Below are 57671 nucleotides of genomic sequence, written 5' to 3' on the forward strand. Positions count from 1 at the left end.
ATCGCCCAGGATTGCGTCGATGGTCTTCTTGGCGTCGCCGAACAACATGCGGGTGTTTTCCTTGAAGAACAGCGGGTTTTCAACGCCGGCGTAGCCGCTCGCCATGCTGCGCTTCATCACCACACAGGTCTTGGCCTTCCAGACCTCGAGCACCGGCATGCCGTAGATGGGGCTCGACGTGTCGTCGAGCGCGCCGGGGTTCACGATGTCGTTGGCCCCGATCACGATCACCACGTCGGTCCCGGGGAAATCCTCGTTGATATCGTCCATCTCGAGCACGACGTCGTAGGGCACCTTGGCCTCCGCCAGGAGCACGTTCATGTGTCCCGGCAAACGCCCGGCGACCGGGTGAATGGCGAAGCGGACCTTCACGCCGCGCTCCCCCAACAGCTTCGCCACCTCCCACAGAGGATATTGCGCCTGCGCCACCGCCATGCCGTAACCGGGTACGACCACCACACTCTTGGCCTTCGCCAACAGCTCCGCGGTCTCGTTCGCCGCAATGCTGACGACCTCGCCCTGAGCTTCGCCCGAAGCCTTGGCCGGAATCGCACCCTCGTCGGCGCCGAAACCGCCGAAGATGACGCTGACGATCGAGCGGTTCATGGCCTTGCACATGATGTAGCTGAGGATCGCGCCGCTCGAACCCACCAGCGCGCCGGTGATGATGAGCAGGTCGTTCGCCAACATGAACCCCGCGGCCGAGGCGGCCCAGCCGGAATAACTGTTGAGCATCGACACCACGACCGGCATGTCCGCGCCGCCGATGGCCATCACCAGGTGCACACCGAGCACACCCGCGATGGCCGTCATGATCAGCAGCGGCTGCAGACCCCCGTGCTCGGGCGCCGACAAGAACTGGGCGCAGAGCCAGGCACAAACACCCACCATGGCCAGATTCGCCAGATGGCGGCCGGGCAGGAGCAGCGGCTTGGTGCGAATGAGCCCCTGCAGCTTGAGGTACGCAACGACGGAACCGGTGAAGGTGATGGCGCCGATGAAGACGCCGAGGAACACCTCGACCTCGTGGATGACGGCCTCGGCCCCGCTGAGATCGGCCGGCGGCGCGAGGAAGCTCGCTATGCCCACCAGCACCGCCGCGGCTCCGACGAAGCTGTGCAAGACGGCAACCAGCTGCGGCATGTTCGTCATTGCGACGCGTGCAGCGAGCATCGCCCCGATCACCGCGCCGATTCCGATGGCGCCCGCCAGGACGCCGTAACCGGTGACGGTCGGACTCGCCGCGGTGGCGACCAGCGCGATCAACATACCGACGATGCCGAACAGGTTCCCGCGCCGCGCGGACACCTGCTTCGAGAGCCCGCCGAGGCTCTTGATGAAGAGCACGCCAGCGACCAGATAAGCGATATTTTGAAGGCTTTGGGGCATGACTCGCTACTTCTGGAACATGCGCAGCATGCGCTGCGTGACCAGAAAGCCTCCCGAGATGTTGATGGTGGCAATCAGCACGGCGACCGCCCCGAGCAGAGTGACCGGCGCCGCAACGGGCCCCGACACCTGCAACATGCCGCCGATGAGAATGATGCCGCTGATGGCGTTGGTGACGCTCATGAGCGGTGTGTGCAAGGCCGGCGTGACGTTCCACACGACCTGCCAACCGATGAAACACGCCAGCACGAACACCGTGAAGTGGGTCAAGAAGCTGGCCGGCGCGAAGAGACCGAGCGCGACCAGCCCCGCCGCGATGGCCACCAGTGTGATGGCGGTACCCAGGCCTGACTTCTTTGGCTGCGGCGGCGCCTTCTGCGCCTCCAGCTTCTTGGCCTCTGGCGGAGGAATCGTGCTCGGCGGAGCCTTGGGCCGGGATTTGAGCTCGGGCTCCGGCTTCTTCGGCGGCGGCCACATCAGCTCTCCGTCGAGCAAGACGAGCGCACCGCGGATGACCTCGTCGTCCAGGTCGACGTGCCAGCTCTTGGCTCCGCCCATGTCGGCCAGCAGATGCGTCAGGTTGGTGCCGTACAGCTGGCTCGCGGTCGGTGCGAGGCGGCTCGGCAAGTCGACGTAACCGATGACCGTGACACCGTGATGCACCGAGACCTCACCGGGGTGGGTCACGGCGCAGTTGCCACCAGACTCCGCGGCGAGATCCACGATCACCGAGCCCTGCCGCATGCTCTCCACCATCGCCTTGGTGATCAGCACGGGCGCCGGTTTTCCGGGCACGAGCGCCGTCGTGACGATGATGTCGACATCCTTGGCTTGCGCGGCGAAGAGCGCCATCTCGGCCTTGATGAACTCGGGGCTCATCTGCTTCGCGTAGCCACCCTCACCGGTTCCGTCTTCCTCGAGTGACACCTCGAGGAAGTCCGCGCCCATGCTCTTGACTTGTTCCTTGACGGTCGGCCGTGTGTCGAACGCCCGCACGATGGCGCCGAGCCCGCGCGCGGCCCCGATGGCCGCGAGACCAGCGACACCCGCACCAATGACCAAGACCTTGGCGGGCGGCACCTTGCCTGCCGCGGTCATCTGACCGGTGAAAAAGCGACCGAAGAAGCTCGCCGCTTCGATCACCGCGCGGTACCCGGCGATGTTGGCCATCGCGGAGAGCGCGTCCATCTTCTGTGCCCGGGTGACCCGCGGCACCTGATCCATTGCGAGCACGGTGAGCTTGCGGGCTGCAAGGCGCTCGACCAGCTCCTTGTTCTTGGCCGGCCAAAGGAAACACACCAGCGTCTGTTTCTCGCGCAGCAGCTCGACTTCGTGCTTTCCGAGCTCCGTGTGCTCTTCCGGCGGCTGGACCTTGAGTACGATGTCTGCGCTCGACCACAGCTCGATGACGTCCTTGACGATGCGCGCGCCGGCGTTCTCGTAGTCTTCGTCGAGAAACGACGCCTTCTCCCCCGCGCCGCTCTCGACGGCAACCTCGAAACCAAGCTTCTTCAACCGAGCCGTGGACTCGGGTGTAGCTGCGACGCGGCGTTCGCCGGGACGCACCTCTCTGGGGATGGCGACTAGCATCAGAGGCTCCACGCGCGCGGGGCGCGGCCAGCGACGGATCGGCTCAACGCGAAACACGGAGAGGAGGGGGCCGACTGGCAGGCCTTCCATAGCCCAAACCTACGGTCGTGATGCGAAGAACTTGAACGAACCCGCGCAGGAGGACCGCAGGCGCAAGAAATTCCGTCGGCTGACGCCCCGGTCCGGTCAGATGGTAGGCTGCACCCGACGGCTCCGAAGAGGCCGCTTCGAGGGAGAAATTGGACGTTTCTGCGCGACTGCGACGCGGCGTGTACCGACTGCTGACCGGGAGCGCCCTTCGGCGCGTGCTCGTGGCGCTGGCCGTGCTGGGCCATGTTTCGGCCGCCCGCGCCGAGCCGCTGCGCGAGGACACACTCGGTCTTCTGGCGGACGTGGAGCGCATCGTAGCCGTGGAGCAGAGCCTCGGCTGGTTCGTCGACCGCCAAGCCTACGACGAGGTACTGCCCGCGCTGCTCCAGTCGGTGTGCCGCGCAGATCCGCTCGCACGCATCGAAGCGCGCAACGCCCTCGAACGGCGCGCACACACGGAGGGCGACGCACGCACCTTGTTCGAAGAAGCTGGGCGCAAGCTGAATCGAAAGGTGAAAGAAGCACTGTTCGTCGAGCGACAGCTGGGCGCGCTGAAACATGCCATCGACGCCGCGCCAGCGGACTGTCCGTTCTACGTGGACATCGAGCCGGAGTTTCACGGTCGCCAGACGGATCGGAATCGGTTCAGCCTCAGCTTCGAGACCGGCGGCATGCTGCAACTTCGCAAGACCGAAGGGGCGTGGACCATCGGCGGCGGAGGAACCGGGCGGCTCTTACCGGGCTGGGGCTTCGACGGCGACGTGACCTTGCTGGGCGGCATCGAGTTCGGCGGCGGCGCGATGATCCGTCCGAACGTGCAGCCCACTCAGCTCGCCATCAACTACTTCCCCGCGCTCCCGGTCGTCGTGCGCTTCCGCAGCGTATCGTGGCACTACGACGCGGAGGTAGCACCGGTCGCGCTGTTTCAAGCCGACGATCAGGACTTCAGCTACGGCGTGCGCTTCGGCAGCGCAATCGGCGTCGCCGCGCTGAAGACCCGAGGCTTTCTGCCCTGGGCCGGCGTCGCTGTCGCCTACGAGCACTACTTCGAGAGTGGTGGCCGCGCGTCGGCGGAGTTCCTGCGCGGTGGGCTGCGCCTCGGTCTGATGTGGGATCCGTGAGGCCCAAGCCAGCGTGCATCACTTGTCTGGAACGGCACCATCAGGGCCCGCGAGCGCTATTTTTCCAGCGGTTCGATCAGCAGGTTGACGGTCCCAGCAGCGATGGGCCGCGCGCGGTCCTCTTGCCAGGCCTCGACCCAGACGCTCGCCACGCGGCGGCCGTGCTTGGTCATGTGCGCTCGAGCGTAGGTGTCGACCGGCTTGCCTGAGCGCAAGTAGGCGACCGTGAGGTTGATGGTCTTCGGGATGACCACCGTCTCGGCCTCCCAAAACAAACGGAAGATGGCCGTCGACTCCAGGAGCGCGCCGATGGTCCCGCCATGGAGCGCAGGCAAAACCGGGTTGCCGATCAGCGGCTCGGTGAAGCGGAGCTTGCCGATCAGCTCACCCTCGATGATCTCGGCGTCGATGCCCAGCCAGCGTGCGTAGGGGATGGCCGCGAACAACGGACCAAAGTCGCCGGTCGCCTTGGCCTGATTGATGAGCCGGACCAACTCACTCATCTTTCGCCTCCGCCGACGATGGGTCGCCCGCGACCTTGGATCATGAAGCTGCCTGCAGCCGCAGCGATCGGATCGTCTTCGGAGTCGTGATAGGCGAGGCCGCGCACGAAGGCGATGTGGTGGGTCACCTTGAAACAGTTGGCTTTGCAGATCACGTCGCGACGAGGCTCACCCCGCCGCAGATAGTCGATGCGAAGATCGAGCGTCGCGATCGGCATCGGTTGTTTGAGCCGCATGAACACCGCTGCGCCGCAGGTTGCATCGAGCAGCGACGTCACCGCGCCGCCATGCAAGACACCGGTCTCCGGATTGCCCACGAGGTGCTCAGCGAACGGCAAGAGGATGGTCGCCTCACCGTCTGCAAAATCGATGAAGCGCAGACCGAGCGCGCGGTTGTGCGGGACCGCCTGTGTGAAACCCTGATCGAAGACCTTCAGCTTTTCGCGTTTGGTGTCGGCCTCGGCGCTCATCCGCTGCCACTGTAGCCGATGAAAAATCCACCAGCGACGTCCGGTGGATTAACGGGGAGCTGGGCACCGGCATCTGCCCTCCGAGACCTCGAAACACCACGGGTCGAACAGGAGAAAATCGAAACATGCGTCCCCTAAAAGTCCTCGCCGCCGCCCTCGCCCTCAGCCTCCTTGCCGCACCGGCCATGGCCGAAGCACGCCCAGCAAAGCCGCCCGCAGCCGCCAAGGTCGCCAAGGCCGGTAAGGCCGGCAAGGCCGGCAAGGCCGGCAAAGCGCGCAAAGGCAAACAGGGCCAAGGCAAGGCCGACACCGCCAAGCGCGAAGCCCGCGTGCTCGCAGCCATGAAGAAACAGGGTATCGACGAGGCGCGAGCGAAGCGGGTCATCGAGGTGATGAAGAAGTACCGCACCGAGCGCCAGCCGGTTCACGCCGAAGTGAAGAAACAACGTGAGGCACTGCGTGCGCTGAGCCAATCCGACAGCAAGGACCAGGCCGCTTACAAGGTCAGCATCGACGCCATCGAAGCGCAGAAGGCGAAGCTCACGGAGATCCAGGCGCGTCAGGTTACGGAGGTGCGCTCCATCCTCACGCCGAGTGAGCAAGCAAAGGTGCTCCGAATGCTGAACAATGCCCACGGCAAGCGCGGCGCCGGCAAGGCACCCAAGGGCAAGACGGCGTCAGGCGCGAACGCCAAGCTGCAGAACGGGACCGGCAACGACGTCTCGTGACGCGCGGCGCCAAGCTTCGCGGCTCAGTGCACGCGCGAGGGCATCCGAGGAAGAACTCGGATGCCCTTTTTCTTTCGCTCGAGTCGAGTACGCTCCGCCCCAATGACCGAGTACGCCGCAACCCTCGACAGCATTCGCCGCGCCCGCGAGACGATCGCGCCGCACGTCCACCGCACGCCGATCTTCAGTTGTCAGACCTTGGACCGCCTGGCGGGGCGCAAGCTGTTCTTCAAATGCGAGAACCTCCAGCGGATCGGCGCCTTCAAGCTGCGCGGCGCGGTGAACGCCGTGCTCTCGCTGCCCGACGAACTGGCTCAAAAGGGCGTCGTCACGCACTCGAGCGGAAATCATGCCCAGGCGCTGGCGCTGGCCGCAAAGATCCGCGGCATCAAGGCGCACGTCGTGATGCCAACCGGCGCCAGCCGCGTGAAGCGCGAAGCCGTGCAGGGATACGGTGGGCGCGTGGTCCCTTGTGAAAGCACCCTCGAGTCCCGCGAGCGCACCGCACGCCAGGTGGCCGAGGAAACCGGCGCGACGCTGATCCCGCCCTACGACCACCCCGACGTCATCGCAGGACAGGGCACCGTGGCGCTCGAGCTGCTCGAACAAACCCCGGAGCTCGAAGCCATCATTGCACCCATCGGCGGCGGAGGCCTGATGAGTGGCATCGCGATCGCGGTCGAGGCACTCGCCCCGAGCATCGCGGTGATCGGCGCGGAGCCTGCTGGCGCCGACGACGCCGCACGCAGCAAGCTCGCCGGGGAGCTCTTGCCCCAAACCAATCCGAACACGATCGCCGACGGGCTGCACGCGGGGCTCGGTCAGCTCACCTGGCCGATCGTGCGCGACCACGTCGATCGCATTCTGACCGTCTCCGATCCCGAGATTGTTCAAGCCATGCGCTTGCTCTTCGAGCGCATGAAGCTGGTGGTCGAGCCGAGCGGCGCGGTCGCGCTTGCTGCGGCGCTCTCGGATGCACTGCGGTCGAGCCCCGGCCTGGCGCGGGTCGGGGTGGTCATCTCCGGCGGTAACGTCGATCTGTCTCGGCTGCCCTTCGGCGCCTGAATCGCGGGCGACGACTGCGAGCCGTTCACTCCGGAATCGCAACCACCACGATGGTGTTGTTGTGGTAGCCGTCGAGCCGGCTCTCGGTGCGAGCGACCTCACCGTAGCTGGAAAAACCAGCAATCGGCACGTCGGGAAAGACCGCGCGAATTGCGCGAATTTCCTCGGCGTAGCGCGGGCCGAGCACCATGCCACGGCAGACACAGCTGAAGACCAGGATGCCGGCGGCCTGCACACCACCGAGCCCATCCTTGGCGTCCTCGGCGGCCACGCGCGCGGCGTCAATGATGTCCTCCTCGGCACCGCGCACGATGCAGACGGTGGAGCCCTCCGGAACTTCGCCAGCGGCGAACAGCGCGCCGTTGTCCTCGACGCGGAGCGGCGCCCGCACCCGCACGACGTCCTCGAACAAGAGCACTCCCAGCTCATTTTCCACGAGGAACTGCGGCAGATCGAGCGACTCGAAATCGAGACCCCGACCTTTGGCATACTCGCGATAGATGTCGAGCGCGGGCCGCTCGTCGATCTCCATCACGACGTTGCCCTCTGCTCGCGTCACGGTGAACCGCGGCGAGGCGGGTGACAGCCCGTGGGCAACGCCCACTCCCCAGGCATTGTGTGAGGTCACCTGGACCGAGAGCATTCCGCCAGGAAACACCTCGTGGTTCACACCCACGGCCGTGCCGACGAACTTGCCGTCGTCCCCTGCGCCACCGCCCACGATGGGGTGTTTCAGCCGCGGAGCCTTGCGCACCTCCAGCACCAGCTTCTCGAACGCTGGGGACAACCCGTCCCCCATCAAGATGCAGACCGCATGTTTGTCGCGCTCGGGCGTGTGGCGCATGAACTTCCCGCCCAACGCCTCGCCGAGCGCCGCAATGTCGTCGTGGGGAACGCCGCGGCCCGTGACCTCGTGCTCGGCCTCACCCCAGCCGATGAGCATGGCTGCAACTCCGCTGTGGGTCAGTCCGCGTTCCGTGATCTCGCCTGCGCTCGTGCAGGCCACGACGTCGACGCGCGGCAGGCGCTTCTTGGCCTCGGCGAGCACATCGGACAGGGGATGCGCCGGCGACGCGAAGAACAGCGCGAGGTTCACGCGACCGGAGAGCTGCTGCCGGGCCTGGTTCAGCGCGGCGCTCGTCGCCGCGGCGGTCGACGGATCGTCGCTCGCACCACTGCCACAAATGGTTCTTGCGCGGTCTTTCCTAGACACTACTGCCGCAAGTCCTCCCTCGAGCAGAGACCGCAGCGCGGCCCCAAGCGAACACCACAATCATAGTCGTCGAGCCTCGAAGCACAAGCCAGGACTCTTGACGGGCTCCCGGCGCGGCGCTGATGTCCGCCCATGCGCAACGTCCGGCTCGGGTTGGCTCTTGCTCTCTCTGCCTGCACGAGTTCCACGCCACCCGCGAGCGCTCCAGGCGCGCGCGCCGAGCTCCCGCCGTCGGAGCCCGCCGAGACAAAGCCGGCACCGACCATCGTCGAGGTGCCACCGGCTGCGCCCGTGGCCGAGGTCCCCACCGCCGAGACGCCGGCCAACGTCGTGGTCACCGGTGCGGACGGTTGGCCGACGTTTCACGGTGACAACGCGCGGACTGGCGCAACGAATGCGCCCGAGCTCAAACATCCACGGGTGCTGTGGAAGGCCAACGTCGGTGTCTTCTCCTGGTTGAACTCACCGATCGTCGTCGGGAAGTCGCTCGTCGTTGCGCCCAGCTCCGGCACTGCACACAACAAGCCCGACTCAAAAGACGGTGTTTCTGCCTACGACGCGAGCAGCGGCAAACGCGCCTGGTTCACTCATTTCGCAGCGGACGCCAACGGAGTCGCGGCGACCAAGACCCAGGTGTTTGCGACATCGGATGATGAACACCTGTACGCGCTCGATGTGACGACTGGCAAGGTCGCCTGGAAGGCCAAAGGCGAGGGCAAGATGTACACACATCCGCTGGTCATCGGGGACCGCGTCGTCGTTGGTGATGCAAGCGGGTATGTGCGCGCGTTCGCCACGAAGGACGGCAAGGAGCTGTGGAAGCTACAGCTGACCGGCGCGATCCGCGGCGGTGCATCGAGTGATGGCCAGCAGATCTACGTAGCGTCGCAAGGCGGAGAGGTAGCGTCGCTGACCCTCGCGGGCGCTCAGACCTGGCGCAAACAGGTGAAGCGCGCGGCCTGGAACAACCAGGGTCCCGACGAGGCGATTGAAGTGTACTCGGCGCCGGTGGTGGGCAAAGACGCGCTCTACGTGAGCTTCAGCCGCGACACGTACTACAAGGACCTGCCCGCGCTGATCGCCCTCGACAAGCGCACGGGCAGAGTGAAGTGGAAGGCAAAAGGTCCAGGCGAGTGGGGCAACGTGCGCTCCACTCCTGCCCTGGTGGCTGGCAAGTTGGTGTACGGCGAGCCGTATTCGGGCGACGTCGCGGGCATCGATGCCAAGACTGGCCGCCTCGCCTACCGGGACGAGATCGGGCTGTGTTTCTTTCCGCAGTGGGCCTCGCCCGCCGCCGCCGGCGACCTGGTCTACCTGCCGCGCTACGACGGCTCGGTCTACGCGCTGCGCGCAAGCAGCGGCAAGGTCGTGTGGGAGTTGTTCCTGGGAGACTCGAAGCGAGTGGGTGAACAACGCCCCCACCCCGCGAAGCAGCAGTGTGATTGGGCCAACGCCGACGGCGCCATCTACGCTCCCGCGGCACTCGCCAGCGATGGGCGCTTGTTCATCGGCACGGGCGAGGGTGTGCTGTACGCGGTTGGCGAGTGATCACTCCGCGTGAGGCGGGCGCTCGAGCGGTGCCACCTCGGGCACCGGCGCGGACGGGACCTCGGGCTCGCGGGGGTTCACCGGTTCCGCCGCCGGTGCGGGGCGCGGCAGGAGCTCGAGGTGTGGTGCCTCGGGGGCGAGCGCAGCGGTGAGTGGATTGGCTGCCGCAACCAGCGGCGGCTCGCTGGCGCTTTCATCCGAGCTGCCGCCACCGAGCACGGGCGCCGGCGTGAAGGGGACACTGCGATCCATCGCAGGGGTTTGCCACTCGTCCTCGAGCAGGTGAAGCACCCTCGCGATGTGAGAGATGTGGCTGCAGTGGGCGTGCTCGTTCGCACCGCGATAACCCCAGACGTGGAAGCCCTTTTCGTCCGCCGTGGACGTCTGCCCAAACCGCTCGTTTCCCGGCGAAACGGCGCTCTCTGCGACCCCGACCTCCGACAACAACAGCTGCGCAGTCTGACGCGTGGACGGATAGGTCTCGGGCGTGACCTCCGAATACGTGAAGACGAAGAGCTTCTCTCCACGCGCTGCTCGCGCGGCAAACCGGAACGTCGGAGACAAGGGACGACTGAGCAGCGAGGCGACACCCTCGTCGTGAGAACGCGCCGCGGGGTTCCACGCCGCGTGCAACCCATCGAGGAGCACCACTGCGTCGATGCGCTCGTCGCCATACTTGAGGATCTCGTTCACCGCGCCGTACCCGGCGCTCCACGCTGACAGCGCCAGATGGCGAATGTGGGCTCGCTCGTCTCCGCTGTGTTTGCGCAGCGCCGCTTCGACGGAACGCAGCAGCGCCTGGAATACGTCCGGTTTGCCGAACGCATCGGAGTACGCTCCGCTCCCCAGTCCGCGGTCGATACCAACGAAGGCCATGCCCTGCGAGACTTGAACGAACGTCTTGCTCACGGGACTGTGACCGTGAAACTGAATCATCACGTCGTAACCCATGTCGACGGTGTGGCCGCCGCTCTGGGGCAGTGCGATGCGACCCATGCTGAGGTTCTTGAACGGCGTGTAAGGTCCAAGGCCGATGGGGTCGTGCGGGTAACACTCGTGGAACCCCTTGCTGCGCAGCTCGTCGCTGAGCGGCTCGGCTTCGAGGTGCTGTCGCGTCGGGGCGACGGCGGCGGGCGCCGCCACGGCCGGCGGTGTGGCGAAGCGGCGGAAGAACGCGCCGGCGCGATGGGCGGGTCCGGCCGTGAGTCCGGTCACCAGCGCGACGCCCGCCACGCCGACCAGCCCGACGGCCAGTGCGCGACGGTAAAGCTCGCCGTCGGTGGGCCCCGGTCTTTTCGCGGGCTTAGGCACGGAGACCGAGTCTATTCAGAATAATTGGAATGGAAATACCCTCTTGACTGCGGGCCCCGAGTTCGGACCCACTCGAAAACCGCCCAATCCGCGGATCGCCGCGATCTTCTAGGGAAATTCGCCTGCGGGCGGCCCTCCGGCGGGTGGGTCCGGGGGCCACCACAAAAGCGTGCTGTACGCTCGGATCCCGGTGCTGCGCTCCCTACGTGCCCTGCTGATGTTCTGGACGATCTTCGCGTCCTACGGAGTGCAATGGGTTCTCAGCCGTGTCTTCGGAGCACGGCGCTTGAAGGCGCGCCTCGAGCGAGTGCACGTCAACAACGCTCGCCGTCTGGTCAACGGCTTCATGCGCTTGCGCGGTGTGTTCATCAAGGTCGGTCAGGTGTTGAGTGTGATCGGGACCTTCCTGCCTCGCGCTTATGGTGAGGCCCTCGAGAAGCTGCAGGACAAGGTCCCGGCTCAGCCCTTCCCCGAGATCGAAGAACGCCTGCGCGAAGCCCTGGGCGACGACCCGCTGTCGCGCTTCGCCAAGTTCGATCGCGAACCACAGGCCGCAGTCTCGCTGGCGCAGGTTCATCGCGCCGTCACCAAGGACGGGACTGCGGTTGCGGTGAAGGTGCTGTATCCCGGCATCGAAACGCTAATCCGCCGCGACCTCGGCGTGCTGCGCTCGATCATGCCTGTCGTGCGCCGATTATTCCCCATCACACGTTTCGAACGCGTGCTCGACCAGCTGTCCGCCATGCTGGCTCGCGAGACCGACTACGCGAACGAACGCAAGAACATGGAGCGCATGCGGAGCATCTTCGCGGGGAAGAGCAACGTGGTGGTCCCAACGCTGGTCGACGAGCTCACGAGTGCCGGTGTGCTGACGATGACCTTCGAGGAGGGAGCGAAGATCACGGATTTTGTCGCGCTGAAGGCGCTGGGTGTCGACACCGAGGAGGTCGGCAAGCTGCTCACTGAGTGTTACTTCGCGATGTTGCTGGAGCACGGGGTGTTTCATGCAGACCCACACCCGGGAAATTTTCTGGTGCGTTCCGGGCCGACGTTGGTGATCTTGGACTACGGCGCCGTCGAGGAGGTCACGCCCGAGCTCGCGGACGGCATGCGTATGGTGGTGCTCGGGGCGATCACTCGCAGCGACGACCAGGTGCTCGCGGGCCTGGAGCGCATGGGTTTCGTGGCCGAGGGTGGCGATCGTGATCTGCTGGCCCGGGTCGGGCGCGAGTACCTCAAGCTGCTGGCCAACGTGAACATCACCGACTTTGCGCAGCTCGATCGGCAAACGGTGGAGAAGCTCACGAGCGACGGCTATCAGCACGTGCGCGGGCAGATGCGCGAGATCATGAAGAGCGTGGCGTACCCGGACGGTTACTTCTACGTGGAGCGCACGCTGGTGCTGCTGTTTGGCCTGGTGGGTCAGCTGGCGCCCAAGGTGGGATTGACCGGATTGGTGCTGCCGTATGCGTCGCTCGCCTTCGCCAAGAGCCTGGCGGCACAGAACACCGCGGCGACTCCCCCCGAGGCCACGGCGTGAAGCGAGGCGCGGCGCAGCTTGCCCTGTGCATCTTGCTCGCCGCCTGCGCCACTCGACGTCCGCCGCCCGCGACTGCCAGCTCGACCCCGAGCTCGTGCGATGCCGCTGTGTCGGTGGCAACCGAGACGCCGCTCGTGCTCGCGGTGGACGTGCGCTGTCACGGCGGAGCGCTCACCGGCTTCGTGGCCTCGGAGCCCGCGAGCCTGCCGCACATCCGCGACGTGACCGACGGGGCCGGGCAAGCACTGAAGCGCCAGGGCTCTGGCTTTTCGTTCGGGGCACCCGAGGCCGATGCGCAGATAAAATACCGAGTGGACCTGGACGCGATCGCTGCGAGCGCAGAGAGCTTCGACGTTGCGCTGCGCAGCGGCGCGTCGGTCGTGTCGCCTGTCTCGACCTGGCTCGTGCATCCGGCACCCCTCTCGACCGACGTGCCGGTCCGCATCCGTGTGACGGTTCCCCCGGGGTTTGGCTTCGCAACCAGCCTCACCCGCGCCGGCGACGCCTACACACTCGAAGCGCACGAGATCCCGGTCGCGAGCTACGCCGTGTTCGGGCGCTTCGAGTCGCAGGAAGTGCGCGTCGATGGCTCACGCCTGCGCGTGGTGTTCGCCGATGGCAAGCTCGACGCGAGTCGCGCCGACGTGACGGCGTGGGTGGCAGCTTCGGCGCGCGCGGTCGCCGACTTCTGGCACAAATTCCCGGTACCGCGGGTTCAGGTCACGCTGATCCCGCTGCCCGGCAGGGAAGGCGTGGTGTTCGGCAAAGTGCTGCCAGAGAGCGCACCCGGCGTGGTGCTCTTGGTCGGAGAGCACACACGGCCCGCCCGCCTGTACCAGGATTGGATCTTGATCCACGAGCTGTTCCACCTTGGTGTGCCCAGCTTCTCCGGTGAAGGCCGCTGGTTCGACGAGGGGCTCGCCACCTACTACGAGCCCATCATTCGCGCGCGCGTCGGCTGGCGCACGGAGGCGAGTGTGTGGGAGGAGTTCCGCCGCGCCATGCCCCAGGGTCTGGCGGCGGTCGGGAAAAAAGGGCTGGAAGATGCCGCCGATTTTGCCGAGGTCTACTGGGGTGGGGCGATCGTGGTGATGCTCGCCGACATCGAGATCCGCACCAAGACCGCCGGCGCACGCGGGCTCGAGGACGGACTGCGGGGTGTGCTGGACGCCGGCGGGCACGCGAGCGAGGTGTGGCCGCTGTCGCGCACGTTCGCGCTCAGCGACGAGACCTGCGGAGTTGCGGCCCTCGAGCCGCTGGCGAGAGCCCATGCCCACTCGGGGAGACGCGTCGACCTCGAAGCGCTGTGGAGACAACTCGGCGTCGAGGGCCGCGGCAGCGCACTCCGCCTCAATGCCGATGCGCCGCTGGCACGGGTCCGCCGCAGCATCGTGCTCGGCCCCGACGCCAACCCGCAGAACGCCGCGGCAAGAAACTAGATGACGTTCTCGCTTTGGTCGGGAGCTGATGGATGACAACGCGGTCGAGGCGGCCCTCGGTTCACTTGCCAAGGCCGGCCTCGGCATCGGCCTGTCGCTGCCCAGCGCGCGCCTGGGAGACAAGAGCTTCGCGCGCCTGACGCGCAGTGCGGATCGCGCGGGGGTGCCGGTGCGGGTGTGGCCACTCTTGCCCGAAGCGCACGGTTACTGGATCGGCGAGACCAACGTGGCCGAGGCCGACGAGTTGATGCGTGCGCTCGTCAGCTGGCGCGAGCGCCGCGGTGGGCCGGTGTTTGCCGGCATTTCCTTCGATCTGGAGCCGGATCTCGCCTACTCCGAACGACTGCGACGGTTGGCGCGCGCGCGTCCCGACAAGGTGCTCGGGCTGTTGCTCGAGCACGTGCGGCCAACCGCGTTTGCCAAGGCGCGCTCCAGCCTGGCGCGGACGGTGGCACGCCTGCGAAGATCGGGCCTACACGTGCACGCGGTCACGTATCCCCTGATCCTCGACCAGCCGGAGCACGACACCACTCTCGAGGACGCGCTCGCCATTCCCGTCAGCGGAATCGACTGGGACGAGCTCAGCTTCATGGTCTACCAGACACCCTTCGCTCAGCTGCTCGGCACTTGGCTGGGGCCCGCGTTGGTTCACTCGTACGCCGAGACCGCGGTGGCGCGCTTCGGGGACCGCGCTGGCATCGATGTCGGGATCGTCGGCCCGCACGGCATCGGCATCGACCCGGGGAACCGCTACGCCGATCGCAGCGCGCTTTGTGACGACCTTGGTGCGGCCCTCGCGGCAGGCATCCCCGCCGCTCGCACCCGCATCTACGGGCTCGCCGGCGTGCTGGACTCCGGCGGGCTCGAGCACTGGCTCGGCGCGGCTCCGGTGAGTCAGGTGCCGGAGTCGAGCCGGGCAGTGGCAGGTTTCCGCAACCTGGTGCGTGGGCTCGCCGTGGGTCTACGCGTGGCCAGCTGACCTTCGCTCAATCGAGGCCGAAGCGCTGGCGATTCGCCGCCAGAAACTCCACGTAGAAGGCGCTCTCCATCTGCCCCGGGATCTCTCCCGCCTCGATGGCTGCCTCGAGGGCACGCTTGATGTCGCCCAGCTTCTTGGACGGCGGAATGCCAAACGCAGTCATGATCTCGGAGCCGACACCCGAAGGCAGGGGCGGCAGCTTGGCGTCCTCGGCCGCGAGGTCGCCGATGCGACCGGCGAGCTCGTCGATGTAACCAATGCCACGCCGCTTCTTTTCGGGGCGCTTCGTCGTGATGTCCGCGCGGGACAAACACAAGAGGTCGTCCAGGTGCGGACCGATCTCCCGCGCGAACCGACGCACTGCGCTGTCGGTCCACGAACCGTCGTACTGGCTCGCGCGCAGGTGGTGCAAGACCAGGAAGCGGATCGAGCCGCGCAGGGGTTCGTCGGCGCCGAAGTAACGCTGACGCTTCTCGAGTTTGTCGAACATGCGCGCGCCGACCTCGGCGTGACCAAAGAAGTGGACCTCGCCCCGTTCGTCGATGCTGCGCGTCTTGACCTTGCCGATGTCGTGGAATAGCGCGGCCCAGCGCACCTCGAGCCGCGCCACGCTCTGGCACACCACCTGTTTGGTGTGTTTCCACACGTCCTTGTGGCGCCACTCACCGTCGCCGAAGCCGACCATGGCCTTCACCTCCGGCAACAACGAGTCGAGCACACCCGTGACCAGGAGCGAGTCGAGGCCATCGTCCGCGTGGAGGCCCATCAGCACACGGTCGAGGGGCGGGCGGACGTCGTCGGCGGACAACGCCGAGAGGTCCGCGGGAGTGACGAGCACCACCGGTCGTGTGCTCGCGCCGCGCTCGGCGTACTCCGCCGCACGTTCGAGCGCGTCCATTGCGCGAGTCTTGTCGGCGATGCTCGGCGTCTCGGTCATGAAGTGGGTCCGGCGGCGGGCGGCCGCGGGGCGCGCCTTTAGCACAATCCCATCAGAAATGACCTTACCCCGGGCACGGACCTGCGCCATGCTGCAGTGCGATGCGCCGAATTGCAGCGCTGCTGCTTCCCCTGTCCCTTGCCGTGGCCGGCTGCCCGGGCACCGAGCAAGATTTCTCGACTCCCAAGAAGGACGCGGAGCCGGGACCTCCGGACGCGGCCGTGGACGTGGCGCCGGGACCTCCCGTGCCGGTCCGCGTGATGAACTGGAACGTGAAGAACCTGTTCAACGACAAGCGGGACAGCCTGGAGATCAAACAGGCAGACGAGACGATCGTCCCCGCGGGCGAGTATCAGGCGAAGCTCGACGCCATCGCCGGCGTGATCGCGGGGGAGAAACCCGACGTCGTGATCCTGCAAGAGGTCGAGAACATGGCCGTGGTCAACGACCTGGGAGCCAAGCTCGGCGGTTATCCCCACCGGGCGATCACCCAGGGTAATGATCCGCGCGGCATCGACATCGCCGTTCTCTCCGAGCTGCCGATGGAGATCGGGCCGTCGCACAAGGGGGAGTTCTTCAAAGCCTCCAGCGATACTGGCCAATTTTTCAAGTTTGCGCGGGACGTGCTGGAGGTTCACCTCACGGTCAACACGCGCCACTTCGCGCTGCTTGGGATCCACTTCAAAGCGGAGGACGGCGACCCGACGAGCGCCATCAAACGGGTCGCGGAGGCGGAGCGCACCCGCAAGATCGCAACCGGCATCCAGTTCGGTGACCCGGCCGTGGCGATTGTGGTGCTTGGCGACTTCAACTCGACCCCGGGCTCACCCCCGCTCGATGCGCTGGCCGGCAACCCAAGCACGTTCACCAGCTCGACGGCGGCCATGCCGGCGGCCGATCGCTACAGCGTCACGTTCGGCGGGAGCCCTCAGCTCTATGACGATCAGCTGGGGGATCCGGCCGCGGCAACGCTGCTCGACGCGGCTTCGGTCACCATCCTGCACGATGGCGCGGTCAACACCGCCAGCGACCACGACCCCGTGCTAGCGACCTACATGCTGCACTGACGGTTGCTCCCCCGACGAAGGCGTTCGGGGAAATGCCCGGGGAAAGCGTCAGGAAAATCACGAGCTTTTTGGCGTAAGTGACTGAAATCACAGGCGCCTGCGCGGATAATTTGCCGCGCACTGTACGCTTTGTCGTCTAACCCTCATGGCCCTCGGACGGCGCCCCATCGACTTCGGCCGCCTGGTCGCGCGGCTGCTCTGTGCGCTGTTCGCGCTGATCGGGGCCGTTCCGCTCGCGCTCGCCGTCGCCATTCGCTCGGAGCCGGTGCTCGCCTGGGCGTCGTCGGAGACCGCGCGCGTGCTCCAGGAAGAGCTCGGCGTGACGGCCAGCTACCGCGTCGAGATGAAACTCCTGCCGCTGACCGTCGCACTGCATGACATCGTGGTGCCGTCCTCGGACGGAGGGGCACCGTTCCTGCTGGCCGAGAGCGTGGCCGTACACCCGCGCTTCTTTTCGCTCTTGGCAGGACGCCTCGACGTCGGCGACGTGGAGATCCAGCGCCCTCGTTCTCGAGTGGTCCTCAAGGACGGGAAGCTCGTGAACCTCGCGTATCGCCTGCCGGAGCAGAAGACGCCGTCGAAGAAGCTGGAGCGCGCGCCGTTCTCGTCGCTAGGTATCACGGAGGCCGAAATCGACTTCGAGGTCGATGGCGTCAAGGTCAAGACCGGCCCCATCGACATGGACGTGTTCGCCGACAAGGGACCGGTGTTCGAGGTGGGGTTGCGCGCTGCGGAGACCAGCATCGTCACCCCACGTTTGGTGACGTTGAAGACCGGCGGCGCTCCGCTCAACCGACGTGGTGAGATTGACGGCGCAAGCGACCGAGAGTTCACCTACACGGCCTTCGACGAAGACGCCATTTGTCGGCTGGATGTGCGAGTGCGGATCGAGGGCAGCACGATCCTGGTGCGCCGGCTCGCGCTCTCGGGTGTGGCGGACCAGGACCCGGGCGAGCACACGCTGCCCAAATGTCTGGCCGAAGACGACAAAAACGCCGCGCGAGTCGCGCTCGGGCTCTCTCAGCTCCGGCTCGAGCTGCGGCCCGGCGAGACCCCGCTCGTCGACGGGCACGTGGTGGTCCGGGGACCGGTCTCTCTGGCCAATCGTTACGCAAAGATGGCTCAGCTGTCGGGCTGGGCGGCCTTTGCTGGCGACGTGCATTTCACCAAGACCGGCAAGCTGCCGGATGTGCGCGGGCGGCTCCGGGGAGGGGATTTTCAGCTGGCCGACTATCGGCTGGCCAAGAAGCTCGACGCGACCGTCGAGATCCGCGACGACAAGATCGACGTTCCACGTCTCGAGACGCACTTCGCCGACGGCGTGGTCGTGGTCAGCGACACTCACATCGAGCCGCTGGAGAAGGGCGCACCCATCAGCTCCGGGCGGGTCGAAGGCAGCAGCGTCTCGTTCTCGGCGCTGATGCGCGACCTGGGCGTGACCCCCAACACGATCGTCGCTTGGGATCTCGACAAGACTCGGGCGACACACATCAAGGGAACGCTGTCACCGCTGCACATTGACGCGGACCTGTACGCCGAGACGAAGAACTTCGAGATCTACAACCGCGCGTTCCACGACCCGGCGCGTAAACACATGATCGGTGTGCGCGCTGCCACCATCCGTGGCCGCCTCGGAGTGCGGGCGGGCGCGCTCGAGTTCTACGACACTCGAGCGACCTTCGGTAAGAGCACCATCGTCTCGCCGTTGGTCTCGATTGGTTTCCACAACGACATGCAAGTCGAGGTCAGCAAGGGCTCGAAGATCGAGCTGTCGGACGTGAGCCCGCTGGTCGACATTCCCTGGGCCGGCGCCGCCGAGCTGACCGTGAAGATGGCCGGAAAATCCGGCGATCCGCTGCTCACCGGCGATCTCGCCATCAACAAGTTCGAGTTCGGCGGCTTCCCGGTTGGGGACATCAAGAGCGCCAAGCTGCGCTTCCGCCCGCTCAAGGTCGACCTCTTCGACATCCGCGGCAGGAAGAACAAGAGCGAATTCGTCATTCCAACTGCACGCCTCGATTTCGACAGCGGCTCGACGGTGATCGCCGACGCAACCCTGCAGGCCGAGCGCCTGGACGTCCGGGACTTCTTGGCGATGTTCCTGTTCGATCAAGACCCGCGCTTTGATCCCATCCACGGGACTGGAAAGATCGACGCGCGCGTCCACTACGATCTTGGTGGGCACAAGGACCGCTGCGGCGGTGGCGTGCTCAATGTCCTCGGGCGCATGGACATGAAGAAGCTCGACTTGTTCGAGGAGCGCTACGACAGCGGGCGCGCCGACTTCGAGTTCCGCTGGCTCGATCGCGAGGCGAGTTACCTCGGCATCGAGCTGGACGTGCCCAGCATCACGCTGTCGAAGGGGACCGGGACCGTGCTCGGTTCGCTGACCATGCGCCAAGGGGGCGTGGTGCGCGGCAACATGGTCGGGACCGCGGTGCCACTCTCGAAGATCGACGCGCTGGGCATGCTCGGTTCCCTGGTCGACGCGCGCGGCAGCGGTGTCGCCGAGGTCGACGGGACGGTCGACGAGCTCGCCTTCTCCAGCCACGTGCGCGTCTCGCCAATGCGCACCGGCACGAAGACCCTGCCCGCCTCGGAGCTGTCGGTGCGCCTCGAGCCCAAGAAACGCCCGCTGAAGGTCATCGGGCGCTCGCGCTGCGGCGGCCAAGTGACGGCACCGTTCGACCGGGCCGAGTGGGAGTCGGATCCGACGGTCGGCACGTTCCACGTCGACGGCAAGATGTTCGGCGGACAGATCGGTTTCAAGGATCTGCGGGTCACGCGGCAACGCAGCAAGAACGCCAAGGGCAGCGTGACGTTCAGCGACCTGGATTTGGCCGCGCTGGCCGAGCTCTCCCCGGCAGCCGCCGGCTCGAAGACCACGGGCAAGCTCAGCGGCAAACTCCAGATCGACGACTTGATGCTCGATCGGCCGAGCTCCGCCCGGGGTTCGTTCGCGGTGGAGCGCATGACCATCGCACGCGCGGGCGTCTCGGCAGAGGTGCTGCCGGGCGCCAAGGACATCACCCTAGCGGACGGCAAACTCGGCATCGGCGGGCTCGCGCTGGCGATTCGCACGCCGACTGGGCAAGAGAGTGTCTTCGATCTCAGGGGCGACGTGAGTGACATCGCCAAGAGCGCAATGGTCGATGCCTCGCTGACGCTGCGACCGATGGACCTCAGCAAACTCTCCGGTGCATTCCCCCGCGTGCAGTCCGTGAAAGGCCGACTCTCAGGGGGCCTCCAGGTCTCCGGTCCCGCCTCGGCGCTCCGCTACCAGGGGGGGTTCGATCTGGAGGGCGGCGAGCTGCAGCTGCGTGGGTTTTCTCCCATCACCGACCTGAAGTTCTCCATCGCGGTCGACAACGACGAGCTGCGACTCGCTCGAGCCTCCGCCCGTGTCGGCAACGGCAGTCTGCGTATCGAAGGCAGCGCTCCGCTCAAGGGTTTTTCCCTGGGCGCGGTGCGGGGAGTCATCACCGCCCGCGACATCGCGTTGCCGCTGGCCGAGGGTGTGAAAGGCAGCGTGGATGCCGACCTGGTGGCCACCTGGGAGGCCGAGGTCGACGGAGAGCGCAAGTTGCCGGGTGTCACGGGCAACGTGCTGCTCAAGTCGTTCGAGTACACGCGGCCCGTGGTCATGACCGCCGACATCGCCAGCCTCGCGCAGCGCGGAAAACGCACTGTGTTCGAGGCCTACGATCCCGCGGACGACTTCCTCGAGTTCGAGGTCACGCTCAAGAGCGACCGCAACCTGAAGCTGCGCAACAACTTGATCGAGGCGGAGCTCGCCCTCGATCCCGATGGGCTGACCCTGGCCGGCACCAACCAGCGCTTCGGGCTGCGGGGTGAGGTGAAGCTGAAGCAGGGCGGCACGATCAAACTGCGCCGCAACGAGTTCGAGATCAGGCAGGGGGTCGTGCGCTTCGACGATCTGACGCGCATTGCGCCGCAGGTGGACGTGACCGCAGTGACCGAATATCGGCGTTACAGCGAGTCCAGCTCCGCAGAGAAGGGCGGAACCGCCACGCCGACCAGCGGCTCGGGCCAGGGCGGCACGACGGCGCAGGGTGGACGCTGGCGGATCTCGATGCGGGCCCACGGTGACGCGGACAAGCTCAACATCGATCTCACGAGTGATCCCGCGCTGGCGCAGGACGACATCTTCTTGCTGCTCACCGTCGGCCTGACCCGAGCCGAGCTCGATCAAGCGCAGAGCGCGAGTGTGGGTGAGAGCGTGGCGCTCGAGGCCCTGGGCACACTGAGCGGAGCGGACCGTGCAGTGACGGAGGCCGTGCCGCTGATCGACGAATTCCGGTTCGGCAGCGCGTATTCGTCGCGCACCGGGCGCACGGAGCCGACGGTCACCATCGGCAAGCGCTTGGCAGAGCGCATTCGAGCCAACGTGACCAGCGGCCTGGCTGAATCCCGCGAGATCCGCTCGAACCTGGAGTGGCGCCTGAACAACCGCGTGAGCCTCGAGGGTTCTTACGACAACGTGAACGACATCTCGAGCTCGTCGCTGGGCAACCTCGGAGCAGACATCCGCTGGCGGCTGGAGTTCGAGTAGCGGTACCATCGTCCGATGCAGCGACCGGGGTTCTTGCTGTTGGCGCTGGGGCTCGTGGGCTGTGGCAGCGACGATGACGCGGGCGGTGCTGCCACGCCTGCGTCAGTCGTCGTGCTGTACGGCGCGCCAGCCGAGACCGAGCTGACGCTGTTTCCGTCGAATCGGTACAGCGTCGCGGACGAGACCACGGCGACGGGGATACGCGTCAGGCTTGGTCCCGACAACACCAAAGATCAACTGGCGACCGCTTACGCCATCACCCTCACCGAGCTGAACGAGCTGGATGGTTTTTCGACCAGCGGTGGGATCGCGGCGCGGCTCTCGGGCCCGATCGATGCTCGGGGTCTGGTGGTGTTGCCCGACGCCGAGCCACCGGTCCTGGACCCCGCCCGCGACGCCTCCGAGTACACCAAGCCGGGCACACCCCTGTTTTTGGTCGATGTCGACGCGAGCTCTCCCGAGCACGGCAAGGCCGTGGGGCTCGTGCCTCGCTATTTCGAACAACCGGCGGACGTCGACTTCCCGACCGCCGACTACACCCTGCTCGCCGAGCCTGCGACGCCCCTGCGGCCGGCGACGCGGTACGTGTTTGCCGTCACCGACGAGCTGCTGGCAAGAGACGGCACCTCGGTCGGGCGCGCACCGGACATGGCGCGCGCGCTGGGCGGCTCGAAGGACGGCTACGACGTCGAGCTTCGCTCGGCCCTGAAGGAAGCCGCAACGGTCGTCGGCACGGAGCTACGCCACGTCGTCGCCGCGACGCTGTTCACGACCGGAGACGTGAAGAGCGGAATGATCGCCGTCGGCAAGGCTCGGCGTGCGGCGCCTGCGCCGCCGCTGGTCGATGCGTGGAGTGTGGAGACCCCGAAGAAGGATCCGGATCCGCGTGTGCGCTTTCGTGCAAGCTTCACCGCGCCGGAGCTGCGCAAACCCAAACCCGACGGCAAGTGGCAGCTGGATGCGGCCGGGGCACCGGTCGAGCAGAAGGCGGTGAACCTCGAGGTGTTTCTGTCGTTCTCGAAGGCGAGCGAGAGCGGGCCGCGGCCGGTGGTGATCTACCAGCACGGCTTGGGCGGAAACAAAGACGGCAACTGGGGCACGACAGAGCGACTCGCGGGCGTCGACCCGAAGGGCGTCGCGGTGTTCGCCATCGACTCACCGGAACACGGCTCACGCGGCGACGGCAACGATTCAGTGGTTGCGAGCGCCTTCAATTTCTTCGGCGTGGAGCAGGGTTCGCTCGAGTTCGACATGGGCCGCGCGCGGGACAACTTCCGCCAGATGGCGGTCGACCAGCTGGAGCTCGTGCGCTTCATCAACAGCCTCGGCACGCTGGATCTGCTCCCGCTCGATGCAAACGGCAACCCAGCCCCGGACGGCAAACCCGATCTCGATCTCTCGCGCATCCTCTACATCGGTCACTCGTTCGGCAGCGTGCAGGGCGCCACGGTGTTCGCGCTCGCTCCAGAGATCACTCAGGCCACCTGGAACGTCGGCGGCGCGGGGCTGATGATGCTGCTCCGAGACTCGAACCTGTTCAGCATCGGTGTCGTCAAGTCACTCACGCCCGCCGGCACGCCCTTCGGTGCGGTCGCGCGCTTCATGGCCTTCACCCAGGCCATCGTCGATCCTGGGGACCCCCTGAACTACGCGCGACACGCGGCCTTCGAACCGCTCCCGGGGGTGCCCGACTGGAAACCGCGGGACGTGTTGATTCAAGAGGTCGTGAACGACGCCATCGTGCCGAACTCGACCAGTGAGGCCCTGGCGCGCGCGGCCGGAGCCGGACTCCTGAACCGGGTCAGCGCTGCGTCGGGGTTCAGCGAACTGTCGGGTAAAACCGCAGGGAATGGTCCCGGCGGTGCCACGGCGGTGCTCTGCCAGTTCGACAAGATGGGCGGCAAACCCGCCGAGCACGGCTCGCTCATCTTTGCGGACGAAGCCATCGACCAGTACGTCGAGTTCTTTTCGACGGGAGTCAGCGACGGCCACGGGAGCGTGAAGTCGCCGTATCCGTGACGCGCGCTCGAGGGTTAACCTCGGACATGCCGAAGCGCAGTTTCTGGGGCTGGGGCTACGAAGAAGTGGGGCCCGATCCGGGGCAACTAGCGGCGGCAGAGGCTGCGCTGCCTTCCCTGCTCCAGATCGCGCCGCTGAGCGTCGAGCCCGCGCCACGACTCGAGGACATCGAACTTCGTGCGCCGCGCATCCAGCCGACACCGGCCATCGCGCGCTTGCTCAGCGACGATCGCTTCGAGCGAGCTTCGCACACCTACGGCAAGAGCTACCGAGACCTCGTGCGCGGGTATGCGGGAGCGTTCGAGAACCCGCCGGACTACGTTGCCTTTCCCGAGTCCGAGGCAGACGTCGCCGCCCTGCTCGACTTCTGTGACAGTGCCCGAGCCGCGGCCGTGATCTTCGGTGGCGGCTCGAGTGTGTGTGGCGGCGTCGAAGCACCGGGCGGTGATCGCTTTCGAGGCGTCGTCTCGATCGACCTCGCGCGGCTCGACAAGGTCGTCGAGGTCGACATGGCGTCGCGTGCCGCGCGCATTCAGGCCGGCATCTTCGGCCCCGCCCTCGAGCGTGGCCTGCGAGAGCACGGGCTCTCTCTGCGGCATTACCCGCAGTCCTTCGAGTTTTCGACGCTCGGCGGCTGGATCGCAACCCGCTCCGGCGGACATTTTGCCACCGGTCCAACCCACATCGACGAGCTGGTGGAGTGCCTGAGAGTCGTGACTCCATCCGGCATCATCAGCACGCGTCGTCTGCCGGGTGACGGTGCCGGTCCGAGCCCCGACCGTTTGTTCATGGGCTCCGAAGGTGCGCTGGGCGTGATCTGCGAAGCATGGATGCGCGTCTTCGAGCGGCCGCGCTTCCGCGCCAAGGCGAGCGTGCGGTTTCCGGATTTTGCGCACGGGCTCGGAGCGGTGCGGGCGCTCGGGCAGTCGGGGCTCATGCCTTCCAACTGTCGCCTGCTCGATCCGCTCGAGGCCATGATGAACGGGGCCGCCGGCGGTGACGCGGCCGTGCTCATGCTCGGCTTCGAGTCTGGGGACCACAACCTCGACGCCTGGGGCGCGCGGGCCGCGCAGTTGTGCCGCGATCACGGCGGCGTGCTGGCGGACGGCGCGCTCCGCACTCGCCACGACGACGCACAGGAGCGAGACGCGGCGGAAGGTGCCTGGCGCGCGGCGTTCTTGCGGGCGCCCTACCTGCGGGACGCCCTCGTTGCGCGCGGGATCTTCGTCGAGACCTTCGAGACGGCGGTCACCTGGGATGGCCTCGAGGCGTTGCACCGAAAGGTGGTGGCGGCAGCGCAGGCGGCGGCGGGTGAGAACGGGCAGAAGTCGCTGGTCAGCTGTCGCATCACCCATGCCTATCCGGACGGGGCGGCTCCGTATTTCACTGTGATCACCCCGGCGCGGGTCGGGCACGAGCTGGAGCAGTGGCGGCTCATCAAGACCGCGGTCACCGATGCCATGCTCGAGGCCGGCGGCACGACGACCCACCATCACGCAGTGGGCCGCGACTTTCGCCCCTGGTACGAGCGTCAGACACCGAAGCTCGTGCTGTCGGCGCTGCTGGCTGCAAAGCGCGAGCTCGACCCGGCCGGGATCTTGAATCCCGGGGTGCTCTTGCCAGAACCGACCTGACGTTGCCCACGTTCGGCACTAAGCTCCGCGGCGCCGTGAAAGTCCGACTCATCCGCGAATACCGCTTCGAGGCCGCACACCGCTTGCCGAACGTGCCCGAGGGACACAAGTGTCAGCGCCTGCACGGCCACAGCTTCAAGATCGAGATCGGCATCGCCGGGCCCGTCGATCCGAAGACCGGCTGGCTGCTCGACTTCGGCGATCTGGATGCGGTGTGGGCACCGATCCACGACGCCCTCGATCACCGATATTTGAATGATGTGGCGGGGCTCGAGAACCCGACCAGCGAGGTCCTGGCTCGCTGGTTGTGGGAACGCTTGAAACCCACGTTGCCAGAGCTGGTGCGCGTCACCGTGTACGAGACGTGCGACGCGCGCTGTGAATACGAAGGCGACTGACGCCATCAAACCGACGTGGCGTGACCGTGTGCGGAGGCTTGCGACGCGGCGGCTGACCCCTCACTCTTCGTTCGGCTCTTCGTAACCCCACTCCGGGTCCATGCCGGCCAGATCGGCGATCTTCGCCGGATGGTAGGGCGGCCGCGGAGTGAAACCCTGACCGGGATCGCCGCCGCGTTCCGCCAGCATCCTCGCGGCGAGCGCCATGCACCACTTTCCCTGGCACCAACCGGTGCCAAACCCGGTGTAGCGTTTCACCGACTCGATGTCGCGGTGCCCGAGCGACATTGCATGCTCGAGCTCGTGAAGGGTCACGTCTTCGCAACGGCAGATGAACGTCTTCACGAGTGCGAGGTTAGCGGGGGTCGGCGGCTGCGAGGATCATTTTCTGCGGGGGTGGGCACCCCTGATCGGTTCTCGCCGGGCCGAACGTGAGCGTCCGGGGCGCTGTTCCCTGCGCGGGTGCGCGGGGGTTGTGCTTCCAGGCGCCGACTTGCTCCGGCGAAAGCGCGCCCGCGGGACAGGCGCCGACTCCCCCGGCGAAAGCGCGCTCGCGCGAATTATCGCGCGCGCGGACAAGCGCTGGCGTCAATTCACCGCGGCGACTTCGGTGCAGAGCGGTGCGTGTTCGCCGGCGGGGCGGCCGCGCTGGAAGTTGATCTCGCAGGCGTATGGGTCCTTGAGAGCCTCCGCGAATCCCATCGGGATGGAGCCGTCCCAGTTCCGCGCTCCGTCGATGCGCGCGCGAATCACACCCTTCGGGTCGACGAACCAGGTCTCGGGGTAGAGCTTGGTGCCGAACTTCTCGCTGACGACCTTCGCGTCCTGGTCGATGAGCACGATGAACGGGGGTTTGTCCGTGCCGAGCACACTCATCAGCGTGCCGCGTACGTCTTCGGGGCCGTCGTCGGTGCTGATGGTGACCAGCACGATGTTCTCGTGAGTCTTGACCACCTTGCCGAGCTCAGCGAGCGACGGCATCTCTTCGAGACACGGGCCGCAGGACTTGGTCCAGAAGTTCAGGATCACGACCTTGCCGCGAAAGCTCGAGAACTTGATCTTTTCGCCCGTCAGCGCCGGCAGCTCGAAATCCGGCGCGGCGCGATTGCGCGAAGCGTACGTCGGAGCAATCGCACACAACGACGTGCAGACCCGCCGCGATTCGCCGTCCCGCGCGGTGCGGGCAAAGGAGTAGACGCCGAACGCCGCGGCGGCCACGACGACGAGCTGGGCGAGTTGGGCCGGCTTCACAGCGCCTACTTAGATCAGCGCGCGCCGAAGGGCCATCCCTGTACAGAAGTGACTGGTCGGGTACATTGGAGCTGTGCCGGAACCCCCGCCAGCGCCGCCGGGAAAGCTGGCGCCCGGGCTCCTGTCGGCGACCGACGGGGCGGGCGTCGGGGTGGCGGTCGTCCGCCGCAACGCCCGCGACCGCCACGAGTTCGTGAGCGAGGCAGCGGCCCGGCTGCTCGGCTACGAGCAGCACGAAATCGAGCAACTCGGCCCGAGCGCCTACCTGGCCGCCGATACGCTGGCCCACCTCGAGGGTGAGCCCACAGCGAGCGCCCGGTGGACACGCGCGACGCTTCGAAGAAGAGACGGGGCTGGACTCCGTGCGCGCGTCGCCAAGGCGACCAGCGACGATGGGCTGCGCGACGTGTTCGTCTTTCGTGACATCGGCGAGCAAGAGCGGGTGGTCGAAGAGCTGGCGCGCGCGCGCAGCAACTTTCAGCGTTTGCTCGACGCCGCGCCCGATGGCGTCGCCGTGGTTGGACGAAGCGGATTGCTCTACGTCAATCCGGTGCTCCTGCGCTGGGTCGGCGTCGCCGACCTGCCCACGTTGGCGAACACACGCATTGCCGAGGTCATTCACACACACGACGTCGAGCGCGCGGTCCAAACTGCAAAGGACCTGCTCGAGTCACCGAACAGTCGACACGTGATCCGGATGCGGATCCGACGTCGGGGTGGAGGGCTGTTCGAGGTGGAGTGCCTGGGCCTCGCGACCGAGTGGGAGGGTGAGCCCGCGTGTCTGGTGGTGGCCCGCGACCTGTCCCAACGCCGGCACGATCAATCGCGAGTGATCGCCGCGGACCGCAGTGCCTCGCTCGGGACCCTGTCGGCGGGCGTCGCCCACGAGATCAACAATCCGCTGGCGTATCTGCTCCTGAACCTCGAGTACCTGATTCGTGAGCTGCCTCGGCTCGAGTCGAGCCCCGAGCGCCTGGCCCATTTCTCCGAGCGACTGGCCGAATCTCGCCACGGAGCCGAGCGCGTCGGCCACATCCTCAAGGAGCTCTCGTCGCTCTCCGGGCGGCGACGAAACCAGCACCGCGGAGTCGACGTGGGTGAGGTCGTCAAGCGGGCGCTGCGCACCACGGCACGCGACATAGACCAACGGGCACAGCTGGTCTGCGACAACCTCGGCGTGCCTCGTGTGGATGCAGACCCGAGCAGCCTGGAGCAGCTGTTCGTTAACCTGCTCTTGAACGCCACCCAGGCCTTGCCGGAGAGCCGGCGGCCAGAAAATGAGATCACGGTCCGGCTCAGCACGGGGGACGACGGCGGCGCCGAGATCGAAATTTCGGATAACGGCGTCGGCATCCAGCCCGATCACCTCAGCCGCATCTTCGACCCGTTCTTCACCACCAAGCCATCGGGCACCGGCCTGGGCCTGCCGATCTCACACGCCATCGTACGCTCACTCGGCGGGACGATTGTTGCCGTGAGTGAGCTCGGGCGCGGAACGACGTTCAAGATCGCACTGCCCCGCGGCACTCAGTCGGTCACCGAGAGTCAGAAGCCTGAGAGCGGCCCACATCGCGGAGCCGAGCGAGCGCGCGTGCTCGTGGTGGACGACGACGCGCTGGTCGCCGAAACGCTGAGTCGTGCCCTCGCCGACGACTATGACGTGCGAGTCTGTACCCGCGCGGCGGATGCCCTCGCGCTGCTCGGCACTGACCGCGGCTTCGACCTGGTGCTCTGCGATCTGCTGATGCCCGAGATGTCCGGCATGGAGCTGCACGGGCTGCTGGCCCAACGCCACCCGGGCCTCGAGGAGCGGCTGGTGTTCATGACGGGCGGCGCCTTCACCCGACGAGCGCGGGAGTTCCTGCTCCAGGTCGAGAACCCGAGGCTGGAAAAACCCTTCGAAGTCGAGCAATTTCACAGCATCGTGCGCGACCGCCTGGCGAAGCGCTGAAGAGCTGTCCAAAAATTGGCCCGGCGCAAGCCGGCGAGGCCGGCCCGCGTGGGGTGGGGCCCCAACGAATTCACTTCGTTGGGGCGGGGAGGCGCGTGCCTGGACAGGTCTTGAGCCGCGTTCTCGGCGGGCGCCCCAAGGATTGCCGCCCGTTCGGGTCGGAGGCCCTGGAGGACGCATGGCTCAAATCGACACGGGTTCCCACGCATCGAAGCGGCGCGAGACGAATCAGGAGTTGCCCCTGGTGCCATTCATCGACTTTCTGCTGTGCCTGGTATCGTTTCTCTTGATCACCGCGGTGTGGTCGCAGATGGCGCGGGTCGAGGCGTCGGCCAACGTGCCGGGCAAACAGTGTGACGACGGGCCCTGCAAAGACGAAAAACCGAAACGGCTGCACGTCGAGCTCAAGGAAAAGAAGTTCGCGCTGGCCTGGAAGCAGGGCGAGACGGTGGTGGCGACCTCCGAGGTCGAGAGGAAGCCGGTCAAGACCGAGAGTGGCGACGTGCGTTTTCCCGACCTCGAGCAGAGGCTGGCGGAAGAGTGGCGCAGCCAGGGCGTTCACCGAGGCGCTACTGACGAAAAGAGTGACCAGGCGGTCCTTCACACCCGGAACGACGCCGAGTTCGGCGAGCTGGTGGCGGTGATGGATGCACTGCAGGCGCAGCGGCGCGAGCGGCGCGTCGGAATGACCACGACCACGGTGCCGGCGTTCAACATCACCTTCGCCGCAAACTGACGGCGCCGACCGGCCACCCTCAACCTTCGGCCAGCGCGAGCCGCCGCTTGCGTTCCCGGTCGGGCTTCACCGGAGGCACCGCGTCGGCGTAGCCGCGACCGTCGGAGTAGTGGCCGAGTGCGCCGAACACTTGTTTGAAACGCGCGAACGTTCCGCCGGCGCGCACCGCTTCTGCCACCGCGAGCCCCTCGGCCATCCCTCCCTGGGACAGCGTGTGCTCCACCCACGCCCACTTCGCGCTCACCGACCGCACGTCGGCGCGACCCTTGAGTCCACGCCGCAGTCGTTCGAGCCGCCCGAGCACGGTCGCCACCCCCGCGTACGGCATGCCATCGAGGGGAGTGTTCTTCTTGGCGCAGAACGGCGAGATGCCGAGCGCTACCGGGATGATCTTGGAGAGCTCCGTCACGAAGCGCGAACACTCGTCGATGTCCGCAGGCGTTTCGCCCGGCAAACCCAGCATCAAGTAGAGCTTCAGGCGATCCATCCCGTGTGCGCGCGCGCTGCGAGCCGCGCCAAGGTAGTGCTGCTCTTGGCCGCGGCGTTCGATCACATCCCGCATGCGCTGACTCGGTCCGTCGAGGGCCGTGGTCAGTGTGCGATAACCGGCCGCCACCAGCGCGTCCACGAACTCGTCCTTCAGGCGATCGGGACGCAGGCTCGACAGCCCGACCTCGGTGCCCCGGTCGGCCAGCGCCCGCACGATCTCCGTGATGCGCGGGTGATCGCTGACTGCCGCGCCCACCAGACCGACACGTCGAACGTCGGGTGGGATGGCGGCCAGCACGACCTCTTGGGGCACGACCCGCATGCCCCCGTTGGTCGTGCGTCGCATCACACAGTAAGTACAACCGCGCGAACAGCCCCGTTCCGTCTCGAGCAACAGCATGTCGCGGAGCTCGGTATGAGGCGTGCGAATCACACTGACCGCGGGCAAGAGCGCGTCGTCACAGGCCGCGATCTGTGGCAACACCTCGCCGTGTACCTCCGGCACGAAGATGTGAGGATGGGCCGCGAGCTTCGAGAGCGCCGCCGCCTTGCTCGGTGCGGCAAACACGGTCTCGAGAACAAAACCGATCAGCTCTTCTGCCTCCCCCATCACAATCGCGTCGGCGTAGCCCGCGAGGGTCAGCGGATTGCTGAAGGTGAGTGGTCCCCCCATCAGGACAAAAGGTGCGCGGTCACCGCGCAGGGCGCGCTCGGGTTTGATGCCCGCAGCGTCGAGCATGCGCACCAGACCCCCGAGCTGCAGCTCGTACGCGACACTGAAGGCGAGAACCGGGAAATCCGACAGCTCGCGGATCTCCTCGTAGCTGACCGGAGCCTCGACCCGCGCGCCGGGTTCCTCGCCGCCGTCGTCGAGGAATACGCGCTCACAGACCATGTTCGGCATGCCCTGGATCGCGCGATAGATGCGCTGATAGCCGAGCGAGCTCATGCCCACGGCGTAGGGTGAGGGATAAACGAGCGCGACGCGGTGCGCGGCGTCCTTGTCGATTCGGCCAACCTCGTCGGACAGGCGCTGACGGATGAGCCTGCGCACAGCGTCAGAAGGCATCAGACGGAGACCTTAGGACGGCATAGCGCGCCGCGCCATCGAGCACCATTTCGCGCGGGCCAATCCGCAACTGGGGTTGCGAGTGGTAGCAGCCGTGAGCCATATTCCCAGCATGCCGAGCCAGCCCCCTCGCAACGACGATCTGGTCTACGACTGGAACGAGATCGCCCGGAAGGGTCGAGTCATCCCGAGTGGCGTCGAGTTCTTCGACGAGACGCTGCGGGACGGACTGCAGAACCCCAGCGTCAAAGACCCGAGCATCGAACACAAGCTCGAGCTCGTGCACTTGATGGACAAGCTCGGTATTCAGCAGGCTGACATTGGCCTGCCCGGCTCCAGCAAACGTGCGTTCGACGACTGCCTGCGCATCTGCCAGGAAATCGTGAACAACAAGCTCGAGATCCGGGTCGCGTGCGCAGGGCGCACGGTGCCGAGTGACATCAGCCCGATGGTCGAGCTGTCGCAGAAGGCCGGCATGCCGATCGAGGTCTACGCGTTCGTGGGCTCGAGCCCGATCCGCGCGCTGGCAGAGGAATGGGATCTGGAGCTGATCAAGAAGCGCAGCGCCGAAGCCATCGACGTCGGAGTGAAGGGCGGACTCCCGGTCTGCTACGTCACCGAAGACACGACGCGCAGCCGTCCCCAGGTGCTCTCGGAGCTGTTCAAGCTGGCCGTCGACCACGGTGCGTCGCGTCTGTGCCTGTGTGACACCGTCGGCCACGCCACGCCAGACGGGGTGCGCAACCTGATCCAGTTCACGCAGAGTGTGATCGCGGGCATGGGCGCCGAGGTCGGCATCGACTGGCACGGCCACAACGACCGGGGCCTGGGCCTGGTGAACGCCATCTACGCCCTCGAGTGGGGAGCCAGCCGGGTGCACGCCTGTGCGCTGGGCATTGGCGAGCGGGTCGGCAACGCACAAATGGAGCTGATCTTGCTCAACCTGAAGCTGCTCGGAATGCTGGAGCACCAGGACCTCACCCACCTGGTGCAGTACTGCGAGACGGCGGCGAAGGCCGTGGGTTGGCACATTCCCATCAACTACCCGCTGGTCGGACAGGACGCGTTCCGGACCGCGACCGGAGTCCACGCCGCGGCCATCATCAAGGCGCAAGCCAAGGGTGATGCCTGGCTGGCCGATCGCATCTACAGCGGCGTGCCCGCAGGCATGTTCGGACGTCAGCAAGAGATCGTCATCGGCTACATGTCGGGCGCCAGCAACGTGACGTACTGGCTCCGAACCCGCAACATCGAGCCGAGCGAAACACTCGTGAAGGCGATCCTGGGCAAGGCGAAAGAGAGCGACCACATCCTCACCGAAGAGGAAGTGATGGCCGTCGTGAACACCCAAGGCGCGAACTGAGGCGAGCGGCGGGCGCGTTTCCCCCTCGCAGCCGCCGTTGCTCGCCCGAGTGGCCGTCGCGCTTTGGCGTCGGGCCCGGGCGCGTTAGGCTCGGTCGAGCCGGAGGGAGCCACCCATGAGCCTGAACGCGACCGAGACCACCAACCACTATTTGTGCCAGGCCTTCGACCTGCTCAAGCTGTCGCCGCGTTACAAGACCCTGTTGCTGACCCCGAGTCGCGAGCTCCGGGTCGAGCTGGCGATCGAGCTGGACGACGGCGGCATCGGCAACTTCATCGGTTATCGCATCCAGCACGACAACTCCCGCGGCCCGTACAAAGGCGGCCTGCGTTACCACCCGGACGTCGATCTGGACGAGGTGCGCTCCCTCGCGAGCCTGATGACCTGGAAGACCGCCGTGGTGAACGTGCCCTTCGGCGGCGCGAAGGGCGGCATCCAGGTCGACCCGAGCAAGCTGAGCCGCCGCGAGCTCGAACGCCTCAGCCGGCGCTTCATCGATCAGATCGCAGCGCTGATCGGCCCCGACGCCGACATCCCGGCACCGGACATGAACACCAATGCCCGGGTGATGGCCTGGATGTTCGACCAGTACAGCAAGCGCTACGGCTTCTCGCCGGGAGTGGTGACCGGCAAGCCGATCGAGCTACACGGTTCCTACGGCCGCGACGCCGCGACCGGTCGCGGTTGTATGTTTGCGATTCGAGAGGTGCTGGCGGTTGAAGGGCGCAAGCTCGCCGGAACCCGCTTCGTCGTTCAGGGTTTTGGCAACGTGGGGAGCTGGTTCGCCAAGCTGGTGCACGCCGAGGGCGGACGCATTGTCGCAGTCAGTGACGTGAAGGGTGGCATCACCAACCCGGACGGGCTCGACATTCCGCGGCTGGTCGAGCACGTCACTGCAACCGGCAGCGTGGTGGGATTCGGGGGCAGCACGCCGATCTCCAACGAAGAGCTGCTCATCGCGGATTGTGAGGTACTGGTGCCGGCAGCCCTCGGACACGTGCTCACCCGAGATAACGCCGAGAAGATCCGGGCAAAATGGGTGGTCGAGGCGGCCAACGGCCCGACGACCATGGAGGCGGACGAGATCTTCAACCGCCGCGGCATCGTGTGTTTGCCCGACATCTGGGCCAACGCCGGCGGCGTGACGGTGTCCTATTTCGAGTGGACGCAGAACACTCAGAAGTACCGCTGGAGCGAGGAACAAGTGAACCGCGAGCTCGAGAAGTACATGGTCGACGCTTGGTCCGCGATCAAGAAGACCATGGCCGAGCACGGATGCTCGATGCGAGCCGCGGCGTTCGTGCTGGCGGTGGGCCGGGTCAAGGAAGCCACGGATCTGCGCGGGCTCGGGTGAACACGACGAGGTTGCTCATCGCCGGGCTTGCAGCGGCGCAGCTTCTCGCGTGCCGCGAACCTCCGAATCCCACGCCCCGTGCTGAGCCGCCGGCGACTCCGGCGAGTGCTTCGACGCCAACCACGAGCGAAAGCACACAACCGCTACCTCAGCTGCTGCCCCCCGCGGCGAGCGCAAGGCCGGCCACGCCGCCGAGCTCGGACGCCTATCCGTGGCTCGTCGAGCCCGCTCTTGGGCCGAAGGCGGTTGATGGCCTCGTGACGCGGTTTGCACCACCGGCCGGGTTCATTCGTGTGCCGGTGGCGGAGAAATCCTTCGCGTCGTGGCTGCGTGAGCTACCGCTGGCGGAGGCGGGTACGCCCGTGCGCGCGTACGATGGCAAGACTCTTCACGCCGCCGACGATCCCCGCATCGCCGCGGTCGTTGCCCTCGATGTCAGCAAGGCGGATCTGCAGCAGTGCGCCGACACGGTGATTCGCCTGCACTCGGAGTGGCGTTGGTCGTTGGGTCGGCGGGACATGAGCTATCGGGCGGCGGCGGGCCTGGAGCTCCCCTGGGCGCGCTGGGCGCGTGGCGAACGCATCGTGCCGAACGGCGCCAGCATTCAATGGGTGCCAAGCTCGAAGCAGAGCGACGACCACCGGAGCTTCCGCAAATACCTCGACGCTGTCTTTGCCTGGGCCAACACCGTGAGCCTGGAGAAACAGGCAAAACCCGTGAAGCCGGATCAGGTTCGGGCGGGGGATTTCTTCATCCTTCCGGGGAATCCGGGCCACGTCGTGCTGGTGCTGGACATCGCAACAAAAGGGGACGAGCGCGTCGCGCTGCTGGGCCAGAGTTTCATGCCCGCGCAGAACGCGCAGGTGTTGCGGCCGCCGGGTGGCGGGACCTGGTTCAGCCTCGATCCGGCGAAAGACGTTGACACTCCGTTCTGGAAGCCGTTTCCGTGGAGCGCGCTGAGGCGCCTCCCCGAATGAACGCGGCAAAACCCAAGCAGCGAGCTCACAAACCCAGCGAGAGCCGCGCCAAACGCCAGGCTGAACCGCTCGAGGAGAAGCTCCCTCCACCGGAGCGGCGTGAACGACGCTCGCTGTCCCACGTCGGGGGCAGCGTGCAGACCCGCGGCGACGCGCGCGCGGCAAAGGTGCTCGAAGCCGCGCTGGCTGTGCGTTCCGACGAGACCAGCACCATGCAACACGTGCACGGGTTCCACAGCTACCCGGCGCGCCTCCACCCACAGACCGCAGCGCGCCTCATCGGGGGACTCTCGAAGCCGGGGGACACGGTGCTCGATCCCTTCTGCGGGAGTGGAACGGTGCTGGTCGAGGCCCATCGTCTGGGACGGCGCGCCCTCGGCATCGACGCCAATCCGCTCGCCGTCGAGCTGACTCGGCTCAAGACCCTGGGCCTCGGCACACGTGAGTCGGCCACGTTGGTGGATGCCGCGATCGACATCGCCGAAAGGGCGGAGGCGCGGCGGTTGGCCAAGGCAAAACCGACGCGGCTGTATGGGCCAGAAGATCGCGAGCTGTTCGACGCACACGTCTTGCTGGAGCTCGACAGCCTGGCGCACGGGATCGAAGCCATGCCGCGTGGTGAGATGAAACGCGCGCTCTTTCTGGTGCTCTCGAGCATGTTGACCAAGGTCAGCAAACAGCCCGGGGACACCACCAGTCGCACCGCCGCGCGCCGCCTGCCCTCGGGTTTTTCCATCGATTTTTTCGTGAAAAAGACCGAAGAGCTGGTGCGCCGCCTCGGGGCCTATTCGAAGTTGGTCGCCGACCCGCGTGTGCAAGTGAAGGTTGCGGCGGGCGATGCGCGCCACCTCGATCGCATCACCGCCGGCAGTGTGAACCTTGCGATTGCATCACCACCCTATCCCGGTGTGTACGACTACTACGCGCACCACGCCGTGCGCTTGCGCTGGCTGGGCCTGGAGGAAGAGCGCTTTCAGCTCAAGGAGATCGGCTCGCGCCGCGGTGCGAAAGGCAAGACGTTCGATGCTGCACTCAGCATGTGGCAACGAGACTTCGGTGCTTGCCTGAAGGAGATGGCGCGGCTCTTGGCCCCCCAGGGCGCCGCTGCCTACATCATTGCCGACAGCGCCTTGTCCGGTCGCGCGTTCCGCGCGGACGAGGTGACGACCGCCCTGGCCGAGAGCGCGGGACTGGTGGTCTGGGCACAAGCATCACAAGAGCGGCCGAACTTTCACTTGCCGAGCCAAGCCGCGTTCCGCGGGCGACCGCGGCGCGAGCACGCATTGTTGTTGCGACACGCTCCGCGAACGCGCTGATCGACAGCGCGCTCGCGCATCAAGCACGGCGGCGACGGCGCGACAGGAACGCACCGAGCGCCGTGAGCGCGAGCCAGCTGCTGGCTGGTGTCTCCGACCGAGGCACGCTGCAGCCGCAGCCTCCATCGTCGCCGACGTCCAAGCTCTCGCTGCCCGCGTCCGCCGCGCCGACCCCGCCGTCTTTGCCGCCGGTCGAGCTGCCGCCGGTCGAGCTGCCGCCGGTCGAGCTGCCGCCGGTCGAGCTGCCGCCGATCCCAGAGCCCGCAGCGCCACCGGTTCCGGAACCGGCAGCGCCACCGCTGCTCGAACCGCCCGCACCCGCCGCGCCACCGGTCGCCGAGCCACCCGAACCCGAGGCACCACCGCTGCCACCGGTTGCTCCACCCGTGCCGCCCGTTGCTCCGCCAGTGCCGCCCGTTGCGCCACCCGTGCCGCCCGTTGCGCCGCCCGTGCCGCCCGTTGCGCCGCCCGTGCCGCCCGTTGCTCCGCCCGTGCCACCCGTTGCGCCACCCGTGCCACCCGTTGCTCCGCCGGTGCCACCCGTTGCTCCGCCAGTGCCACCCGTTGCTCCGCCCGTGCCGCCGGTTCCGCCCGTTGCGCCACCCGTGCCACCGCTGCCACCGCTACCCGCGTCCGGGCCGCAACCGCTGATCGGAGTGTGCGCGCAGCCCGTGGCCGCAGCGCAGGTGTCGGTCGTGCACGGGTTGTTGTCGTCGCAGCTGATGGGTTTGTGTCCGCACCCGTTCACTGCGTTGCAGCCGTCCGCCGTGCAGGCGTCGTTGTCATCACAGCTGATCGCCACGTGTTTGCAGCCCGTCGTCGGAGCACACGAGTCCGTCGTGCAAACGTCGTTGTCATTACAGTTCGGCGCCGCCCCGCCCACACACACCCCGCCGCTGCAGAGGTCCTTGGTGGTGCAGGCGTTCTTGTCGTCGCAAGCGTTGGTATTGGGCTGCCCCAGGCAGACGCCGGTGTTCGGGTTGCAGGTGTCCGTCGTACACGGGTTGCTGTCGTCGCAGTTCTTCGCGGTTCCCGCTGCACACTTGCCCGCACCGTCGCACTTGTCGCTGAGCGTACAGGCGTTGCTATCGCTGCACCCCGTGTCCTTGAGCAGGTTGATGGTCGTGCACGTCTTCGCCGACGTCATGTCGCAGGTTCGGAGCACACAGCTGTCGCGTCCGTATGGGCACTGATTCGCCAGGGCAACACAGGCTCCAGCGCCATCACAGGCTCCAGCGCAGGTATTCGAGGTGACCAGCGGCCTGCAGGCCGCACCGGCCTTGGCCGCCACCGCGACACATGCCCCGTTCAAACACGAGTTCGCGCAAGGACCGTTGCCCGCTCCCGAGAGCGTGCCGCAGACCGCGCCATCCAGGCTCTTGATGCCAGCCACCGTCAGCGCCACACAAGCCGTGAGGCCATTCGTGTCCGCCATGCACACACCGCCGCACTCGAGCAGCGCTCCCGCGGCGCCGTCCGGATCACAGGGGTGACCAATCGTGAGCGCCGTGCAGAGTCCGGTGAGGGGCTCCGCCGCCTGACCCGTCGCTTCACTCGATTCCGTCGGGCTCGAATCGTCGGCCGCGGAACACGACAAGATCCCGAGAACACTGAGCACACTGACGACGCTGGTTAGCTTGCGCATGACGGCCTCCCGACCTGAAGAATCTCCAAAAGCCCGAGACCCGAAGATACAGAGTCGCGCCCCGGCGGGAAATCACCCCGTCACGATTGCCAGGCGCTCGGCTCTTCCCTAGGGATTGCTCGATGTCTGCCAGCGAGCGGCGCCCCAACCGCCTGATCACCGAGACCAGCCCCTACCTGCTTCAGCACGCCCACAACCCGGTGGACTGGCATCCGTGGGGGCCAGAGGCGCTCGGACGGGCCAAGGCCGAAGACAAACCCATCTTGCTCAGCATTGGCTACGCGGCGTGCCACTGGTGCCACGTGATGGAGCGCGAGAGCTTCGAGAACGACGACATCGCGCAGCGCATGAACGAAGGCTTCGTGTGCATCAAGGTGGACCGCGAGGAGCGACCGGATCTGGACGAGATCTACATGGCGGCGACCGTCGCGATGAGCGGCGGCGGCGGCTGGCCGATGACGGTGTTCCTCAGCCCGGACCAGAGACCTTTCTTTGCTGGCACTTACTTCCCGCCGAGCGATCACCACGGCCGCCCGGGTTTCGGCAGCGTGCTCGAGCGCATTACCGAGCTGTGGGAGAACGAGCGCGAGAGCCTGCTGTTGCAGGCGGACGAGCTCACCGAGCAGGTGATGGCGCAGTCGAAGCTCGCGCGCGCCAGCGCCATCGACGCCGGCGCCATCGAGCGCGCCGTCCAGCAGCTGGAGGCGACCTTCGACCCACGCTGGGGTGGCTTCGGCGGCGCACCGAAATTCCCGCCCTGCTCGCCGCTCGAGCTGTTGCTGCGTCACCAGCATCGAAGCCGCGACGCCCGCTCCCTGGAGATGATCGACACGACCCTCACCGGCATGAAGAACGGCGGCATGTACGATCACCTGGCCGGAGGTTTCTCTCGTTATTCGACCGACGAACGCTGGTTGGCGCCGCACTTCGAGAAGATGCTCTACGACAACGCACAGCTCGCCCGGGTCTACGCCTGGGCGTTTCAGCTGAGGAACGAGCCCGAATACGCCCGCGTCTGCCGCGAGACCCTGGACTACGTCGCCCGAGAAATGCAGGCACCCGACGGGGGGTATTACTCGGCGACGGATGCCGACAGCGAGGGCGAGGAAGGGAAGTTCTTCGTCTGGGCACCCGACGAAATCTCGAAGCTGCTCGGGGAGCCCGACGCCGAACGCTTCTCTGCTTTCTATGACGTCACCCCGGGGGGCAACTGGGAGGGCAAGAACATCCTCAACACGCCCAGGGGCACGGCGGAGGTCGCTCGAGAGCTCGGGATCTCGGAGGACGAGCTGCGCGCTTCGCTCGAGCGCGGCAAGGCCAAGCTGTACGCCGCGCGGCTCGAGCGAGTGCCGCCGCTGCTCGACGACAAGATCCTCTGCGCCTGGAATGGCCTGATGATTGGCGCGATGGCCGAGGGCGCACGTATCTTCGGCGAGGCGCGCTATCGCGAGAGCGCCGAGCGCGCGGCGGCCTTCGTACTCGATCAGCTGATGCGCCCGGATGGCGGTCTCTACCGCACGGCGCGCGGCGGCAAGGCTCACCTCGACGCTTACCTGGAGGACTACGCTTACCTCGGTGACGCGCTCCTCGATCTGTACGAAGCGGCGGGCTCACCCGAACACCTGAAGAACGCCGAACGCCTCGCCGAGCGCATGCTCTCGGACTTCGGCGACAGCGAAGGCGGCGCCTTCTATTTCACCGCGCACACCCACGAGCAGCTCGTCGCACGCACGCGGGAAGGGCACGACGGCGCCGTTCCCAACGCGAACGCCGTGGCGGCACGCCTGCTGGCGCGGCTCAGTGTGCACCTCGATCGGCCGGAGTGGCGCGAGCGCGCGACGGCCGCCCTCACCGCCTACGGCCAGCTGATCGAGCGGTCGCCGCGCTCGTTTGCCACTTCGCTCGGGGTGCTCGACTTCCTGGTCGAGCCGCCGGTCGAGCTGGTGGTCGTGGGTACACCGGAAGCACGCCGCCCCCTCGCCGACGAGCTCGCCCGCCACTACCTGCCCAATCGTGTCATCGCGTGGGTCGATCCGGAGGCCCCTCCGGTGGACGGTTCTCCGCTGACTGTCGGCAAGAGCAGCGCCGACGCGACAGCCAAGCTGTTCGTGTGTCGGGACTACGCCTGCCAGGCCCCGATTGACGAGGCGACGGAGATCGCACGGGCGCTCGGCGCGCAGCACGAGAGTGCGCGAGATGCCCGGCGAGCGCGCGTGGGAACACGCCACCTGAGCGGCCACGCCAGCGTCGAAGGCACCCGCGCCTACGCCGACAAACACGCCGACACCTGGGGCAGCACCGGCTATTCGGAGCTCGGCAGCACCGGCCTATCGGCCAGCCGTCTCGGCTTTGGAGCGTATCGCGTCGACGCACATACCGCCGAGCACGCGGCGGCGCTCGAGGAGGCGCTCGAGACCGGTGTGAACCTGATCGACACTTCCACCAACTACACCAACGGCGAGAGCGAGCAGCTGATCGGAGAGGTCATCGCAGAGCTGACACGCTCGGGCAAACTCTGGCGCGATCAGCTGATTGTCGTGTCCAAGATCGGCTACGTGCAGGGCAAGAACCTGGAGCTGGCCGAGGAGCGCGAGAACACGGCGCGCGCCTTCCCCGAGATGGTCAAGGTAGGGCCGGGGCTCTGGCACTGCCTGCATCCGCTCTGGCTCGAAGATCAGCTCACGCGCTCCCTCGATCGACTCGGACTCGAGACGCTGGACGTGTGCCTGCTGCACAACCCCGAGTATTTCTTCACCGAGGCCGCGAAGCGCGGTGAAGGACCCCTGAGCAAGCTGCGCGAAGAGTTCTACCGCCGCCTGGAGGCAGCGTTCACTCACTTCGAACAGGAGCTGAAGCGCGGGCGACTGAAGAGTTATGGCGTGTCGAGCAACACCTCGGTCGGCTCGCCCGACGATCGCGATTTCACCGATCTCACCTCGATGCTCGCCGCGGCGAAGCGCGCCGGCGGCGACGAGCACGGGTTCCGTGTGCTCGAGCTCCCCTTCAACTTGCTGGAGACCGGAGCCGCCCTGGTCGAAGATCGGCCGAGTGTGCTCGAAGTCGCAGCTCGCGAGCGCATCGGCGTGCTGGTGAACCGACCCCTCAACGTCATCGCCGGCTCGGGACTGATTCGCCTGGCCGACGCGCCGCGCCTGGCAGGCGCAAGTGAGCCCGAAGTAGCTCTGAAGCGCGTCGCCGACCTGGAGCAGGAGTTCAAGCGCGAGTTTGCCCCGAAGCTGCGCACCGGCTCGGGTAATCCGCCGCCGACGGCGCTGTTCAACTGGGCAGAGCAGCTCGGGCGCCTCCCGGCCGCCGCGCAGACCTTCGCGGAGTGGAGCCAGATCGAACGCGAGGTCGTCTTGCCGCGCACGAGTCAGGTGCTCGCCGCTCTCGAGCGCGCGATGCGCGGCGAGGCGGAGAAACCCTGGCGCGAGTGGAGCGCTCGATACACCGAGGCGCTCGACCAGCTCCTGTCGGCCATTCGGCAGCTCGCCGCGGCCCACAGCCTCGACTTCTCTCTGCGCGCACACCGCGCCCTCGAAGCCGCGCTGCCCGCGGCCCGCCGTCGGGCAACCCTCGCGCAGAAGGCCCTGTGGGTGCTGGCGAGCACACCGGGGGTGACGAGTGTGCTGGTGGGCATGCGGCGTCCCGAGTACGTGGTCGACGCGCGCGAGGTGTTGGGCTGGGACGCGCTCGAACAACCGCTGGAAGCGCTGCGCTCGGCCGCCGTTCTCGGCAGAGCCTGAGCGCTTCGTTCGGACCAGTGCCGACGACGAGCACAGAAGTCGCGGCGCTCGTGTAGCATGCGCGCATGCCGTGGGTCGATGGACTGCTTGCGCTCGTGTGTTGGGGCTTCTGGGCGTTCTTTCCGAAGCTGGCGAGTAAACACTTGCCCGACGCCTACAGCGGCGTCCTGTTTCAGTACGTGGGTTCGATCGTGTGTCTGCTTGGTTACGGCGCCGCCCGTGGTTCGCTGGCTCCGAGTTATCACCCCAAGGGAGCACTCTTCGCCGTGCTCGGTGGCGTCGCCGCCACGGCCGGCATGGCGTTCTACTACCGCGCGGCCGAGCGCTCGGCGGTGAGTGTCGTGGCCGCCACGACGGCCCTCTACCCGATTGTCTCGATCGCGCTCGCGATGATGTTGCTCGGCGAACGTCTGTCGCCGCGCCAGTGGGCGGGCGCGGCGCTGGCGCTGGTTGCGGTGGCTTTGCTGGTGCCGACGGCCTGAGTTGACGCGGAAAACCCGCCTTTCCCCACATCGGCGCCGCGAATTGGTTCAACCAGTTGTGTAGCGGACTTCGCGCTGTTCGCTACGCACCAACCCGCTAACAGCGCGGATCTGCACGCGCTCGCCGCTGGCACGTTGCTGGCTACGAGGGAGCAGTGTGACTGCTTCGAACCTGTTCAAGGCCGCGTGGGTGGTGGTGCGGAGCGCAGGCGTTGGCCTGTGCGCGACCGCGACGGATCTGATTGCGCTCGCGGTGCTCGTCAGCGGCTTCGGCCTGTCACCCCGCATCGCCAGTGTGCCCGCGCTCGCTTTGGGCATCGCGATCCAGTTCGTGGGCAACAAGTGGTTCGCATTCGCCGACCGCTCACCCAACTGGGTGCGTCAAGGCGCGCAGTTTCTGGGTGTCGAGTCCCTCGGCTTCGTCGCGAACCTCGTGCTCTTCGACCTCGCGCTGACCCACACCCATCTCCCTTACCTCCCGCTCCGACTCGTCACCACCAACCTCGTCTACTTCGCGCTGTGTCTTCCCTTGTGGTCGCTGATCTTCCGCCCCGCACCCCAGGAGTCGTCATGAACACCATCGCCTTTGCTGTGACCGGTCTGTGTACGACGTGGACGTTGCTCGGCACCCTCGCCGTGATCAAGGCGACGCGCGGTCAGCCACTGCCCGAAGGCGCGCGCGCCGAGAACGATGACCCGCTGGCCACGCACCCCTCCGAAGGGCGCGCGGTCGTCGAGCGCGCCGGACGCGCTCTCGACCTGCCGCCCGTCACGATCTTGAAACCGCTGTGCGGCAAGGACGCCGGCCTCGCGGAGAACCTCGCCAGCTTCTTCCGGCAAGATCACCCGAACTTCGAGCTGGTGTTCGGAGTACAGCGCCACGACGACCCGGCCATCGGCGTGGTCAACGAGCTCGCGGAGCGCTACCCGGAGGTGTCGGTGAAGTTGGTCGTGCACCCGGGCGGGACCGCCATCAATCCCAAGGTGGACAACCTGCTCGGCATGTTGCCGCACGCCGCCCACGACCTGGTGCTGATCAGCGACAGCAACGTGCGCGCGCCGGCGCACTACGTGTCCGAGATGGTCGAGACCTTGCTCGCCGACCCCAAGAACGGGCTGGTCACCAACCTGTTCGCCGGCACCGGCGAGGACAGCCTCGGCTCGGCGCTCGAGAACGTGCAGCTGAACGGTTTCTGCGCGGCGGGCTCCGCGCTGCCGACGTTGCTCGGGGACGCGCTGATCGTCGGCAAGAGCATGCTGTTCTCTCAGCGAGTGTTCGAAGAGCTCGGCGGGTTCCGCCGCGTCGCGGACGTGCTCGCCGAGGACTACGTCATGGGCAAACTGTTCCAACACGGTGGCTACCGCGTGCGCATCGCCCCGACGGTGCTCGACAACGTGACCCGGGGTATGACACTCCGAGGTTTCGTACAGCGCCAGCAGCGCTGGGCCATGTTGCGCTCGCGACTGCGACCGGCCGCCCAGATCATGGAGCCGCTGACCAGCCCGCTCGCGGTGCTGCCCTTGGCCTGGTGGTTGATGGGCCCAGCGGCGGCGATCACCTGGACCCTGGCGCTGCTCGCGCTGCGCGACGTCGGCGGCTGGGTCGCCCTGCGCGGTTTCCGCAACGCATGGCTCCCCGCGCTGCTCTCACCGCTGCGCGAGCTCTTCATGCTGTTCGTGTGGGCGCGCGCTCCGCTCAAGCGGCACGTGACGTGGCGCGGGCACAAGGTGCGATTGGGCGCGGGCACGCTGGTGTTCGTCCCCCGAGAGGCGCGCGCACGCTGACTGCGTGGAGAGTGCGCGTGCAGATCGCGCGCGGAGTGAGGACGGGCGCGCCACAAAGCGTCTCACCCGGGTTGTTCATGAGCCCACGCTGGCGTTAGGCTCCGCTCCCTCCATGCAGCGCGCATCGGACGAACTGTCATCACGCGGGCGAGGCACGCTCGCGCCCGCGACTGCGCAGCTCGCTGCGTGGCTCCTGGTTGGCAGTGTCACCGCCGTTTGTATGCAACTGGTCCTCGGCAACGCTCCCGAGGGTTGGCGCGTGCGAGCCCACCACCAACTACTGAACCTGGGGCAGCACTTCGCCCTCGGCGCCACGGCGCTGATCGCGGTCGCGACCTGGCAACGAGTGGGCATCAAGCGGCGCCTCGCCGTGGTGCTCGCCTCGTTTGTCTTCTGGTCCTTGCTCGGCGCCTGGGTCTTGCCGGAAGATCTGGCCGTTTTCGCCTCGAAGCTCGCCGAGCGGGTGCCAACCGCGCTGGTCATGGGCGCGCTCATCGGCAGTGTCGCGCTGGGTCTTGCACTCGTACCGCTGACCTTCGGCCGGGGCCCGCGCTGGTTGAGGCTCGTATTGGGTGTCGTGTTCGCCCTGAGCTTGGGCATCGGCAACAACCTGATCCTGCGCGGTGACTACCCGGGGGTTCATCTCGTGATGGCCGTGGCCGAGGCGCTGTGTTTCGGCCTGGCCCTCAGCGAGGGCAACGACATGCCAGGTCGCGGGGTCCTGATCGGCGTCGCAGCCACGCTGCCCGTCGCGCTCTGGTCCCTCGTCGCGAGCCCGCCGAATGCCGTCGCGCTCGACATCACCCGCTCCTCGGGCAGCATCGTCGCCCCGTGGTTGTCGCGCCTGCGACGCCCGCCGCTGCGCAACTGGACGCCCTCCACCGATCCGTGGCTCCGCTCACGCCGCGCTGCAGCCGACGTCGCGCCAAGCAAGCCGACCGCACTGCCGAAGAACGGCATCGTGCTGGTCTTGACCGCGGACTGTGTGCGCGCCGACGTGGTGTCGAAACCGGGGAATCTTGCGCGCTTCCCCGCCCTCAGCCGGCTTCAACGTGAAGGCATCACTTTCACGCAGGCTCGAACCACCGCCCCGGCCACCACGCAGGCCATCACGTCGATCTTCACCAGCACGTTCTACTCCCAGCTTCAGTGGGCGAACCTCCCGGGCAAGGGTGCCGAGTATTACTACCCGCACCTCGACAAGACTCCTCGACTCGGGGAGCTCTTGAGCCAGGCCCAGGTGCACACCGCAAGTGTGCAGGGGCTGCCCGGCATCAGTGCGCGCACGGGGCTCGTGCGTGGCATCCAGACCGAGCGCATCCTGCCGCCCGCGGGCGGACGCTTCGCCGGCTCGGAGCTGCAGCTTCCGGTCATCTTGGAGGTCCTCGAGGCACAGCGTGCGGGCCCGCTGTTCTTGTATGCCCACTTCGATGACCCACACGCGCCCTATGATCGCGCGGGCAACGAAGGCTCGGCCTTCGAGCGCTACCTGCGCGAGGTCGGGCTGGTGGACACGGCGCTCGGCGCGATCCTGACGAAGGTCGACGAGCTGGGCATCGCGGACCGCACCGCCGTCCTGTTCTCGGCCGATCACGGCGAGGCGTTCGGCGAACATGGCGCCAAGCTCCACGCCACCTCGCTCTACGACGAGCTCTTGCGAGTCCCGCTCTTGGTGCGGCTCCCGGGTTTCAGCCCGCGCGTCATCGACGAGCCCGTGTCGCTGGTCGATATCGAGCCGAGCATCCTCGACCTGTTCGGGCTGCCGACACCAGGCCTCGCCATGGGACAGAGCCTGGTTCCGTTGATGCGCGACGGCGGACCCCCGCTCGAACGCCCGCTCGCCTTCGAGTCGGGTCGGGCGATCCGCGCCGTCTTGTTCCGCGACCGGATGAAGCTGATTCAAAACCTGCGCGCCGGCACCGTCGAACTGTTCGACCTCTCGGTCGATCCGGAGGAGCTGCACAACCTGGCCGACCGGAGCCCAAGAACCACCGACGAGCGCCTGCGCCGCACGGAACAACTGTTCGCCGCCCACCGCTTCGAGGCCCCGGGCTACGAGCTGCCGTTCGCTCGCTGAGCCGGCGGCTGTGCGAAAACGCGGCACCCGGGCCATGGGTCTGCGCGGGCCCTGGACCTTTGATCGCCGCGCATCGACCGTGTAGCTTTCAACGCCATGAAGATCGAGACCGTCACCATCACGCGCCTCCGAGATGCTCTCCTGGCCAGCGGACGCCGGCCGACGATGGTTCTCTCCCCCGCCTACGAGACCCTCACGCGCGAGGGGCTCTTGAGTCAGGAGGAGACGATGACCTTGTCGCGCATCGATCCACTGGCCGAGACCATGTTCTTGATGATGAGCGCCGACGGCAAGATCGAGGAAAGCGAGCGCGACGTCGTGCGCGGTGCCATTCGCGGCCTGAGCGACAACATCCTGCGCAGTGGCACCATCAACGTGATGCTCGAGAACTACCAGAAGCGGCTGGAAGAACAGGGACGCGACCAGCGGCTGCACGAGATCGCGGAGGAGATTTCGGCAGAGCCGAGCGAAGCCGAAGGTGCGTTTGCACTCGCAGCAGCCGTCGCGTTGGCGGACGAAGAGATCGCGGACGAAGAGAACGATTTGATCAATCAGCTCGCGGACTGGTTCGGAATTTCCGAGGAGCGCGCGGGCCAGATCCTGGATCAACTCGAAGAGGACAACCCAGACTGAGCGGGTTTGGTCGAGTTGCTCGGCAGCACACGCGCGAGGCCCGCTGCCAGGAGCCAGAGCAGGGCGAACGGAAGGTCGCCGAGGACTCGCAGCCCGGTCCAGAAGCTCGCGCCCGCGACCAGGAACATGCTCGCGAGGACCACGGTGCGCCCGAGGAACGCCAGGAACGCAACCTCGAGCACCACCCCGGAGAGCGGCGCGCCAAGCTGGGACGCAAACGCGCCGAGCACCAGCCACAGGCCGAGCGCGTACTTCGAGATCAGCGCACTGCCCACGATCCAGGCGGGCACGTGGGGATCACCGAACCCTGCCACTCCCCAGTCCATGGCGCCGAAATCGATGGCTCCCTGGATGCCGATGCGCTGCACGAACGTGAGGCCGAAGACAAAGCAGGCGATCAGCGCCAGCTGTCCGGGTTCGAGCGCGGACTCGACCTTGCCTGCCAAGGCGCGATGGCGCGCCAACGCCGCACCCACTCCGTCCGCCAGGAGCAGCGACGCCCCCAATGTCAGAAGCTCGATGTCGCGTGATACCCAAGCGTAGGTCGCGAGCGCCGCGAGCAGCGCCGGAAGGCGCTCCCGTCGCAGCACGAACACGACTGCCAGCGCGGCGTAACCGACCAGCAAGAGTCTCCCGGGCAACGGCGGTACAAAACGTCTCAGCACGAGCGCGCTGAGCGCGAGCACACCGAAGCCGAGCGCCAACAGCAGCCGGCGGCGATGCTCGGAGCGCACGGCGAGCACGAACACGCTCACACCGATCACGACGATGCCCGCCGCCAACGTCAGCCGGGGATCGTGGCGAAACCAGGCGGGGAAGAGCTCGCTCGTGCGAGTGCCGGGAAAAAAGAGCACGAACAGGCAGAGCGCGAGCAAGACGAGGTGCGCCGGGGGAAGAACCCGCGCCGCAGCCCGGAGTGTGCCGCGCGCCGAGTCGAGACCACCGACGAACACGATGAGCACACTCGCCACCGCCACCGCCACGTAGGCTTCGGGTTGTGCGTTGGTCGTGTAAGTCGCGATCAGAAATCCGGGTAGTACACAGAGCACCAGCCACGGCGAGCGAGCTGCGAGCGTCGCCACACGACCGGGGACGACGAGCGCCAGGAGCGCGGGAGTGTTGCCCAGGAAGAAGAGCAGGGCGCGTGCGGCGGTCGGGGTCGAGCCCGGTAGGCGTTCGACGCCCCAGGTCAAGAGAACGCCGAGCACGGCCACCAGAGCGAGCGCCGCGATTTCAAGTGGCCTGCGACCCACCGCGCTGAGCGCGATGAACACGCCGAGCAGCCAGCTCGCCAGGACGAGCCAAGGCACGGCAGGAGAACCGAGACCGCCGCTGTTGTCGAAGGCGCGATCGACGGCTCGGACCTCGGCACGGGCCGTCGTGATGGGGGTCGGCCCATCCACACAACTCACCCGTTCCGCGGACGAACCCAGGGCCGCTGCCGCAGCAAATTGCTGCGCGCGAGCCGCGTCGGCGCAGGCAAGCTGCGCCCGCGCGGCCTCGGACAGATCGAGCATTTCCACCAGCACGTGCCCCCGGGAGTGTTTGGGTGTCGGCAGACCCAGGAGCGCCGCGAAGGTCCCGGCGAGATCCGCCTGGTCGATGGCACCACTCGCACGAAAACCCCGCGCAATGCCCGGGCCGCGAGCGAACAGCGCGGTCCGGCGCTGGATCGGCACGTCCGCCCCGTGGGTACCGCTGTCTGCCGCGCCGTGATCGCCCGCCACGACGACCGTCCAATCGGGCGAAAGCTCGTCCAGAAACTGGAACAAGTCGCGGTCGAAACCGCGAATGTGCTCGGTGAAGCGCGAGCTCGGAACCGTGTACGCGTGCGCCTGGTGATCGGGTGTCACGAAGTGGACCACGAGCACGTCGGGGTTCTTCGCGCGAAGCTCCCGCGCATCTCGAAAGGTGATCGGATTGAAGTCGACGTCGATGGCAACACCCTCCGGGTCGAGCCGCCGCTCGCTGAAGGCTGCGCCGTACATCTCGACCCAGGCGGGATCCCCCACACTCATCAGCGTGAGACCCGCTTGCCGCGCGGAGATCAACCACGAGTCGAAGGGCGGCGGCTCGGGGTTCACGTTGCGCACGACCTGCTCGAAGCTGCCGCGTTGACCGGTGCCAATCGTCAGAATGGCGCTGGTGGTCATCGACACCCGCCCGGCCATCAGCTCGCCGCCCGCTTCTTCGCGCAGGGCGCGTGCCGTGCCGGGCATGCGCTCTGGATCGGTGGCGACGTCGTAGCGCAGACCGTCGACGACCACGAAGAGCAGGTGCCGGGTCAGGCGTTTCGCCGGCGCCATGGCGGTCTCGAAGGGCGGTGGCGTGCGGGCCGGGATCACCACGCGGAGCACGGCGAACAGCACCAGCCCCACCAGGAGCGCGCTGAGCCCGAGGGCCAGAATCGATCGGCCGCGGTCGAGACGGGAGGTCATGAACGCTCAGCCCTCGGCGCTCGGAGCTGAGCCGAGAAGAGCCTCACGTCGCCCGCCGAGCGCAAGCACCGCCACGAGCGCGAGCAGGCACATCACCACTACCGATCCCAGCTCACCCAGCATGCGGAAGCGCGACCAGAAACTCACCGGCGGAGCGTACAGAATTGCAGCCATCGTCGCGAGTCGAAGCACGCTGGCCGCCGACAGCAGCTGCAGCGACGATCTCACGACGGCAAAGGGCAGCCAGCGCAGGAACGCGCCAGCGACCAGGCTGAGGGCAATGACGTATTTTGCGATCAGTGCCAGCATGATTCGAGACGGTGGCACCGCGATGCTGTCGAAGGTGCCCGCTCCGAAGTCGAGCGTGCCGAAATCGAGGCCACGCTGCAGACCGACGCGGGTGGCAAACGCCATGGCAAACACGGCGCAGGTGGAGAGTACGATGCTCCAAGCGAGGGGCGGACCGCCGGTTGTTCGGCGCATGCTGCGCCCGGCGAGAAATCCGATGCCCTCGGCCGCGAGTCCGAGGGCCGCCACCGCGGGCAGCTCGACCGCCCGCGACACCAGCCCGTAGCCCGCGAGAAAACACAGACGCGCTAGCAACGTGCGACCACGCGCCGCAGACGCGAGCCCAGCCAGCGGCAGAGCCACGAGCAGGCCGAGCCCCAGCGTCGCGGGCAGGTGGGATCTCGATGAGAACGCAGCGATGACCAGCGGGATACCAACCGCGAGCTCGAGCCCGAGCTCTCGCGCGGCCCGCGTGGCTCGCTCGAGTGAAATCGCGACGAGGACCCACAACACAGCCAGGGCTGCACCCACCGCGAGCTCCCGCGGCGAGAGCCACGAGCCGATTGGATCTTCTCTCACCGCTCCCAGCCGCAACGCAACACCGACGCCAATCGCCGCCGCGGCGACCGAGATCCCCACGCTCACGTCTCGCTCGAAGACGGCGCGGGAAGCGCGAACGACTCCCACCAAACACACCGCGAGCACGACGCCGGACTGAACCTGGGTGTTGGTCGGAAACGACGCGATGAAGAACCCGGGCACCAGCGCGAGCGCAAAGAAAGGCCAGCTTCGATACAAACGCTCGGCGGTGCGGGGTGAGAGCGCAACCGCTGCGAACAGCAGCGTGGAGAGCCAGGTCACGATCGCGCGCGAGTCGTTCCAAGGTGGCAACGTGCGATCGACCTGGGTCGTGAGGGCCAGGCAGAGCGCGGCGCTGCCCGTCAGCGCGAACCCGGCTCGATATGTGGCGCCTCTCTGTGAGAGGCCCAACAAACGCGGCGCGAGCAGACCAAAGACCAGCAGCACCGCCAGCGCCTCGAACAGACCCGACACGCCGCGATTGGCGGCGCGGAGCGCGAGCAGCTCGTCCCAGACGCGCGACAGCTCCCGCGCGGCCGAGACCCGCTCCGGCTCCGCGGCGTCAGCCTTGCAGGTGGCGAACAATTCGGGGTGCTCCGCCTCGAGCGACGGCTCCCCCGCAGCCCGCGACAAAAGGGCGAGCCGCGAGACTTCCCCACACGCGAGTTTACCCGCGTCACCCACAGGCAAATCGAGGAGCCCGAGGGCGGGGCTTCCAACCCCATGCGCCGGGCTTGCCACACCGAGCAATGCGGCGAACGTGGACGCCAGATCGACCTGATCGAGCTTCAGTTTTTGTCCGGGTTTGATGCCGGGCCCGTAAGCGAAGAACGGCGTGCGACGCTCGAGATCCGAGTCCACACCGTGGTTGCCGTTCGACAATGCGCCGTGATCACTCAGCACCGCGACGGTCGTGTCTTTGGGCAGTGAAGCCAGAAAACGAGCCAGCCCTGCGTCGAGGCGCAGCAGGAATTGGCGAAAGGTCGGGGAGAACACCCCGAACGAGTGGCCTTGATGATCACTCGCGAAAAAGTGAATCACCGACAGGTTCGGTAGCTGACCCGAGCTGACCCAGCGCCCGGCGTCCGCCAGTAGCTCCGCGGAGTCGTCGATGTCGAGGGCCAGATCGCCCGGACTCAGGCGCTCTTGATCGAACTCACCGTAGGCCTGCCTCCAGACTGGATCACCAATCAAACCGACGCGCAGTCCCGCCGCCCGCGCGTTCGTGAAGAGGTCGTTGGCGGTCGTGCGCCGGGCGTGCACGTTGAGCACAATCTGGCTGAAGTCACCGCGCGTTCCGGTGCCCAGTGAGAGCACCGCTGCGCTGGTCATGGTGATGCGCCCCGCCCAGACCTCTGCGCTCGACTCCTCGCGCATGTAACGCGCGAGGTTCGGCGCCCGCTCCGGATCGGTGGCGAAGTCGTAGCGAAGCCCGTCGATCACCACCAGCACCAGCCTCTTCGTCAGCGGCTGGAGCACCGGCGATTGCGGCTTCACGGACGGATAGACCGCGCCCCGCGTCAGGTAGAGCAGCACGGGCACGAGCAAGAGCACGACGGCAACGAGCGCCAGCCAGGCCGCCGCCCGGGGCCGCAAGGGCGTTGCCGCGGTGTCGGCCATTGGGGCGGCAGAGTGTCGAGCGACCCGCCGCCTTGTCAAGCCGAGGGAAGTCGACGGTTGACAGGCTCGCCGACCCCGTCGACCTTCGCGCCATGAGCGACGAGAGCGCCGCCGAAGAGACCCAGCAAGAAGCGGCGGTCGAGGCTCGCGACGAGACAGCGGAAGTCGAAGCTCGGGACGAGGAGGCTGCGCCGCCCATCTTGGATCCGCTCGCGACCGCGGCCGAGGCCGACGTGCTCGCGGTCGAGACCTTCGCCTCGCGTGCGGACTGGCTCGGCAAGGCCAGCTTCGCCGCATCGGCGCTCACGCTCGTGCTCGCGCTGGTCGCCCTCGCCGGGCGCGCAGACGCTGGCCTCTTTTTCTATCTGGGGCCCTTGGCGCTGGCAAACCTCGCGATCGGTGTCTTCCTTCGACGTGCGAGCGTTGCGCTGGCGGACGCGGCAAGGACTCGTCTCTCGGGGCGCACCTCACTGATGTCGGGACTGCGCGAGCTGCACAAGGTGCTCGGAGTGCAGCTCTTGGCCACCGGGTTCCTGGTGTTCTTGCTGGTGGTCGCGCTCTTGGTCGCAGCTGCGTTCCAGCGTGCGACGGAGATCTGAGCTTCAGCTCGGATTGCGCACGCAGCGGAAGCCAAGCCCGGGCACCCGATAGGTCTTCTTCGACCCCGCGCGCCAGGTGACCTTGAGCGCTTCCTTGCTGCGGTTCCAACCACCACCGCGGAGAGCCCGCACGTAACACTCACCCGGCACGCTCGGGTGCGCCTGCGGGCTCGGGTCCACGACCTTGCCGTCCGGGTAGCTCACGTAACAATCGTTGGTCCACTCCCAGAGGTTACCCCCGAGATCGTAGAGATCGCCCGCGGGCCAGCTGCTTTTGCCCTTCGGGTGGGCCTTGACCTTGCTCGTTCCGCCGCCGTGACAGCCGACGTCTCCTGCCGGGTCCGAGTGGGGAGAACCGCCCGGCGTGAAGTCGGCCGTGCCGTTGTCACACGTCGGTGTTTCGTCACCCCAAGGATAGACGCGTCCGTCGCCGTGACCGGCCGCCCACTCGAACTGTGCCTCGCTGGGCAGAGCCTTGCCTGCGCTCTCGCAGAAGTGCTTGGCCTGAGCGAAGTTCACCATGTTGATCGGATGATCGTCGCGGTGATACTCGGTTCGGAAGTTACTGTTCAGATCGTTGAGCTGAGGAATGGTGCAGGTCCCCGAGTCCACGCACTTTCGATAGGCCGCCACCGTCACCTCGGTTGCGTCCATGCAGAACGGTTTGGTGAGCACCACGACGTGCTTCTGGTCCATCGCCCCGCGCACGCCGCGTCCCATCTTGAAGCCGTCCGCTCCCGTCGCGGGAATGAAGACCTCCGCCGGCGGGCACGCGGCGACGCAGCGCTCCGCCTCACAGCGTTCGATGGAGCTGCAGGCCGGCGAACAAACCGCAGCAGGTGGCGCCGCACTCGCAGAGGGCAGAGCGGCTGCCGCCGGCTTCGAAGCGGCGCTGGCCGACGGCACCGGTGAGTCGTGGCCTCCACGGCCGCATCCGGAGAGGCTCACAGCCAAGATCAGCGTGGCTCGACGCATCACCGCGCGGACCCGGGTTTCTTGGGCGAAATTGGCATGCAAGAGAGCTCACCCGGCGGCCCGGCCTCGGTGCCTCCGGTGGCGGCGGAGAGCAGCTCGAGGTGCCGCTCGAACGCCTGCTCGCGCGGCACCCGAGTCTTGCCGCCGAACGGCGTCGGGATGTGTCCGAGAATCGAGTAGGGGCAGGCCTCGACTTCGCGGCGCCCATCAGCGAAAAACGTCACCCTCGCCATGAAACTCGTTCCCGTCCAAGGGTAATCGCGGTGCATGGCAAAGACCAAATTGCCGAGGCTGTAAAACGCAGGTCTGCCTGCGTGCCACCCCACACCGAGTGGCACGTGCGGGTGATGGCCGAAGAACGCGTCAGCGCCCGCGCCCATGACCTGCGCAACGAACGAACGGGTCCACTGCATCGGCACGTCCATGTACTCACCACCACCGTGGTAGCTGACCAGGACCAGGTCGTTCTCCTTGCGCGCCTTCTTCAGTGGCGCTTCGAGCAGCTTGAACGCCGCCCAGGCCACGTGGTTTCGCGCGACGTGCTCCTGGATCGGGCCTTGGTTCCAGATGTCCGTCACGGCGAAGACCGCGATGCGAAAACCTTTGATCGTGAGCAGCGTCGGTTCGTACATGCGACCCGGTTCGCGCGTGGCCCCGGCGTAGCGCACCTTGGCGCGCTCCAGGTTGGCAATGGTCTGGAAGAACGCGTCTTTTCCGTAGTCCCAGGCGTGATTGTTGGCGAGGGAGACCAGCTGGATCCCGGCCTGGGCGAGCACGTCGGCGCCGCCGGGTGGACCGGTGAACACCAGGTGGTTGTTCGGATGCTGGGTCTCACCCTGCTGCTCACTCAGCTGCGACTCCAGGTTCACGATGCGCAGGTCAGCGCTGGCGAGGAGCGGCGCGATTTCTCGGAACGGAGCGTATTTCGGATCGGCAATGATGCGCGCCCCTGCGCCGCGACCGAGGTTGACGTCCCCGCCGACCAGGACCACGACCCGATCACTCTTCTTCTCTTCAGCGGCCGCTGGCGGAGCCGCATCAGCAGGGGGCGCAGGCACAGCGGCGGCACTCGCCGGGGCCGGAACCTGGGCGTCGGGCGTGGCGGAGGGCTCTTTGCGCTCCGCGCAGGCCACGAGCCCGCCGAGCACGGCGGCCCAGAATCCGAACGATACGCGCATGAGTGTGAGCCGGATAATTCTGGCATTTCACCGAGCCCGAGGCCCGTTTGTGGATCGAATCGGCGGAGCGCGGGACAATCGTGCGCATGCGCCGTCTCGTGCTCACCGGTGTGTTCGTGTTGGCTGCATGTGCGGCCAGCCGTGCGCCGGAGGCGAAGCCGCCAGCATCGAGCCAGAGCACGGCTTCGCACTTCGTCGCAAACACGACGCCACGCGCCGAGACGGCAAGCGCCGCCGCCGCGCCGAATGACGTCGCGCTCTCGCCCGCTGATTTCTTCGGCGCCGACTACCCGAGGGCAAAAGCGCGAGCGCCGGGCAGCGGAGTCGGTTCGCTGACGTGGGGCACCTGGATCCAGCCTGGGCCCCGCGCTGGCTCCTTGCCCCTCGGCAGCATTCGGCAAGGCGGCACTCTCCCGCTTCTGGACTCCGAAATCTTGCCGGGCAACGGCAGCTGCCCACGCTTCGTCAAGGTCGAGGGAGGCTTCGTGTGTGCCGGGCCTCGCGCCACCCTCGACATGAATTCACGCTGGCTGACGGCGGGCGCGTGGACGGAGCCGGCGCCGGGTGTGATGCCGTACCAGTACGCGCTCTCGGTGGGCACGCCCATGCTGACCCGGCCCCTGCCAGCGGAGAAGATGTTGTGGAAGACCGGCGCCCGCGACCGACCGCCGATGCGCGGTTGGAACGCTGGACATGACGAGCTCGCCGAGGACGAACCCATCGCACCCAACGGTCCGATCCCTGATTTTCTGAAGGACGGCGGTCAGGTCCCGACGCCCTGGGGTGAACCCAAGGGGTCCTTCTTCAAGATGATCCCCGCGGGAACCATGCTCGCGTACACCCGCGCCTTCGAGGCCTTCGGCGAGACGTGGGTGCTCTCTACCAACATGAGTGTGATCCCGGCGCGCGGCTTGAAACGCTTCCGTGTGTCGACGTTCCACGGCGTCGAGCTCGACAAGGGCACCCAGCTGCCTCTGGCGTGGATGCGCAAGACCCCGAGACCGAAGTGGAGAAAGTCAGCGCAAGGTTTCGAGGCGACGGGCGAGACCTGGCCGGTCAAGACCTGGGTCGCTCTGACCGGTCGCGAAGAGGAGAGCGACAAGCGCCGCTTCCTGGAGACCCGTGAGGCGGGTGTGTTCCTCGAACGGTCCGACGCCACGCTGGTGGAAGCGCGGCCAAAGCCACCGTGGGAGACGAAGGGCACCGGCAAGTGGCTGCACGTTCGGGTCAACCGCGGCACGCTGACCGCCTATGAAGGGCCGAAGCCGGTGTTCACGACTCTGATCTCACCCGGCCAGAAGGACGCCACTCCGTATGGGCGTTATTTCGTCGAGAGCAAACATCACTTCTCGACCATGAGCACCGCGAAGGGTGAGGCCGCCGGGTTCTTCATCGCCGACGTGCCCTGGACCATCTACTTCAAGCGCCCGTACGCGATTCACGCGAGTTACTGGCACGAAGATTTCGGCGAGCGCAAGAGCGGCGGCTGCATCAACCTGTCGCCGCTCGACGCGCACCGCGTCTTTCAGTGGGTCACACCCGACCTGCCCCAAGGCTGGGACACCGTGCAGGCGCCCGCCAAGGGTGACACCACGTTCGTGTTGGTCGAGGGCTGAGCCGCGCGTCGCCGCGCGCTCAGTGCAGTGTGCCGGTGAAGAACAGCGTGAACGCGGTGGTGTTGTAGTCGGCCTTCACCGAGTCCTTGTCGTACTTCAGGGGTGCGTACATGAACCGGAGCTCCGGCCCGAGGCTCCACTGCTCACCGACCCAGAAGTCGTACCCACCGCCGATGCCAAACACCGCGCCGGACGGCTTCTCGTTGTTGTTGCTGTTGTTATTGTTGTTGTCGTTGTCGTCGAGCTGACCAAAACCGATCAACGCTTGCAGGTATCCACCCGACGTCGCGTCGAAGTAGTACTGGCCGAACAGTCCGAACACCGAGAAGGTGAGGGTCTCGTCCTTGGTGTCGATCTTCGTGCCGTCGAGCTCGAAGTCGGGCTCCGACACACCATGACCCAAGAGCGCGCCGCCGAGCACGAAGCCGGGGGCGATCGTGCCACCGATCATCAACCCCAAACCCACGCCACTACCCTTGATGCTGCCGCTGAGCTCGACGGGATCGGTAACCTCGATCTTGGTGTTGACGTACGCGTACCCGAGCCCCATGCGCAGGAAGAACCCGTCGTGCTCATGCACGCCCACCGGCTGTCGCGCCATGGGCGGCGGTGGCTCACCCTGGGCGGGATAACCGTAGTAGCCGGGTGGCGGTGCGCCCTGCGGAGGCGGTGCGCCGGGTTGCCCGTAGGCCGCAGGCGGCGGCGGCTGACCAGCGGGAGGCTGCGCCGGTTGTGTGGGCGGCGGCGGAGGCGGAGGCGGTGCCGGTTCACCCGCGGGGGGTGGCGGCGGAGGCGGTGGCGGTGGAGGCGGCTCGCCCTGCGCCAGGGCGCCCGCACCAAATCCCATCAGCGCCACGAACACCAGACTGCCGACCAAGCTTCGATGTGAAAGCCGCATTCTCACTACCTCCCGGGGGTCCGAGCCTCCTGCACATGATGGGCGCTCGTCAACAGCAGGCTCGCTGCCCGGCGGAGGTCGCACGCCAAAATACGCCGGTCGATCGCCTCGCAGCGACGCGGCATCGCACGCCTCAGCGCTCCGGCAGGCAGCGAAGCGCTGCATCGACGAACGGATGTCGCGCGCCGCTGCTCCAGGCGGCTGGCAGGTTCTGGCCTTCGCCAAGGACCGCGGCGCGTTCTATTACCTGCTCTACCTGCTGCCGCTCGGGGCGCTAGCGGCCGGTCTGCTCGCATGGGTCGACCGGCGCACGGCTGGCACCCTCGCCATGCTGGTGGGCGGCGCTTTTCTCGGCTGGGGAGCGCTCGAGGTGCTGCGCGTGCTGTACGCCACTACTTTTGCGGGGGTTTGGCTCACGGCCCTCGGCGCGCTGGTGCTGTTCGTGGCGGGCGTCGAGACCAGGTCCCGGGCGTGACGCTTGCGGGCGCTGTTCGGGCCAGCGACCATCCCACGACTCGCATGACAGCCGTTCCCCCGTCTGAAAACCCACTGCGTGCAGGCATGCTCGAAGAGCTCAGTGTGGAGCCTTGCGCTCTCGTGATCTTCGGAGCCAGCGGTGATCTCACCGGCCGCAAGCTCTTGCCGGGGGTGTACGCCCTGGCAAAAAACCGCATGCTCCCCAGCGCGTTCGCGGTGGTCGGTTTCGCTCGGCGTCCGATCAGCGACGCCGAGTTCCGCGACAAGATGAAGAGCTCGGTCCAGAAGTACGCGCGCTCGCAGCCGCTGGACGAACCGGTCTGGGACGATCTGGCGCGGGGCATGCGCTACGTGCAAGGAGCGTTCGACGACGCGACCGCGTACCGGAAGCTGAAGGAGACCCTGGAGGAGCTCGACCGCACCCGAGGCACCGCCGGCGGGCGCACCTTCTACCTGGCCGTCCCTCCGGACGCCGTGCGGGGCATCGTCGAACAGCTGGTCGAAGCGGGGCTGTG

General features: G+C 67.0%; 43 protein-coding genes and 1 pseudogene (1 of these 44 running past the window's edge). 28 read left to right on the plus strand and 16 right to left on the minus strand.

Annotated features, from left to right (window positions below):
- Both pntB and pntA read right to left on the minus strand, forming a co-directional pair.
- The coding region (pntB, locus tag IPI67_35450) for a Re/Si-specific NAD(P)(+) transhydrogenase subunit beta (GenBank protein ID MBK7585469.1) at positions 1–1389 on the minus strand (1389 nt) is incomplete at its 3' end.
- A gap of 6 nt (positions 1390–1395) precedes the next feature.
- Positions 1396–2979 (minus strand): Re/Si-specific NAD(P)(+) transhydrogenase subunit alpha, encoded by a 1584-nt coding sequence (pntA, locus tag IPI67_35455; protein ID MBK7585470.1) that lies wholly within the window; start codon positions 2977–2979, stop codon positions 1396–1398.
- A gap of 269 nt (positions 2980–3248) precedes the next feature.
- Here pntA and IPI67_35460 point away from each other — a divergent pair, with 269 nt between their 5' ends.
- Positions 3249–4190: a hypothetical protein gene (locus IPI67_35460; GenBank protein MBK7585471.1), complete on the plus strand. Its 942-nt coding sequence runs from the start codon at positions 3249–3251 to the stop codon at positions 4188–4190.
- A 56-nt stretch (positions 4191–4246) separates the two neighbouring features.
- On the opposite strand, the gene IPI67_35465 is transcribed toward IPI67_35460, so the two are convergent.
- Positions 4247–4693 carry a PaaI family thioesterase gene (locus tag IPI67_35465; GenBank protein MBK7585472.1) on the minus strand — a complete coding sequence of 149 codons (447 nt, stop codon included), beginning with the start codon at positions 4691–4693 and terminating at the stop codon, positions 4247–4249.
- The gene (locus IPI67_35470) at positions 4690–5163 is read right to left on the minus strand and encodes a PaaI family thioesterase (protein ID MBK7585473.1); all 474 of its coding nucleotides are present in this window, start codon (positions 5161–5163) and stop codon (positions 4690–4692) included. The genes IPI67_35465 and IPI67_35470 overlap by 4 nt, the downstream gene beginning before the upstream one ends.
- A 125-nt stretch (positions 5164–5288) precedes the next feature.
- Here IPI67_35470 and IPI67_35475 point away from each other — a divergent pair, with 125 nt between their 5' ends.
- Both IPI67_35475 and IPI67_35480 read left to right on the plus strand, forming a co-directional pair.
- Positions 5289–5891, plus strand: a complete 603-nt coding sequence (locus tag IPI67_35475; protein MBK7585474.1) for a hypothetical protein — start codon at positions 5289–5291, stop codon at positions 5889–5891.
- A gap of 102 nt (positions 5892–5993) precedes the next feature.
- The gene (locus IPI67_35480; protein ID MBK7585475.1) at positions 5994–6956 is read left to right on the plus strand and encodes a pyridoxal-phosphate dependent enzyme; all 963 of its coding nucleotides are present in this window, start codon (positions 5994–5996) and stop codon (positions 6954–6956) included.
- 25 nt (positions 6957–6981) lie between these two features.
- Here IPI67_35480 and IPI67_35485 read toward each other — a convergent pair whose 3' ends face one another.
- Entirely contained in the window at positions 6982–8169 is a 1188-nt protein-coding gene (locus tag IPI67_35485; GenBank protein ID MBK7585476.1) for an FIST C-terminal domain-containing protein, read from the minus strand.
- 132 nt (positions 8170–8301) lie between these two features.
- Here IPI67_35485 and IPI67_35490 point away from each other — a divergent pair, with 132 nt between their 5' ends.
- Positions 8302–9717, plus strand: coding sequence for a PQQ-binding-like beta-propeller repeat protein (locus IPI67_35490; GenBank protein ID MBK7585477.1), 1416 nt, complete (start codon positions 8302–8304; stop codon positions 9715–9717).
- Here IPI67_35490 and IPI67_35495 read toward each other — a convergent pair whose 3' ends face one another.
- Positions 9718–11028 (minus strand): hypothetical protein, encoded by a 1311-nt coding sequence (locus tag IPI67_35495; protein MBK7585478.1) that lies wholly within the window; start codon positions 11026–11028, stop codon positions 9718–9720.
- Positions 11029–11245: 217 nt separating this feature from the next.
- On the opposite strand from IPI67_35495, the gene IPI67_35500 reads away from it, so the two are divergent.
- The 3 genes from IPI67_35500 to IPI67_35510 are packed head-to-tail and all read left to right on the plus strand — an operon-like array spanning position 11246 to position 14986.
- Positions 11246–12568, plus strand: coding sequence for an AarF/ABC1/UbiB kinase family protein (locus IPI67_35500; protein ID MBK7585479.1), 1323 nt, complete (start codon positions 11246–11248; stop codon positions 12566–12568).
- Positions 12565–14007 carry a hypothetical protein gene (locus tag IPI67_35505; protein MBK7585480.1) on the plus strand — a complete coding sequence of 481 codons (1443 nt, stop codon included), beginning with the start codon at positions 12565–12567 and terminating at the stop codon, positions 14005–14007. Before IPI67_35500 ends, IPI67_35505 begins: the two co-directional genes overlap by 4 nt.
- Before the next feature lie 28 nt (positions 14008–14035).
- Positions 14036–14986: a hypothetical protein gene (locus tag IPI67_35510; protein ID MBK7585481.1), complete on the plus strand. Its 951-nt coding sequence runs from the start codon at positions 14036–14038 to the stop codon at positions 14984–14986.
- Between the two features lie 7 nt (positions 14987–14993).
- Here IPI67_35510 and IPI67_35515 read toward each other — a convergent pair whose 3' ends face one another.
- Entirely contained in the window at positions 14994–15923 is a 930-nt protein-coding gene (locus tag IPI67_35515; GenBank protein ID MBK7585482.1) for an HD domain-containing protein, read from the minus strand.
- Between the two features lie 101 nt (positions 15924–16024).
- On the opposite strand from IPI67_35515, the gene IPI67_35520 reads away from it, so the two are divergent.
- The 5 genes from IPI67_35520 to queD all read left to right on the plus strand — a co-directional run bounded on the left by IPI67_35520 (position 16025) and on the right by queD (position 25614).
- Positions 16025–16990 (plus strand): endonuclease/exonuclease/phosphatase family protein, encoded by a 966-nt coding sequence (locus IPI67_35520; GenBank protein ID MBK7585483.1) that lies wholly within the window; start codon positions 16025–16027, stop codon positions 16988–16990.
- Between the two features lie 145 nt (positions 16991–17135).
- Complete coding sequence (locus IPI67_35525; protein ID MBK7585484.1) at positions 17136–21563, plus strand: translocation/assembly module TamB; 4428 nt, start codon at positions 17136–17138, stop codon at positions 21561–21563.
- A 15-nt stretch (positions 21564–21578) separates the two neighbouring features.
- The gene (locus IPI67_35530; protein ID MBK7585485.1) at positions 21579–23582 is read left to right on the plus strand and encodes a hypothetical protein; all 2004 of its coding nucleotides are present in this window, start codon (positions 21579–21581) and stop codon (positions 23580–23582) included.
- 26 nt (positions 23583–23608) lie between these two features.
- Entirely contained in the window at positions 23609–25216 is a 1608-nt protein-coding gene (locus tag IPI67_35535) for an FAD-binding oxidoreductase (GenBank protein MBK7585486.1), read from the plus strand.
- Positions 25217–25251: 35 nt separating this feature from the next.
- Positions 25252–25614 carry a 6-carboxytetrahydropterin synthase QueD gene (queD, locus tag IPI67_35540; protein MBK7585487.1) on the plus strand — a complete coding sequence of 121 codons (363 nt, stop codon included), beginning with the start codon at positions 25252–25254 and terminating at the stop codon, positions 25612–25614.
- 60 nt (positions 25615–25674) lie between these two features.
- Here the strand turns inward: queD and IPI67_35545 are convergent, their stop codons facing one another.
- Both IPI67_35545 and IPI67_35550 read right to left on the minus strand, forming a co-directional pair.
- Positions 25675–25959, minus strand: coding sequence for a (2Fe-2S)-binding protein (locus tag IPI67_35545; GenBank protein MBK7585488.1), 285 nt, complete (start codon positions 25957–25959; stop codon positions 25675–25677).
- Between the two features lie 243 nt (positions 25960–26202).
- Entirely contained in the window at positions 26203–26865 is a 663-nt protein-coding gene (locus IPI67_35550; protein MBK7585489.1) for a TlpA family protein disulfide reductase, read from the minus strand.
- A gap of 73 nt (positions 26866–26938) precedes the next feature.
- Here IPI67_35550 and IPI67_35555 point away from each other — a divergent pair, with 73 nt between their 5' ends.
- Together IPI67_35555 and IPI67_35560 are read left to right on the plus strand one after the other, a co-directional pair.
- Positions 26939–28816: a response regulator gene (locus tag IPI67_35555; protein MBK7585490.1), complete on the plus strand. Its 1878-nt coding sequence runs from the start codon at positions 26939–26941 to the stop codon at positions 28814–28816.
- Positions 28817–28994: 178 nt separating this feature from the next.
- Positions 28995–29552, plus strand: coding sequence for a biopolymer transporter ExbD (locus tag IPI67_35560; protein MBK7585491.1), 558 nt, complete (start codon positions 28995–28997; stop codon positions 29550–29552).
- 19 nt (positions 29553–29571) lie between these two features.
- Here the strand turns inward: IPI67_35560 and IPI67_35565 are convergent, their stop codons facing one another.
- On the minus strand, positions 29572–31110 hold the full coding sequence (locus tag IPI67_35565) for a radical SAM protein (GenBank protein MBK7585492.1): 1539 nt from the start codon (positions 31108–31110) through the stop codon (positions 29572–29574).
- A gap of 112 nt (positions 31111–31222) precedes the next feature.
- Here IPI67_35565 and IPI67_35570 point away from each other — a divergent pair, with 112 nt between their 5' ends.
- The 4 genes from IPI67_35570 (at position 31223) to IPI67_35585 (ending at position 36120) form a co-directional block, all read left to right on the plus strand.
- Positions 31223–32473 (plus strand): 2-isopropylmalate synthase, encoded by a 1251-nt coding sequence (locus tag IPI67_35570; GenBank protein MBK7585493.1) that lies wholly within the window; start codon positions 31223–31225, stop codon positions 32471–32473.
- 121 nt (positions 32474–32594) lie between these two features.
- Positions 32595–33827, plus strand: coding sequence for a glutamate dehydrogenase (locus IPI67_35575; protein MBK7585494.1), 1233 nt, complete (start codon positions 32595–32597; stop codon positions 33825–33827).
- A gap of 257 nt (positions 33828–34084) precedes the next feature.
- The gene (locus IPI67_35580; protein MBK7585495.1) at positions 34085–34804 is read left to right on the plus strand and encodes a hypothetical protein; all 720 of its coding nucleotides are present in this window, start codon (positions 34085–34087) and stop codon (positions 34802–34804) included.
- Entirely contained in the window at positions 34801–36120 is a 1320-nt protein-coding gene (locus IPI67_35585) for a hypothetical protein (protein ID MBK7585496.1), read from the plus strand. The genes IPI67_35580 and IPI67_35585 overlap by 4 nt, the downstream gene beginning before the upstream one ends.
- A gap of 358 nt (positions 36121–36478) precedes the next feature.
- Here the strand turns inward: IPI67_35585 and IPI67_35590 are convergent.
- Positions 36479–36772, minus strand: a pseudogene (locus IPI67_35590) (hypothetical protein).
- A gap of 1115 nt (positions 36773–37887) precedes the next feature.
- Between IPI67_35590 and IPI67_35595 the strand changes: the two are divergent.
- The 6 genes from IPI67_35595 (at position 37888) to IPI67_35620 (ending at position 46488) form a co-directional block, all read left to right on the plus strand.
- Positions 37888–41511: a DUF255 domain-containing protein gene (locus tag IPI67_35595; GenBank protein MBK7585497.1), complete on the plus strand. Its 3624-nt coding sequence runs from the start codon at positions 37888–37890 to the stop codon at positions 41509–41511.
- 65 nt (positions 41512–41576) lie between these two features.
- Complete coding sequence (locus IPI67_35600) at positions 41577–41993, plus strand: EamA family transporter (protein ID MBK7585498.1); 417 nt, start codon at positions 41577–41579, stop codon at positions 41991–41993.
- A 157-nt stretch (positions 41994–42150) separates the two neighbouring features.
- Positions 42151–42567, plus strand: a complete 417-nt coding sequence (locus IPI67_35605) for a GtrA family protein (GenBank protein MBK7585499.1) — start codon at positions 42151–42153, stop codon at positions 42565–42567.
- The gene (locus IPI67_35610) at positions 42564–43778 is read left to right on the plus strand and encodes a glycosyltransferase (protein MBK7585500.1); all 1215 of its coding nucleotides are present in this window, start codon (positions 42564–42566) and stop codon (positions 43776–43778) included. Before IPI67_35605 ends, IPI67_35610 begins: the two co-directional genes overlap by 4 nt.
- 112 nt (positions 43779–43890) lie before the next feature.
- Complete coding sequence (locus IPI67_35615; protein MBK7585501.1) at positions 43891–45855, plus strand: sulfatase-like hydrolase/transferase; 1965 nt, start codon at positions 43891–43893, stop codon at positions 45853–45855.
- 96 nt (positions 45856–45951) lie between these two features.
- A complete protein-coding gene (locus IPI67_35620; GenBank protein ID MBK7585502.1) occupies positions 45952–46488 on the plus strand; it encodes a TerB family tellurite resistance protein in 537 nt (178 codons plus the stop codon).
- Here the strand turns inward: IPI67_35620 and IPI67_35625 are convergent.
- Together IPI67_35625 and IPI67_35630 are read right to left on the minus strand one after the other, a co-directional pair.
- Positions 46461–48926 (minus strand): alkaline phosphatase family protein, encoded by a 2466-nt coding sequence (locus IPI67_35625; GenBank protein ID MBK7585503.1) that lies wholly within the window; start codon positions 48924–48926, stop codon positions 46461–46463. The genes IPI67_35620 and IPI67_35625 overlap by 28 nt on opposite strands.
- Before the next feature lie 6 nt (positions 48927–48932).
- On the minus strand, positions 48933–51413 hold the full coding sequence (locus tag IPI67_35630; GenBank protein MBK7585504.1) for an alkaline phosphatase family protein: 2481 nt from the start codon (positions 51411–51413) through the stop codon (positions 48933–48935).
- Between the two features lie 92 nt (positions 51414–51505).
- Here IPI67_35630 and IPI67_35635 point away from each other — a divergent pair, with 92 nt between their 5' ends.
- A complete protein-coding gene (locus IPI67_35635) occupies positions 51506–52012 on the plus strand; it encodes a hypothetical protein (protein ID MBK7585505.1) in 507 nt (168 codons plus the stop codon).
- 3 nt (positions 52013–52015) lie between these two features.
- Here the strand turns inward: IPI67_35635 and IPI67_35640 are convergent, their stop codons facing one another.
- Positions 52016–52987: an SUMF1/EgtB/PvdO family nonheme iron enzyme gene (locus IPI67_35640; GenBank protein MBK7585506.1), complete on the minus strand. Its 972-nt coding sequence runs from the start codon at positions 52985–52987 to the stop codon at positions 52016–52018.
- Positions 52987–54165 carry a CapA family protein gene (locus tag IPI67_35645; GenBank protein MBK7585507.1) on the minus strand — a complete coding sequence of 393 codons (1179 nt, stop codon included), beginning with the start codon at positions 54163–54165 and terminating at the stop codon, positions 52987–52989. The genes IPI67_35640 and IPI67_35645 overlap by 1 nt, the downstream gene beginning before the upstream one ends.
- An 86-nt stretch (positions 54166–54251) precedes the next feature.
- On the opposite strand from IPI67_35645, the gene IPI67_35650 reads away from it, so the two are divergent.
- Positions 54252–55781: a L,D-transpeptidase gene (locus IPI67_35650; protein MBK7585508.1), complete on the plus strand. Its 1530-nt coding sequence runs from the start codon at positions 54252–54254 to the stop codon at positions 55779–55781.
- A 19-nt stretch (positions 55782–55800) separates the two neighbouring features.
- Here the strand turns inward: IPI67_35650 and IPI67_35655 are convergent, their stop codons facing one another.
- Complete coding sequence (locus IPI67_35655; GenBank protein MBK7585509.1) at positions 55801–56679, minus strand: autotransporter domain-containing protein; 879 nt, start codon at positions 56677–56679, stop codon at positions 55801–55803.
- A gap of 175 nt (positions 56680–56854) precedes the next feature.
- Here IPI67_35655 and IPI67_35660 point away from each other — a divergent pair, with 175 nt between their 5' ends.
- Both IPI67_35660 and zwf read left to right on the plus strand, forming a co-directional pair.
- Positions 56855–57154 carry a hypothetical protein gene (locus IPI67_35660; protein MBK7585510.1) on the plus strand — a complete coding sequence of 100 codons (300 nt, stop codon included), beginning with the start codon at positions 56855–56857 and terminating at the stop codon, positions 57152–57154.
- 44 nt (positions 57155–57198) lie between these two features.
- Positions 57199–57671, plus strand: the beginning of a protein-coding gene (gene zwf, locus IPI67_35665; protein ID MBK7585511.1) for a glucose-6-phosphate dehydrogenase. It continues 1081 nt past the right edge of the window; 473 of the gene's 1554 nt are visible here — the first part of the coding sequence; it begins with the start codon at positions 57199–57201; its stop codon lies beyond the right edge, outside the window.

The organism is Myxococcales bacterium (assembly GCA_016706225.1).
In the GTDB taxonomy this organism is placed as follows: Bacteria; Myxococcota_A; Polyangia; order Polyangiales; family Polyangiaceae; genus JADJKB01.

Excerpts from the sequence above, each read along its gene's own strand:
- pntA (MBK7585470.1), bottom strand. The coding sequence starts at position 2,979 with ATGCTAGTCGCCATCCCCAGAGAGGTGCGTCCCGGCGAACGCCGCGTC.
- IPI67_35465 (MBK7585472.1), bottom strand. The coding sequence starts at position 4,693 with ATGAGTGAGTTGGTCCGGCTCATCAATCAGGCCAAGGCGACCGGCGAC.
- IPI67_35470 (MBK7585473.1), bottom strand. The coding sequence starts at position 5,163 with ATGAGCGCCGAGGCCGACACCAAACGCGAAAAGCTGAAGGTCTTCGAT.
- IPI67_35475 (MBK7585474.1), top strand. The coding sequence starts at position 5,289 with ATGCGTCCCCTAAAAGTCCTCGCCGCCGCCCTCGCCCTCAGCCTCCTT.
- IPI67_35480 (MBK7585475.1), top strand. The coding sequence starts at position 5,994 with ATGACCGAGTACGCCGCAACCCTCGACAGCATTCGCCGCGCCCGCGAG.
- IPI67_35490 (MBK7585477.1), top strand. The coding sequence starts at position 8,302 with ATGCGCAACGTCCGGCTCGGGTTGGCTCTTGCTCTCTCTGCCTGCACG.
- IPI67_35500 (MBK7585479.1), top strand. The coding sequence starts at position 11,246 with ATGTTCTGGACGATCTTCGCGTCCTACGGAGTGCAATGGGTTCTCAGC.
- IPI67_35510 (MBK7585481.1), top strand. The coding sequence starts at position 14,036 with ATGGATGACAACGCGGTCGAGGCGGCCCTCGGTTCACTTGCCAAGGCC.
- IPI67_35515 (MBK7585482.1), bottom strand. The coding sequence starts at position 15,923 with ATGACCGAGACGCCGAGCATCGCCGACAAGACTCGCGCAATGGACGCG.
- IPI67_35520 (MBK7585483.1), top strand. The coding sequence starts at position 16,025 with ATGCGCCGAATTGCAGCGCTGCTGCTTCCCCTGTCCCTTGCCGTGGCC.
- IPI67_35525 (MBK7585484.1), top strand. The coding sequence starts at position 17,136 with ATGGCCCTCGGACGGCGCCCCATCGACTTCGGCCGCCTGGTCGCGCGG.
- IPI67_35530 (MBK7585485.1), top strand. The coding sequence starts at position 21,579 with ATGCAGCGACCGGGGTTCTTGCTGTTGGCGCTGGGGCTCGTGGGCTGT.
- IPI67_35535 (MBK7585486.1), top strand. The coding sequence starts at position 23,609 with ATGCCGAAGCGCAGTTTCTGGGGCTGGGGCTACGAAGAAGTGGGGCCC.
- IPI67_35560 (MBK7585491.1), top strand. The coding sequence starts at position 28,995 with ATGGCTCAAATCGACACGGGTTCCCACGCATCGAAGCGGCGCGAGACG.
- IPI67_35565 (MBK7585492.1), bottom strand. The coding sequence starts at position 31,110 with ATGCCTTCTGACGCTGTGCGCAGGCTCATCCGTCAGCGCCTGTCCGAC.
- IPI67_35570 (MBK7585493.1), top strand. The coding sequence starts at position 31,223 with ATGCCGAGCCAGCCCCCTCGCAACGACGATCTGGTCTACGACTGGAAC.
- IPI67_35585 (MBK7585496.1), top strand. The coding sequence starts at position 34,801 with ATGAACGCGGCAAAACCCAAGCAGCGAGCTCACAAACCCAGCGAGAGC.
- IPI67_35595 (MBK7585497.1), top strand. The coding sequence starts at position 37,888 with ATGTCTGCCAGCGAGCGGCGCCCCAACCGCCTGATCACCGAGACCAGC.
- IPI67_35600 (MBK7585498.1), top strand. The coding sequence starts at position 41,577 with ATGCCGTGGGTCGATGGACTGCTTGCGCTCGTGTGTTGGGGCTTCTGG.
- IPI67_35610 (MBK7585500.1), top strand. The coding sequence starts at position 42,564 with ATGAACACCATCGCCTTTGCTGTGACCGGTCTGTGTACGACGTGGACG.
- IPI67_35615 (MBK7585501.1), top strand. The coding sequence starts at position 43,891 with ATGCAGCGCGCATCGGACGAACTGTCATCACGCGGGCGAGGCACGCTC.
- IPI67_35620 (MBK7585502.1), top strand. The coding sequence starts at position 45,952 with ATGAAGATCGAGACCGTCACCATCACGCGCCTCCGAGATGCTCTCCTG.
- IPI67_35625 (MBK7585503.1), bottom strand. The coding sequence starts at position 48,926 with ATGACCTCCCGTCTCGACCGCGGCCGATCGATTCTGGCCCTCGGGCTC.
- IPI67_35630 (MBK7585504.1), bottom strand. The coding sequence starts at position 51,413 with ATGGCCGACACCGCGGCAACGCCCTTGCGGCCCCGGGCGGCGGCCTGG.
- IPI67_35635 (MBK7585505.1), top strand. The coding sequence starts at position 51,506 with ATGAGCGACGAGAGCGCCGCCGAAGAGACCCAGCAAGAAGCGGCGGTC.
- IPI67_35640 (MBK7585506.1), bottom strand. The coding sequence starts at position 52,987 with ATGCGTCGAGCCACGCTGATCTTGGCTGTGAGCCTCTCCGGATGCGGC.
- IPI67_35645 (MBK7585507.1), bottom strand. The coding sequence starts at position 54,165 with ATGCGCGTATCGTTCGGATTCTGGGCCGCCGTGCTCGGCGGGCTCGTG.
- IPI67_35650 (MBK7585508.1), top strand. The coding sequence starts at position 54,252 with ATGCGCCGTCTCGTGCTCACCGGTGTGTTCGTGTTGGCTGCATGTGCG.
- IPI67_35655 (MBK7585509.1), bottom strand. The coding sequence starts at position 56,679 with ATGCGGCTTTCACATCGAAGCTTGGTCGGCAGTCTGGTGTTCGTGGCG.
- IPI67_35660 (MBK7585510.1), top strand. The coding sequence starts at position 56,855 with ATGTCGCGCGCCGCTGCTCCAGGCGGCTGGCAGGTTCTGGCCTTCGCC.